The sequence below is a fragment of the Mycobacterium seoulense genome, assembly GCF_010731595.1.
In the GTDB taxonomy this organism is placed as follows: Bacteria; Actinomycetota; Actinomycetes; order Mycobacteriales; family Mycobacteriaceae; genus Mycobacterium; species Mycobacterium seoulense.
On record NZ_AP022582.1, the window covers coordinates 1,490,419 to 1,548,089 of the forward strand.

Sequence of the window (57,671 nt, forward strand, 5' to 3'; positions counted from 1 at the left end):
AGAAGTCGGTGCGCAACCTCGTCGCGCTGCAATAAGCCCTACCGCGCCGCCGGGTGGCCGATCGGCCACCCCCGCCGTTCCTCCTGGCGAATCCGCCTGCGGTCCATGGCAAGCCAGGCCAGGCCGGCCCCGAATCCGAGCAGGGCGACGATCGCGGCGGCCACGCCCGCACCGGCGTCTCCGAGCGCAAATGTCGCCACGCATACCGCGAATGCCAGGGCGGCAGCCCCGACGACGACGAGCCCGGGCGTGCGCTCGACGTCTGACGCCGGCCCGGCGTCATGCCGATGGATCGTCCGATCATGGTCGACAGGGTTGTGCCTCATCGGCGTCTCCTCTGCTGTCACATCCGCTCGGCGGCTTCCGTTGTGCTACCCGGATTGCCGTCGTGACAAACGACGTGAAGCTTCGACGCCGAGGGGCCCGGCGCAGTCGGTCGAGGGCCGCGCCCTACAGCGTCTGGTGTCGCCCGAAGTACTTGTGGTCCTCGCTGTAACCGCCGTAACCGCTGCCGATGTCGCGGTAGTCGGCAACGAACTCGATCCCCTTGATCCACTTGACGAGTTTGAAGCCGTGCTGCAATTCGTTGCGCAGCCGCAGCGGCTTGCCGTGCATGTAGGGGAGGGGCTGGTCGTTCATGTTGTAGGCGAGCATCGTCATGTGATGGTCCATTTGCCCGATGTGGTGGGCGTTGTAATAGATGCCGCCCGTCGCGCCGAGGCCCATCGAGTAGAACACCACCCACTTGGCCTCGGGGAGCGGCTTGACGATATCCATGATCGTCTTCATCTGCACGCCACCCCATTTGGCGACGCCCGACCAGGCCTGGATGCAGAAGTGCTGGCTGATCTGCTCGTGGTAGGGCAGCGCCTTCAGGTCGTCGAGCGAGAACTCCATCGGGTGTTCGACGAGACCGTAGACCTTGAGCCGCCAGTCCCGGAAGTCGTTCTGCTCGAGTTCCTTGTACTCGACGGTCTCCGGCAGCCGGCCGTTGCGCCAATGGTGCGGTGAGATGTCCTTCTCGGTGAACGCACCGGGCTTGGGGTCGAGCTGTTCCAGCATGCGCTGGAACGGGCCGACCAGCGCGTAGCCGACCCGCTGAATCACGCGCGGATGGCGAATGGTGAACGGAGTGGCCCAAACCCACGCGATCGCCGTCAGCACCATGGCCGCGGCGAAGATCCCGAAGCCTACCCAGCTGTTGTCGTCGCGGGAGGCGAACATGTGGTTGAGGTTTCGCAGCGCGCTGGTCGTCAGCACCATGGTGACGTGGACGAGGATGAAGAACAGGAAATAGACCAGCACCACGAAGTGCAGCGACCGCGCATGCTGGATGCTCAGCCGCTTGCTGAGCCAGTGAACGCGCTGCGACAACGCGGGCGACATGCCCAGCCCGGTGATCAACGCCGCGGGGGCGGCGACGAAAACCGTGGTGAAGTAAGACAACAACTGCAGGCCGTTGTAAGCGACCCAGCCGTTGTCGGTCGGCCAGTCCAGCGACAGATACTGAACCGCCACCGACGCCGCGTTGGGAAACACGTCCCAGCTGGTCGGCACGATGTGCCGCCACTGCCCCGTGGCGAACAGCAGCACATAGAAGACCGCGCCGTTCACCAGCCACAGGACGTCAACGCCGAGGTGCCACCACCGGGCCAGCCCGATGGAGTGCCGGAATCCGGGCAGCCCGAATTGTGGTGGCAGCGCGACGGTGTCGGCGTTGGCGGTCCACAGCTCGTCGTCCGGTACCGGCGGCCCGACCCGCAGCCACTCGTCCTTGCCGGGCGTGGCGTTGCGGCTGAAGTAGAGCCGGGGATGGTCGCACAGGATCTGGATCCCCGTCCTGATGATGAACATCATCATGAAGAGGTTGAAGAAGTGCGTCCAACCGATCCAGGCCGGTAGCCCGGGGGTGACACCGGAACTGTCCGTCCCGGGATGACGCTGGATGAACGCCTGCACGGCCGGCATGTTGTGCAGACCTTTGCCGACGGCCACCCCGACGATCAGCAGGGCAAAGCCGATGGGGATCAACCAGAGCAGGTTGAACCACCGGTCTCGTCCGATACGCAGCTTCGGGGCGGTGGCCCGCCGACTGAGATCGAAGCCGCCACCGTAGGTCTCGACGTCGATGACGTCTTCGGCGGTGTGAATCTCGCTGCGGTAATCCGGAGGGGTTCCCAGCGGCGCGCCCACCGCCAGTGTCGATACCTCGCCGCTCGGCGTCGCCTGTGCGGCCGTGGACTCCGCGGGATTGACGTTCATGGTCCGATGTTCGGTGTTCGTCACGCGGCCGAAAATACACGGATCGACTTGTATAAATTGGACACGATCAGGAAGAAATGCGCCGTCCGCGGCCCCGCCGCGACCCATGGGCGCCGGCCTCGGCGCGGGATGGGCGAATTCCGCCCCGGCCGGCGCGGCGGTAGCCGCAACTGCTCAACGAACCGCGCATTCTCGCCGCAGATTCGGTTCATGCGCAGTGGCTGTGAGTTTGCGCAAAGTCTTCTGCAAGCGGGCTAGGCCGGGTCGTGTGGGCGCACCCGGCGGACCGAACGGGTCTCAATCGCGTTGATGGTCAGCGCCCGGCGGCCGATCCGCCAGCGGTCGGTCAGCTCGTACTCGTCGTCGTAGCGCAGATGCCAGACCACGTCGACGAGTTCGTCGCCGCGCTGGTCCCAGTGGTGCGCGATGCACGCGATGCGGCCGCGAGCCGCGTCCGGCCCGGCGCCCCGCTTGTAGACCTCACCGACGATGGCGTGCTCGGTGCGGGCTACGGCCGCGACGGTGGCGACCGCGGCGGCGATGGCCGCTCGGCCGTGATGGGCGTGGATCGGCTCGAGCGCCTTGGGCGGTTCGGGCACCGCGAGCACGGCGGTTTCGGTGAATAGCGCAGCCACATCATTGAATTGGCGCTCATCGGTGTAGGCCGCGTAGCGGTGCACCAAATCGCTGAGGGCGGATCGGTGGTCGGTTGGCGGGGCCATCGGGGTCACGCAATCAGCGACAAGCGTTGCGCACACGCCGACAGCATGTCCTGGGCCTGCCCGATGTCGGTGGTCGCCGGCATGGCCAACACAAGCCGGTCGGCACCCTGCTCGATCAGGCCGCCGGCACGCTCGGCATCGATCTTGTCGACCGCATGGCCCAGTGACACTTCGAGATTCGCCGGGTCGCGACCCGACGATGCGGCCTCGTCGCGCATGAGCGCGATCAGCGACGCCAGGCGGGTCCCCGTCACGCCGAGCGGTTGCAAGCCGTCGCCGAGACGTCCCGCCCGGCGCGCCGCCGCTGGGCTGTGCCCGCCGATATGAATCGGGAGACGCTCGCCCGCAATGGGTTTGGGGTAGCACATGACGTTGTCGAAGTTGAAGAACTCGCCGTGATAGCAGGCCCCCTGCGGCTGGTCCGCCCACAGCGCCCGCAAGACCGCCAACTGCTCGTCGGCGCGTCTGCCGCGGTTATCGAAATCCGCGCCGCACGCTTCGAGCTCCTCCTTGAGCCACCCCACGCCCACGCACAGCCGCAGGCGCCCACCCGACAACGCGTCCACCGTGGCGGCGCGCTTGGCGAGGACCACCGGATGGTGGTTGGGCAGCACCAACACCCCGGTGGCCAGTCCGAGGGTGGTGGTGTGGCCGGCCAGGAAGGCCAGCAGATCGAGCGGGTCGGGGATGGGGCAGTCGGCCGCCAGCCCGACGCGTCCGGAGCTGTCATACGGATAGACGCTGTCGTAGCGGGTGGCCAGGACGGTGTGCTCGACGACAACGATGGACTCGAAACCGCAGCGTTCCAGGTGGCGGGCGAAGGCCGCCATCCACTCGGGATCCGCGGTGACACCGTCGGCGACCGGGGCCACCACTGAGACCTTCATGGCCTCAGAAGCTAACAGGCTCGCTTTCGACGGCCGCGGGCGCGATCGCACGGCGCACCGCCTCGGCCAGTGTCGCCGCCCGAGCATCGGTGAACACGTCCTCGAGCAGCATCGGGCGTCCGTCCGGGCCGGTCAGCGGTACCCGCCAGTTGGGGTATTCGTCGGTGGTTCCCGGCTGATTCTGGGTCCGCCGGTCACCCACCGCGTCGGTCAGGGCAACCCCCACCAGCCGCGAAGGCGTCCGCCCCAGATACCGGTACAGGGCGAGCACGACGCTTTCCGCGTCGTCCTCGGCGTCGCCGAGCAACCCGACCCGCCTGAGTTCGGCCATCCAGGCCGCCAGTTCGGCCCGGTCGGAGGCGAGCTCGTCCTCGGCCGGGCGAGTCAGCAAACCGAGGGATTCGCGCAGCCGCACGTGGTCGCCCGCCAGGTATCCGGCGGTCGGCGGCAGGTCGTGGGTGGTCACCGAGGACAGGCAGTACTCGCGCCAGCGCTCGGCCGGCAGTGGGCCGCCGGAGCCGTCGCGGTCCAACTCGAACCAGAGGATCGAGGTGCCGAGCAGGCCGCGCAACAGTAGGTAGTCGCGGACCCATGGCTCGACGGTGCCGAGGTCCTCGCCCACGACGAGCGCCCCGGCGCGGTGCGCCTCCAGGGCGACGATGCCGATCATCGCTTCGTGGTCGTAACGCACGTAGGTGCCGTGGGTGGGCGGCGCTCCGTCCGGGATCCACCACAGCCGGAACAGCCCGATGATGTGGTCGATGCGCACGCCGCCGGCATGCCGCAGCACCGCGCGGATCAACGCCCGAAAGGGGCGATACTCCTGCGCGTCCAACCGATCCGGCCGCCACGGCGGCTGGGACCAGTCCTGGCCGAGCTGATTGAACTCGTCGGGCGGCGCGCCGGCGGTGACGCCCAGGGCCAACACATCCTGCAGGGCCCACGCGTCGGCGCCGTTGGGATGGACGCCGACGGCCAGGTCGTGCATCACGCCCAGCGCCATTCCGGCCCGGACCGACCGCGACTGCGCCGCGGCGAGCTGCTCGTCGAGTTGCCACTGCAGCCAGCGATGGAAATCGACCGCCTGCGAATGCTGCTCGACGAAGGCGGCGACGCCGGGGGCGTGGGGATGCTGCAGCGCTTCCGGCCACGTGTGCCAGTCGTCGCCGTACTTCTCGGCCAGGGCGCACCAGGTGGCGAAGTCGTCGAGGGCGCCGCCTTCACGGGCCCGGAAGGCCTCGTAGGACAACTGGCGGCCCGCCGTCCGCGGCACGCGGTGCAGTAGCTCGAGCGCGGCGCGCTTCGCCGCCCACGAGCTGTCGCGATCGATGGCGTCGAGTCGGGCGGCCTTGTGTTGCACGTCGGAACGCAGCCGCCGCACCCGGCTGCGCTTGGGCAGCTCGGCGAACTCGGGAATCGCCTCGACATGCAGATAGATCGGGTTGATGAAGCGCCGCGAGGTCGGCAGATAGGGCGACGGCTCCATCGGGCACGTCGGCGCGGCGGCGTGCAGGGGATTGACCAACACGTAGTCGGCGCCGTGCTGCGACGCCGACCACACCGCCAGGTCGGTGAGATCCGTCAGATCGCCGACCCCCCACGACTGCCTGGACCGCACGCTGTACAGCTGCGCGGCCAGCCCCCAGGCCCGGCGGGCGCCGAGCCGCTCGGGCAGCCCGAGCCAATCCGGCGTCACGATCAGCGCGGTGCTGGTCTCACCGTCGGCCGACCGCAGATGCACCCGGTGATACCCCAGCGGCAGGTCGGGCGGCAGCACGAAGCTGGCTTCGCCGACCCAGCGACCGTCCAAGTCGAACGGCGGCGTGAAGTTGTCGACCTGCTGGATGCCACCGCGTAGCGTGCTGTCCTCGAGCTGCAACCAGACCTCGGCGGGATCACCGTGGGTCACGTGCGCCCAGAACCGCGTCTGCTCACCGGTGCGGCCGACGATGGTCGCGGGCAACCGGCGCGCCCAGTGCGACCGCAGCTTCGCGGCCAGCGCCACGTTGCGCTCCTGCTCGGTGCCGCCCGCCACGCCGAGCGCGGCCAGCACCGCCACCAAGGTGGACGCCGGGACCTGCACCCGCCGCCCGGTCCAGTCCTCGTACTCGGTCGCGATGCCATATCGCCCGGCAAGTTCGACCAGCGACGGCGCGAGCTCACTCATACCGCTCATCTTGCTGCCAGAATTCGCCGCCCGACTAATCGGGGAGAGGCGGCGACTCGGCGCGCCCTTCAGTTCGCCGAGGGCGCACGCTCAACAGGACGTGCCGGCCGTTCGCCATTACGATGCCCTGAGGAGAGATCAGGAGTCCGGGCGGGGAGCGGCGGGGGAATCCGAAAGTGCCAGTTCAACGGCGCCTGGCGCGGTGCGGACGTCGGCGCGATCCCGCGAGCCGCCGACGACCGGACACCTGCGCATAAACAGATGTGGCAGCGAACGCCATCGGCGCCGCGTGGCGAGGCCCGTATCGGTGCCTTACGGTTGTCGATGTAATTCGCGCTGGATCAGTATTGAAGAGACAATATCCAGGCCTTCTAGCAGACCGGACGGTGAAATAACGTGGCGGAAGAGAGTCGCGGGCAACGCGGGTCGGGGTATGGCCTCGGGTTGTCGACCCGGACCCAGGTAACCGGCTACCAGTTCCTCGCTCGCCGCACGGCAATGGCGCTCACCCGGTGGCGCGTGCGCATGGAGGTCGAGCCGGGCCGGCGGCAGACGCTGGCCGTGGTGGCCTCGGTGTCGGCGGCGATGGTGATCTGCCTCGGTGCCCTGCTGTGGTCGTTCATCAGCCCCTCCGGCCAGATCAACGAATCGCCGATCATCGCCGACCGGGACTCCGGCGCGCTGTATGTCCGCGTCGGCGACAGGTTGTACCCGGCGCTGAACCTGGCCTCGGCACGCCTGATCACCGGCCGGCCGGACAATCCGCACCTGGTCCGGTCCAGCCAGATCGCCACCCTGCCGCGCGGCCCGATGGTGGGCATCCCGGGTGCACCGTCGAACTTCCACACCACCAGTCCGTCGACGTCGTCGTGGCTGGTGTGTGACACCGTCGCCACCTCGACCGGTGTCGGCGCGCCGTCCGGGGTGACCGTGACCGTCATCGACGGGAATCCCGACCTGAGCAACCACCGCCGCGTGCTGAGCGGGTCGGACGCCGTGGTCCTGAGCTACGGCGGGGACGCGTGGGTGATCCGCGAGGGACGCCGGTCTCGGATCGACGCCACGAACCGCTCGGTGCTGTTGCCGCTGGGCCTGACGCCGGAGCAGGTCGGCCAGGCGAAGCCGATGAGCCGCGCCCTGTTCGACGCCTTGCCGGTTGGCCCGGAACTGACCGTGCCGCAGGTGCAGAACGCCGGAACCGGCGCGTCGTTCCCCGGCGCCCCCGGCCCGATCGGCACGGTGATCGTCACGCCGCAAATCAGTGGGCCGCAACAGTATTCGCTGGTGCTCGCCGACGGCGTGCAGACGCTGCCGCCGCTGGTGGCCCAGATCCTGCAGAACGCCGGACCGGGCAACACCAAACCGGTCACGGTGGAGCCGTCCGCCCTGGCGAAGATGCCGGTGGTCAACAAGCTGGACCTGTCCTCCTACCCGGACGCCCCGCTCAACGTGGCGGACATCCGCGAGAACCCGGCGACGTGCTGGTGGTGGCAGAAGACGGCCGGCGAGAACCGGGCCCGCATCCAGGTCGTGTCGGGCGCGACCATCCCGGTCGCGGCCAAGGACGAGAGCAAGGTCGTGTCTCTGGTCAAGGCCGACACCACCGGCCGCGAAGCCGACCAGGTCTTCTTCGGGCCCGACTATGGCAACTTCGTCGCCGTCACCGGCAACGACCCCGGCGCCAAGACGACGGAATCGCTGTGGTGGCTGACGGATGCCGGCGCCCGGTTCGGGGTCGACGACACCCGCGAGGTGCGTGAGGCGCTGGGGTTGAAGTCGAAACCGAGCCTGGCGCCATGGGTGGCGCTGCGGCTGCTCCCGCAAGGTCCCACGTTGTCGCGGGCGGACGCGCTCGTGGAGCACGACACCTTACCGATGGATATGTCCCCGGCAGAATTGGCGGTACCAAAGTGAAACGCGGGTTTGCCCGGCCGACACCGGAGAAGCCTCCGGTCATCAAGCCGGAGAACATCGTCCTTCCCACGCCCCTCAGCATTCCGCCGCCGGAAGGCAAGCCCTGGTGGCTGATCGTCGTCGGCGTGGTGGTGGTCGGCCTGCTGATCGGCATGGTCGCCATGACCTTCGCCAGCGGCTCACACGTCTTCGGGGGCGCCGGCTCGATCTTCCCGATCTTCATGATCGGCGGCGTCGCGATGATGATGTTCGGCGGGCGGTTCGGCGGGCAGCAGCAGATGAGCCGGCCCAAGCTGGACTCGATGCGCGCCCAGTTCATGCTGATGCTGGACATGCTGCGCGAGACCGCCCACGAGTCGGCCGACAGCATGGACGCCAACTACCGGTGGTTCCACCCGGCGCCCACGACGCTGGCCGCCGCGGTGGGAACCCCGCGCATGTGGGAACGCAAGCCCGACGGCAAGGACCTCAACTTCGGTGTGGTGCGAGTCGGCGTCGGCATGACGCGTCCCGAGGTGACCTGGGGTGAGCCCCAGAACATGCCGACCGACATCGAGCTGGAGCCGGTGACCGGTAAGGCGCTGCAGGAGTTCGGTCGCTACCAGAGCGTCGTCTACAACCTGCCCAAGATGATTTCGCTGCTCGTCGAACCGTGGTACGCGCTCGACGGCCAGCGGGAACAGGTCCTGGGCCTGATGCGCGCGATCATCTGCCAGCTGGCGTTCTCGCACGGGCCCGACCACGTGCAGATGGTCGTCGTCACCTCGGACCTCGATGAGTGGGACTGGGTGAAGTGGCTTCCGCACTTCGGTGACCCGCGGCGCCAGGACGCCGCCGGCAACGCGCGGATGGTCTACAGCTCGGTGCGCGAGTTCGCCGCGGAGCAGGCCGAATTGTTCTCCGGCCGTGGGTCGTTCACGCCCCGGCACGCGAGTTCGTCGGCGCAGACCCCGACGCCGCACACGGTGATCGTCGCCGACGTCGTCGACCCCCAGTGGGAATTCGTGATCAGCGCCGAAGGCATCGACGGAGTGACCTTCTTCGACCTGACCGGCTCCTCGATGTGGACGTCGGTCCCCGAGCGCACGCTGCGGTTCGACGACAAGGGCGTGATCGAGGCGCTGCCCCGCGACCGCGACACCTGGATGGTGATCGACGAGAAGCCGTGGTTCTTCGCGCTGACCGACCACGTCAGCGTCGCGGAGGCCGAAGAGTTCGCGCAGGCGCTGGCGCGCTGGCGGCTCGCCGAGGCCTACGAAGAGATCGGTCAGCGGGTGGCCCACATCGGCGCCCGAGACATCTTGACCTACTACGGAATCGACGACCCGGGCCGCATCGACTTCCAGGCGCTCTGGGGCGCCCGCACCGACACGATGGGCCGGTCGCGGTTGCGGGCGCCGTTCGGCAATCGTTCCGACAACGGCGAGTTGCTGTTCTTGGACATGAAGTCACTGGACGAGGGCGGTGACGGCCCGCACGGCGTCATGTCCGGAACGACGGGTTCGGGTAAATCCACCCTGGTGCGGACCGTGATCGAGTCGCTGATGCTCAGCCACCCGCCCGAGGAACTGCAATTCGTGTTGGCCGACCTCAAGGGTGGATCGGCGGTCAAGCCGTTCGCCGGGGTCCCGCACGTGTCGCGGATCATCACCGACCTGGAAGAGGACCAGGCGCTGATGGAGCGCTTCCTGGACGCCCTGTGGGGCGAGATCGCCCGGCGCAAGGCGATTTGCGACAGCGCCGGTGTCGACGACGCCAAGGAGTACAACTCGGTCCGGCTCAGGATGCAGGCCCGCGGCCAGGACATGCCGCCGCTGCCGATGCTCGTGGTGGTCATCGACGAGTTCTACGAATGGTTCCGCATCATGCCGACGGCGGTCGACGTGCTCGACTCGATCGGCCGGCAGGGCCGCGCCTACTGGATCCACCTGATGATGGCGTCGCAGACCATCGAGAGCCGCGCCGAAAAGCTCATGGAGAACATGGGTTACCGGCTGGTGCTGAAGGCGCGCACCGCCGGTGCGGCGCAGGCCGCGGGTGTGCCGAACGCGGTGAACCTGCCGGCGCAGGCGGGTCTGGGCTACTTCCGCCGCAGCCTGGAGGACATCGTCCGGTTCCAGGCGGAGTTCCTGTGGCGGGACTACTTCCCCCGCGGGCTGACCGATGACGGCGACGAAGCCCCGGCGCTGGTGCACAGCATCGACTACGTTCGGCCGCAGCTGTTCACCAACTCCTTCACCCCGCTCGAGGTCAGCGTGGGCGGACCCGAACTCACCCCGGCGGCCATCACGAACGGCGAGACGCTGGACGCCGACGGCGTGGTGGGCGAAGACGAGGACATCGAGGGCATCAGGGTTCCGAAGGTCGGCACGGTGATCATCGATCAGCTGCGCAAGATCGACTTCGAGCCGTACCGGTTGTGGCAGCCGCCGCTGAACCAGCCCGTCCCGATCGACGAGTTGGTCAACCGGTTCCTCGGCCACCCGTGGCAGGAGGACTATGGGTCCGCCCGGGATCTGGCCTTCCCGATCGGGATCATCGACCGCCCCTTCAAGCACGACCAGCCGCCGTGGACCGTGGACACCTCGGGGCCGGGCGCCAACGTCCTGATCCTGGGCGCCGGCGGTTCGGGCAAGACGACGGCCCTGCAGACCCTCATCTGCTCGGCCGCGCTGACCCACACTCCCGAGCAGGTCCAGTTCTACTGCCTCGCCTACAGCAGCACCGCGCTGACCACCGTCGCCCGGCTCCCGCACGTGGGTGAGGTGGCCGGTCCGACCGACCCGTACGGCGTGCGCCGGACGGTGGCCGAACTGCTCGCGTTGGTCCGCGAGCGCAAGCGGACCTTCCTGGAGTACGGAATCGCCTCGATGGAGGTCTTCCGGCGCCGCAAGTTCGGCGGTGAGCCCGGCCCCGTCCCCAACGACGGATTCGGCGACGTCTACCTGGTGGTCGACAACTACCGGGCGCTGGCCGAAGAGAACGAGGTGCTGATCGAGCAGGTCAACGTGATCATCAACCAGGGCCCCTCGTTCGGGGTCCACGTGGTGGTCACCGCCGACCGCGAATCGGAGCTACGGCCACCGGTGCGCAGCGGCTTCGGCTCCCGGGTGGAGTTGCGGCTGGCCGCGGTGGAAGACGCCAAGCTGGTGCGCTCCCGGTTCGCCAAGGACGTTCCGGTCAAGCCGGGCCGCGGCATGGTCGCCGTCAACTACGTCCGACTGGACTCCGACCCGCAGGCCGGTCTGCACACGCTGGTGGCCCGCCCCGCGCTCGCCACCACTCCCGACTACGTGTTCGAGTCCGACAGCGTCATCGACGCGGTCAGTCGCCTCACGACCGGGCAGGCCCCGCCGGTGCGGCGCCTGCCCGCACGGTTCGACGTGGCGCAGCTGCGGGAGCTGGCGGCGCAAGACACCCGCCAAGGGGTCGGCGTGGGCGGAATCGCTTGGGCCATCTCCGAATTGGACCTGTCGCCGGTCTACCTCAATTTCGCCGAGAACGCGCACCTGATGGTCACGGGCCGACGGGAATGTGGGCGGACCACCACGCTGGCCACCATCATGTCCGAGATCGGCCGGCTGTACGCGCCGGGAGCGAGCAGCGCACCGCCGCCGCCGGCGGGCCAGCCGTCGGCGCAGGTGTGGCTGGTGGACCCACGACGTCAGCTGCTGACCGCACTGGGTTCGGACTATGTCGAGAAGTTCGCCTACAACCTCGACGGCGTCCAGGCGATGATGGGCGAGCTCGCGGCGGTCCTGGCCGGACGCGAACCCCCGCCCGGTCTGTCCGCGGAAGAGTTGTTGTCGCGGTCGTGGTGGAGCGGCCCCGAAATCTTCCTGATCGTCGACGACATCCAGCAGCTGCCGGCAGGATTCGATTCGCCGCTGCACAAGGCCGCCCCGTGGGTGACCAGGGCAGCCGACGTCGGGTTGCACGTGATCGTCACGCGCACGTTCGGTGGTTGGTCGTCCGCGGGCAGCGACCCGATGTTGCGGGCGCTTGCCCAGGCGAACGCGCCGCTGCTGGTGATGGACGCCGACCCGGACGAGGGCTTCATCCGCGGCAAGATGAAGGGTGGCCCGCTGCCCCGCGGTCGAGGCCTGCTGATGGCCGAGGACACCGGCGTGTTCGTCCAGGTCGCGGCGACGGACTTGCGCAAATAGGATTGCCGGTTACCGCTGCGCCGGGGTTGGCTGGATCAGCCCCAGCGCAGCGGTAATTCCTTGAGCGCGAAGCTCTTTGACGGGAACTTGATTTCGGGAACGTAGTCCGACGGCACCTGGAAGTCGGGGATCTGGGTCAGCCATTCGCCGACGATCACCGTCAGCTCGATCCGGCCGAGGTGGGAACCCAGGCAGCGGTGCGGCCCGCCACCGAAACCCCAGTGGCGGTGCACCTTTCCGTCCATAACGAGCTCGTTGACGGACGTGGCATCGCTATCGTCGCGGTTGACCGCCGCCATGCACAGCCGCACCGACGTGCCGGGTGGCAACGTCATGCCGCCGACTTCGACGTATTGGGTGGTGATCCGGGGCGCCACCGGCGCCGACGGTTCCAGTCGCACGATCTCCTCGATGAAGACCCGGATCTGCTTCGGATCGTCGCGAAGCAACTCGCGCAGCTGTGGGCGCCGGGCCAATTCGAGCAGGCAGAATCCGATCGCCGCCGTGACCGTGTCCAGACCCGCCAGTATCAGCAGGTGGCTCATACCCAGCAGTTCCAGGTCGCTGAAGTCGCCCTCACTGGCCATGACCCGCGACAACATGTCAGGCCCCGGATTCTGCCGGCGTTGCTGGATCACGTCGACCAGGTAGGCCAGCAGGTGCTGGCCCTGCTCGAGGTCGCCCGGGGTGAGATAGGGCTTGTCCGCGACGACGGCGTCCTTCCAGGCGATCAGGCGGTCGCGGTCCTCCAGCGGCAGACCATAGAGATCCATGAAGACCTGAAACGGGTACAGGCGCGCGAAATCTGCCATCACCTCGCACTTGCCCTGGCCGGCAAGCCCGGCGATCATCTCGGCGGCGTGCCGTTCGAGCACCGGTCGCGACGCACTCAGTCCGTGCGGGCTGAAGAACGGCTGCAGGATCTTCCGGTAGCGCGTGTGCTGTGGGGGATCGAAAGCCAGTGGCAGCACCGGCAATGGGTGGCCGGGAGGCTGAAGTATCGTCGACGAGAAGACCTTGGGGTTGCGCAGCGCCGCCAGCACGTCCTCGCGGCGCGTGATGTAGTAGTGGCCGTTCATGAACACCACCGGCCCCGCGTCGCGCAGCACCTTCCACCCCACACCTCGGTCCGCGGCCATCGGTAGCGTTTCGTAATCGAGCCGCGGCAGGTGGAACGTGCCTTGCTGGCCCTGGCCAGGAGTGGTCATGCGCCCAGTCTCCGCTTGTCTTTGGTTCTGCCGGCACATCAATATCGCATGTGCGGCAAAGGGACACGAATCCGCGTGCGGGGCGACCGCACGGTTTACTGTGTCCGGCGACGGGCCGCACCGTGTCGCGGGCTTCACCGAGCGACTAATCTACGACTCGATTGTTCAGTGAGTCGTCCAGGGAGGACGCCGGTGAGGGTTCGTCTCGACAAGTCGAAGTGCGTGGGCCACGCGCAGTGCTACGCAGTCGACCCGGATCTGTTCCCGATAGACGACTCGGGTTACTCGACCCTCGAAGAACACGAGGTGAGGCCCGAAGACGAGCAGCTGACGCGCGACGGCGTCGCCTCCTGCCCCGAGATGGCCCTGGTGCTCGAAGAGGACTGACGGCGTGCGCGACAGGCAAACCGCCGATGAACAACCGGTTGCCGGACATGAACGCCAGTCGACGGGGAGTGAACATTGGCTGGCCTGGAATGAACAGTTGGCTTCGCGTATCGGCGCACCCGCGGTAACAAACTAATCTCATTCGCGAGCGACAGTTCGGATAGATGCGAGCTGTCGCTCGGTTGCTGACAACGGGGATCAATCGAGGCTTAAGGGTGCACGTTGTTCCTGACCGGACGTCCGAAACGCGTGGCTGCAGGCCACATTTGGGCGCCGCGTCCGGGATATGCAGGATGCGCCGGCGAGCCCGTCGGCCGGGGTGGTGGACCGCGAGGTCTGGGTCGATGATTCCAGAGGTCAGGGGCCCGGGGGGTGGCGTTTGCTTACGAAGCCGTGACTACGGCCACCACTGATTCCGATGCGACGGTCGAGATTGCAGAGATCGCGACCAACTGAGGAGAACAGGTGTTTGACTTCGGGGCGTTACCGCCGGAGATTAACTCCGGTCGGATGTATGCGGGTCCGGGCTCGGGGCCGATGATGGTCGCGGCGGCCGCCTGGGATGTGCTCGCGGCCGAATTGGGCACGGCGGCAAGCGGTTACAACTCCATCATCGACGAGCTGACGAACGGGCCCTGGGTGGGCCCGGCTTCGACGTCGATGGTGGCGGCTGTCACGCCCTATGTGACCTGGCTGAGTGCCGTCGCCGGTCAGGCCGAGGAGAGCGCCGGTCATGCGCGTGCGGCCGCGGCCGCCTTCGAGGCCGCGTTTGCGATGACGGTCCCGCCGCCGGTGATCGCGGCCAACAGGGTGTTGCTGGCAACGCTGATCGCGACCAACTTCTTCGGTCAGAACACGCCGGCCATCGCGGCCACCGAGGCCCAGTACATGGAGATGTGGGCGCAGGACGCCGGGGCGATGTACGCCTACGCGGCCTCGTCGATGACCGCGTCGCAGATGACGCCGTTCGCGGCGCCGCCGCAGACCACCACGCCGGACGGCGAATCCGAACAGTTCGCCGCCGTCACGCAGGCCACCACGCAGCAGGCCGGCAACACCGCGCAGACCGCCGCCAACACGTCGTCGCAGCTCGCAACGCCGCAGCTGTTGTCGGCCACCACATCGCAAACGACGCAGCAACTCACGACCGCGGCCACGGCACCGACCACGACCGGTACCTCGCTGCAGGACGTCCTGCCCAGCCCGACGAACTGGTGGTCGCTCAACCCGGGTAACTACACCGCGATCATCAAGCAGACGCTGCAGGCGTACTTCGGGGTGGGTATCGGTAACTTCGGCTGGTCGATAGGCCAGCAGTTGACCTTCGGTCCGGGTGGTGGCACGGCGGGTGCCGGTGGTGCCTGGTTCCCGACCCCGCAGTTCGCCCAATTGGGCCTGGGCAACCTCGGCAACCTGGGCCACACCGCCGGTGCGGTGACCGCGGGCACCGGACAGGCCGCCCAGGTCGGCGGGTTGTCGGTGCCCCAGCAATGGGCCACGCTGGCCTCCACGGTGAGCCCGGCCGACGCCGCCGAGGCGGAGGCCGCCCCGATCCAGACCGTTTCGGCGAGCAACCCACCGGGCAACGCCCTGCTGCGCGGCATGCCGACCGGCGCGGTGGGCCGGCGGGCCGGCGCCGCCGCCGGCTATACGCACAAATACGGCTTCCGCTACAGCGTCCTGACCCGCCCGCCATCGGCCGGATAGGGAACGTCCAAGTGAACGGAAGTTGTCCAGTAATGAACAGTCGGCACTAGGGAGGCAAGGCACCGCGTGACCCATCTAATCTCACGAGTAAGCCAAGCCCCCGGTGGGCCCGAAGGCGAACCGATCCTCGAGCGCCAGCGAGCCGGGAAAGTAGGGAGGGACTTCAGATGTCTTTTGTGACGACGCAGCCGGAGGCACTGGCCGCGGCGGCGGGCAACCTGCAGAGCATCGGCTCGGCGCTCAACGCGCAGAACGCAGCCGCGGCGGCCCCCACCACGGCGGTCGTCCCGGCCGCGGCCGACGAAGTGTCAGCGCTGACAGCGGCGCAGTTCGCCGCGCATGCCCAGATGTACCAAGCCGTCAGCGCGCAGGCGGCGACGGTTCACGAAATGTTCGTAAACACCCTCAGCATGAGCTCGGGGTCGTATGCCGTGACTGAGGCGGCCAACGCGGCCGCGACGGGTTAAAGGAGTCAATGATGTTGGATTTCGGGGCGTTACCGCCGGAGGTCAATTCGGCGCGGATGTATGCCGGTCCGGGGTCGGGGTCGTTGATGACCGCGGCGTCGGCGTGGAATGCGCTGGCCGCGGAGCTGAACTCGGCGGCGCTGAGCTATGACAAGCTGATCACCACGCTCAACAGCGAGGAGTGGATGGGGCCGGCGTCGGCCGCGATGGCCGCCGCGGCCCAGCCGTATGTGACGTGGATGACGGCGACTGCCGCTCAGGCCGAAGAGGCGGCCACCCAGGCTCAGGCGGCGGCGGCCGCCTACGAGACGGCGCTGGCGGCGACGGTGCCGCCGCCGCTGGTGGCGGCCAACCGCGCCGAGACCGCCCAGCTGATGGCCACCAACGTCCTGGGGCAGAACACGCCGATGATCGCGCAGCTGGAGACCCAGTACGGCGAGATGTGGGCGCAGGACGCCAGCGCGATGTACAGCTATGCGGGTCAGTCGGCGACGGCGACGAAGGTGACGCAGTTCAGCGCCGCCCCCAAGATCTCCAACGACACCGCCCCGGCCACCCAGAGCGCCGCAGTCACGAGCGCGACGACAAACTCGACCGCGACCAACACGTCGAAAGTCTTGCAGTCGTTGGCTCAGCCGGCCGCGAGCAACACCAGCAACGTGACCACGGCCGCATCGCAGGCGACCCAGGATCCGTTCAGCTACATCTGGTACCTGCTGACGGGCCAGTCCACCATCCCGACGAACCTGGGTGCCGCCCTGAACGGCTACAGCCCGTGGGCCAGCTTCTTCTATAACACCGAGGGTCTGCCGTACTTCAGTGTCGGTATGGGCAACTTCGGTGTGCAGATGGCCAAGACCCTGGGAGTGATCGGCGGTGCGGCCCCGGCGGCGGCCAAGGCCCTGCCCGGCCTGGGCGGGCTGGGTGGCCTGCTCGGCGGTGGTGCCGGAGCGGTGCACCCGGCGGCGGCCATCGGCGGGGCCGCCTCCATCGGCGGCAAGCTGTCGGTGCCGGTGGCCTGGACCGGCGGCCCGGCGATCCCGGCGATGACCCACTCGGCGATTCCGGTCAGCGCCATCAGCGCAGCGCCCGAGGCCGGGGGACCGGGCAACCTGCTCGGTGGCATGCCCCTGGCCGGCGTCGGCAGCGGCACCCACGCCGGTGCCGGACCCCGATACGGGTTCCGCCCCACCGTCATGGCCCGACCCCCCTTCGCCGGATAACCGTACGCAGCACGCGAAAGACGCTTTAGCGCGCGAAAAGTGCCGCGCTAAAGCGTCTTTCGGCGTGGGCTACCGGACGGGACTCGCCGGCGCGGATCTGCCGTCGCGAGCTGAGCGCCGTCTTGCCGCGGCGACTTTTCTGCGCCCGGATTTTTTTCCGGCCCCACCCGGCCGTTCCGCACGTGCGGGCCCGGGCAGCCGAGCAGGAGCATCCGCCCAGTCGCGGTGTTCCCGCAGCTAGCGGCGTCGATCGTCGACGCGACGGACACCCGGTCCCGATGTGCGCGCCGGTGCGCGAACGCCGGCCGGCGAGCTGATAACCCGCCCGGGCGGTCTCGTCGAGGCGGCACCCGGACGTCGCGTCAACTTAGCCTTCGCAACAAGCAAGCGAACGCTTGAGGTCGTTCGACCAAGACCAGTTGCGAGGAATTGCACATGCCGTTCGAACCGGGCGTCTCGTAGCAGATGGATTTCGGGGCGTTACCGCCGGAGATCAACTCCGGCCGCATGTATGCGGGCCCGGGTTCCGGGCCGATGATGGCTGCGGCGGCCGCGTGGGACGAGATCGCCGCGGAGGTGGCGACGGCGGCCAGTGGCTGCAACTCGGTGGTCTCGGAACTGACCGGTGGGCCGTGGGTCGGGCCTGCGGCGTGGTCAATGGTGTCGGCGGTGACGCCTTATGTGAGTTGGTTGGGTGCGGTTGCGGCCTTGGCCGAGCAGACGGCTAGCCAGGGGCGGGCTGCGGCGGCGGCCTTCGAGGCGGCGTTCGCGATGACGGTGCCGCCGCCGGTGATTGCGGCCAATCGGATGCTGTTGGCGACGCTGGTCGCAACGAATTTCTTCGGACAGAACACACCGGCGATCGCGGCCACCGAGGCCGCCTACATGGAGATGTGGGCCCTGGACGCGGCGGCAATGTATGGCTATACCGCCGCCTCGGCGGCCGCGACCGAGTTGGCTCCGTTTACCTCGCCACCGAACACCACCAGCCCCGAGGGGGTGGCCCATCAGGTGTTAGCGGTAACACAGGCCGCGCAAGCCCCGGCCGTCGACTCCGCCCGGACCGCGGTCTCGAGCACCTCGCCGTTCGCCACGGTCGCCGCCCCTCAAGCCGCGACGACGATCAACGCGTCGGACCCGGGGCCGCTGGCCTGGCTATGGAACGCGATCCGGGACTTCCTGCAGTACGGGCCGCCCACCCCGACCAACAATTACCTGGGGCTCGCACCCTCCATGTACACGGCAGTCCTCAAGCAGACGACCGGTCTGGCGTATTTTTCGAACGGCCTGGCAAACTTCGGGATGTCGATCGCGCAGCAGTTGACGACCGGTCCCGGTGGTGCCACGGCCGGTGCTGGTGGTGCCTGGTTCCCGACGCCGCAGTTCGCCCATTTGGGTCTTGGCAACCTCGGCAGTATCGGCGGCGGCGCTGTGTCTGCTGGTACCGGGCAGGCCGCCCAGGTCGGAGCGTTGTCGGTGCCCCAGCACTGGGCCACGCTGACCTCCGCGGTGAGCCCCGCCAACGCCGTCGAGACGGAGTTCGCCGACGTGCATCCTGGGGCCGCCGCGAATCCGCCGGGCAACGCGCTGCTGCGTGGAATTCCGGCCGGTGCGGTCGGCCGGCGTACCGGTGCCGCCGGTTACTCACACAAATACGGATTTCGCCACAGCGTGCTCACGCGCCCGCCGTCGGCGGGATAGCAATCGGAAATGCGCACACCACAACCGTTTTCGGCGCGGCCGGATTTTATCCCCGGCGGGCTGCGCCGAGGACCGGCCGCGGCAAAATCTGGCGTTCTCGCGCGCGGTTCGGCGCTCTTCATTGGTGCCCGCCGCAACGGTGTTATTCCAGCTCAAGCCCCGCTGGCGGCCGGCCTATCCGCGCTTCCCCCGCTATTGGTGGCGCCGCTGTGGCCGCCGGCCGAGAGGTCCACGCGCCCGGCGTCGCCGCGATCACCGAATTCGGCAACTGGCAGCCGACCACATTCGCATTACCGTCAGTGACTACTCAAGCAAACATCCATTACGGATTTAAGGGGTAATCGGTGTTCGATTTCGGGGCGTTTCCGCCGGAATTCAATTCGGCGCGCATCTATTCCGGTCCGGGATCGGGGTCGTTGATGACCGCCGCGTCGGCGTGGAACTCGGTGGCTGCCGAGTCGAATGCGGCGGCGTCGAGCTATGACGCGCTGATCACCGCGCTCAGCAGTGAGGAGTGGCTGGGGCCGGCGTCGGGCGCGATGGCCGCGGCGGTGCAGCCGTATCTGGACTGGTTGACCGCGACCGCCGCCCAGGCCGAGCTGGCCGCCACCCAGGCTCAGGCGGCGGCGGCAGCCTACGAGACGGCGCTGGCGTCGTCGGTGCCGCCGCCGGTGATCGCGGCCAACCGGGCACAGACGTCGCAGCTGACCGTGACCAACGTGCTGGGGCAGAACACCCCGATGATCGCGCAGCTGGAAGCCCAGTACGGAGAGTATTGGGCGCAGGACGCCGGCGCGATGTACAGCTATGCGGCTCAGTCGGCGACGGCCACCAAGAGCCTGTCGACGTTTCAGTCCGCACCGAAGATCACCAACGACGCCGGCACGGCCACCCAGGCCGGGACGGTCGCCCGGACCACGGCCAGCACCGCCGCGGGCAACACGGCCAACACCGCGCAAAACGCGGCGACGACCACCGCGACCGCGGCCCCTCAGCTCGCGGCCGCGACAACGCAGACGGATCCGTTCAGCGAGATCTGGTTCCTGCTGACCGGGCAGTCCGTCTTGCCGACGAACCTGGGGGCGCTCGTGAACGGCTACACCCCGTTCGCCGGCCTCTTCTATAACACCGAGGGTCTGCCGTACTTCAGTGTCGGTATGGGCAACTTCGGTGTGCAGATGGCCAAGACCCTGGGAGTGATCGGCGGTGCGGCCCCGGCGGCGGCCAAGGCCCTGCCCGGCCTGGGCGGGCTGGGTGGCCTGCTCGGCGGTGGTGCCGGAGCGGTGCACCCGGCGGCGGCCATCGGCGGGGCCGCCTCCATCGGCGGCAAGCTGTCGGTGCCGGTGGCCTGGACCGGCGGCCCGGCGATCCCGGCGATGACCCACTCGGCGATTCCGGTCAGCGCCATCAGCGCAGCGCCCGAGGCCGGGGGACCGGGCAACCTGCTCGGTGGCATGCCCCTGGCCGGCGTCGGCAGCGGCACCCACGCCGGTGCCGGACCCCGATACGGGTTCCGCCCCACCGTCATGGCCCGACCCCCCTTCGCCGGATAACCCCGTTGATGGCTCGACATGACCTACGGGTTAACAGAGGGGGTCGGACGCGGGCGGGGACGCCGCGGTCCCGGGCCCGTCGCGATGAGGCTTGGGGCCATCGCGGGCGGCCCATCCACCGGTTGCTAGCGGATCGTCGGGAGATAACGGCAAACGGATTTTTAAGGGGCTTGCCCTGCGGCAGCGCCCCGGCAGGCGTCGACCAGGTTCTTTACCCACCGACTGCGTCACAGTTTGCTGTGACGAAGCTGAAAGGGAGGCGGTCCGGGCCAAACGCTGTTACTGTGGCGTTACTAAAAATGAATTCGTCGTACCGTCACGTGAACAGTTGCAAACAGGCGGCTTCCGAAAGAGCTTCACAGGCCGCTGTCATCTACTCTCTGCAGAGTCGGGGATTGAACTTAGGAGGGAATCAAGCATGTCTTTCGTGACCACACAGCCGGAGGCTTTGGCTGCGGCGGCCGGAAACCTGCAGGCCATTGGCTCAACGCTGAGCGCTCAGAACGCGGCTGCCGCCGCCCCCACGACCGGGGTGGTTCCGGCTGCGGCCGACGAGGTGTCGGCGCTGACGGCGGCGCAGTTCGCGGCGCACGCGCAGATGTACCAGGCGGTCAGCGCTCAGGCCGCCGCCATTCACGAGGCGTTCGTGAACACTCTGTCGATGAGCTCGGGCTCCTACGCTGCGACCGAGGCAGCCAACGCAGCTGCTGCGGGCTGATCGGACCGGCGGTTGGATGGTTTGGGGACGGACGTCATCGACGTGGTCTTCCGCCGCCCGACCGCCCAGCTACCGATGATCTCGGGGGCTGACGGCCGGACAACTCAAACGCCGGGGTTCGGGTTTGACGTCCGTCTCACCGTGTTACAGCGACCGGTGGCCGCCGGCTGACGGGAAGGGGGGATCATCCTTTTGTATTCGGCTCGGCGGTTCGCCAGCGCGTGACCGGTCCGGCCATCGTCGTAACCACAGCAAGTATCTGAGTACTCACTTATTAAGGAGACAGCCAGCATGGCAACACGTTTTATGACGGACCCGCACGAGATGCGGGCGATGGCGGGCCGCTTCGAGGTGCACGCCCAGACGGTTGAGGACGAGGCCCGCAAGATGTGGGCGTCGTCGATGAACATCGCCGGCTCTGGCTGGAGTGGTCAGGCGCAGGCGACCTCGTACGACACCATGGGTCAGGTCAACCAGGCCTTCCGCAACATCGTCAACATGCTCCACGGGGTGCGCGACGGGCTGATCCGCGACGCCAACAACTACGAGCAGCAAGAGCAGGCCTCGCAGCAAATCCTCGGCAGCTAGCGCTAAAAACCGCGGCTGCGTACCATTCCAGACATTAGGAGAACACCGTTATGACAATCAATTACCAGTTCGGCGATGTCGACGCCCACGGTGCCTTGATCCGCGCCCAGGCCGCGTCTTTGGAGGCTGAGCACCAGGCCATCGTTCGTGATGTGCTTGCTGCGGGTGACTTCTGGGGCGGCGCCGGTTCGGTGGCCTGCCAGGAGTTCATCACCCAGTTGGGTCGCAACTTCCAGGTGATCTACGAGCAGGCCAACGCCCACGGGCAGAAGGTGCAGAGCGCCGGCAGCAACATGGCCAGCACCGACAGCGCCGTTGGGTCCAGCTGGGCCTAACCCCAACTTCAGGCGCGGCAGCACACCACACACCGGTGTGCTGCCGCGTCCTGCGGTTACCGTGCACTTTGAACCCTTGAGGTAGTGATGGACCAACAGACCGCCCGCACCGACATCACCGTTAACGTCGACGGTTTCTGGATGCTCCAGGCCCTTCTGGACATCCGGCACGTCGCGCCGGAGTTGCGCTGCCGGCCATTTGTTTCTACCGACTCGAGCGACTGGCTCAACGAGCATCCCGGCATGGCGGTGATGCGCGAGCAGGGCATCGTCGAAAACGATCAGGTGAATGAACATGTGGCCGCTCGGATGAGGGTGCTCGCCGCGCCGGACCTCGAGGTCATCGCCCTGCTGTCGCGGGGCAAGCTGCTCTACGGCGTGGTCGACGACGAAAACCAGCCACCCGGTTCGCGCGACATTCCCGACAACGAGTTCCGCGTGGTGCTCGCGCGTCGTGGTCAGCACTGGGTGTCGGCGGTACGCGTCGGCAGCGACATCACCGTCGACGACGTCGCCATCGCCGACAGCGCCTCGATCGCCTCCCTGGTCTTGGACGCGCTGGAGTCGATACACCACGCCGAGCCCGCGGCGATCAACGCGGTGAACGTGCCGCTGGAAGAGATGCTGGAAGCGACGAAGTCGTGGCAGGAGTCGGGCTTCAACGTGTTTTCCGGCGGTGACCTGCGGCGGATGGGCGTCAGCGCCGCCACCGTGGCCGCGCTGGGACAGGCCCTCTCGGATCCGGCTGCCGAGGTCGCGGTGTACGCGCGCCAATACCGGGACGATGCGAAGGGCCCCAGCGCCTCGGTGCTGTCGCTCAAAGACGGTTCCGGTGGCCGCATCGCCCTCTACCAGCAGGCGCGGACGGCCGGGTCGGGCGAAGCCTGGCTGGCCATCTGCCCGGCAACCCCCCAGTTGGTGCAGGTGGGCGTCAAGACCGTGCTGGACACGCTGCCCTACGGCGAGTGGAAAACCCACAGCAGGGTCTGACATTCGACGAAACATAAAGTTCACCAATGTCTTTGCACTCAACATGCGGTTGAGAAGCCAACACGGCATACTTCTCTAAGAGGTTCAGCAAATCTCTAACCACTGTCACCACAGGTTTAATCGCAAGGCGGGGTAGATGGAATTCGGAATAGTCGAGCTGCACTTTCCCGGGGGCCGCAGCCCCTCGGAAAGCGGGCCGGCGCACACCCTCGCCCGGCTGGCGGCGCGGGGTTACACGTTCACGACGGTAAGGGGTTCAGGGCGATGACTGCGGTTGTTGAAGCGCTACAGCCTGACGTTGAGGGAATTTCGCAGCCTCGGGCGGTCGTGGTCGGCGTCATGGCCGGCGCGGGCGTACAGATCGGCGTCCTGCTGGACGCCAACGCCCCCGTCTCGGTGATGACCGAGCCGCTGCTGAAGGTGGTGAACAGCCGCCTCAGGGAACTCGGCGAGACCCCGCTGGAGGCCACGGGCCGCGGCAGGTGGGCTCTCTGCCTCGTCGACGGCAGCCCCTTGCGGGCTACCCAGTCCCTGACCGAACAGGACGTCTACGACGGCGACCGGCTGTGGATCCGATTCATCCAGGACACCGAGCATCGCTCGCAGGTCATCGAGCACATCTCCACCGCCGTCGCGGCGGACCTTAGCAAGCGGTTCGCCGCGATCGACCCCGTCGTCGCGGTGCAGGTCGGCGCGTCGATGGTCGCCGCGGGCGTCACCGCCGCCTCGGGCTTGCTGCTCTGGTACCGGTGGCACCACAACTCCTGGATGCCGACGGCATACTCCGCGGTGATCGCCGCGGCGGTGCTGGGCGTTTCGCTGATGCTGCTGATGCGGGCACGCACCGATCAGGACCGCCGCATCGCCGACATCATGCTGCTGAGCGGCCTGACCCCGCTCACGGTCGCCGCCGCGGCGGCTCCCCCCGGGGGAGTCGGTTCCCCGCACGCGGTGTTGGGCTTCGGCGTGCTCACCATCGCCGCGATGCTCGCCGTGCGTTTCACCGGACGCCGGTTGGGGCTTTACACCGCGCTCATCACCGTCAGCGTGGTCACGGCGCTTGCGGCCCTGGCCCGCATGGTCGCGATGACCAGCGCCGTGACGCTGCTGACCAGCGTCGTCCTGGTGTGCGTGCTCGTGTACCACACCGCTCCGGCGCTCTCGCGCCGGTTGGCCGGCATCCGTCTGCCGGTGTTCCCCTCGGCGACCAGCCGGTGGGTGTTCGAGGCCCGGCCCGACCTGCCCACCACCGTGGTTCGCTCCGACGGTGGACCCCCGGTGCTCGAGGGGCCCGCGTCCGTCCGCGACGTCTTGGTGCAGGCCGAGCGCGCCCGTTCCTTCTTGACGGGCCTGCTGATCGGGCTCGGTGTGCTGATGGTCGTCTCGTTGACGGCGTTGTCGGACCCCCACACCGGCCAGCGCTGGCTGCCGCTCCTGCTGGCCGGCTTCAGCGCCGGGTTCCTGATGCTGCGCGGACGCTCCTACGTCGACCGCTGGCAGGCGATCACCCTGGCCGTCACCGCCGTCCTCATCGTCGGAGCCGTGGTGGCGCGGTACGCGCTGGTGTTGCAGTCGCCCCTGGCGGTGTCCGTCAGCGCGGCGATCCTGGTTCTGCTGCCGGCGGCCGGCCTGACGTCCGCGGCCGTGGTGCCCAACACGATCTACAGCCCGCTGTTCCGCAAGTTCGTGGAATGGATCGAATACCTCTGCCTGATGCCGATCTTCCCGCTGGCATTGTGGTTGATGAATGTCTATGCAGCCATCCGCTACCGGTAGTAGCAAGGTGTGGCGAGGGCGCGCATCCGCTGCGGCCCTCGCCGCAGTCTTGCTCGCCTCAGGAGCACTGGCCGGCTTGCCGCCCGCCTCTGCGATCTCGCCGCCGACGATCGACCCGGGCGCGGTGCCGCCCGATGGTCCGCCCGGTCCGCCGGCGCCGATGAAACAGAACTCGTACTGCACCGAGGTCGGGGTGCTGCCGGGCACGGACTTCCGGTTGCAGCCCAAGTACATGGACATGCTGAACCTGCAGGAGGCATGGCAGTTCGGCCGTGGCGCCGGCGTGAAGGTGGCCGTGATCGACACCGGCGTGAGCCCGCACCCGAGGTTTCCCCACCTGATCCCCGGCGGTGACTACGTCATGGGCGGCGACGGGCTGTCGGACTGCGACGCGCACGGCACCATGGTCGCGTCGATGATCGGTGCCGCCCCGGCCAACGGCGCCGGGGTGCCACCGGCCGCGCCGCGCCGACCGGTGACCATTCCCACCACCGAACCGCCACCGAAAGCGCCGCCACCCCAGACGGTGACGCTGTCGCCGTTGCCGCAGACCGTGACGATGGTTCCCCCGTCTCCGCAGGATCAACAACCGGCTCCGGGACCGTTCGGGCTGCCACCGCCAGCGCCGCCGCCGGCGCCCGCGGGCCCACCACCGGGACCACCGCAAGGCGGGCAGGCCCCGGCGGGCAGCCACGGCGGCGGCACGGTGACGATACCGAGCTACGCCGGCGGCGGCCACGTGGTCCGGGTCGACCACCCGCGCCCGCTCGACCCACCGCCACCTCCACCCCCGCCGCCACCGGCGCCGACTGCGGGTCCCGACGCGTTCAGCGGCATCGCACCGGACGTCGACATCATCGCGATTCGCCAGTCCAGCCAGGCCTTCGGTCTCAAGGACGCCTACACCGGCGACGAGGACCCGCAGACCAGGGCGAAGATCGACGACGTTCAGACGATGGCGCGGGCGATCGTCCACGCCGCCAACATGGGCGCACAGGTGATCAACATCTCGGATGTGACCTGCATGAGCGCGCGCAACATCATTGACCAGCGCGCGCTGGGCGCCGCGGTGCGCTACGCGGCGGTCGACAAGAACGCGGTCATCGTGGCCGCGGCCGGCGACACCAGCAAGAAGGACTGCAAGCAGAACCCGCCCCATGATCCGTTGCAGCCCAACGACCCTCGCAACTGGAATGCCGTCACCACCGTCGTGACGCCGTCCTGGTTCAGCGACTACGTGCTGACGGTCGGTGCGGTCGACGAAGACGGTCGGCCGTTGACCCAGGGCAACCAGGGTCAAGCATCGACGAGCGTGGCCGGCCCGTGGGTGGGCATCGCCGCACCGGGCACCGACGTGGTCGGGCTATCCCCCCGGGACGACGGCGTCGTCAACGCGATCGACGGACCGGACAACACGCTGCTGGTTCCGTCGGGCACCAGCTTCTCGGCGGCGATCGTGTCCGGCGTCGCCGCGCTCGTTCGCGCCAAGTTCCCCCAACTGTCGGCATACCAGGTCATCAACCGGTTGACCCGCACCGCACGCGCACCCGCGCGCGGCGTGGACAACCAGATCGGCCACGGCATCGTCGACCCGGTGGCGGCGCTGACGTGGGACGTGCCCGACGGGCCGCTCAAGCCGCCACAGCAGCTTTCGGCGCCGCTCAACATTCCGAAGCCGGCCCCGCCCCGGGATATGGTGCCGGTGTGGGTGGCCGCCGGGGGCTTGCTCGGGGCGCTGTTGATCGGTGGGGGCGTGTTTGGTACGGCGATGCTGATGAAGCGATCGCGGAAGCAGCAATGAGGGCGGAGCAGCAACGGTCATGAAAGCTCAGCGCAGATTCGGGTTGTCGTTGTCGTGGCCACGGGTCACGGCGGTGTTCCTGGTCGACATCGCGATCATGGTGGTGGCCAGCCACTGCCCGGAGTCGTGGCAGGGCACCTATCGCATCGCGTTCTGGGTGGGTGTCGGTCTCGCGGCGTTGATCGCGCTCTTCTCGCTGGTCACCTACCACGGCATCACCGTGACGTCAGGTCTGGGGACCTGGCTGTGGGACTGGTCCGCCGATCCGGGCACGGCCCTGGGCGCGGGCTGCACGCCGGCGCTGGACTACCAGCGCCGATTCGGGCGCGACAAGGTCGGCGTGCGCGAGTACGAGGGCCAGCTGGTGACCGTGATCGCCGTCAACGGCGGCGAGGACGACCCCGCGTCGCGTCACCGCCACCGCGCGGCGCCGCCCACCCTGCTGGTGCAGGCGGTGGCTGACGGGTTGCGGCAGTTCGACATTCACCTCGACGACGTCGACATCGTGTCGGTCAAGGTGCGCCGTGGCGGCAACGCCGCCGAGTTGTCCAAGCTCGACGACTGGGGCCCCGAGGAGTGGGAGGTCGCCAACGGTGAGCCCACCTCGTACGTCCGCCGAACCTGGCTGGTGTTGCGGATGAACCCGCAGCGCAACATCGCCGCGGTCGCGGTCCGCGATTCGCTGGCCTCGACGTTGGTGGCGGCCACCGAGCGGCTTGCCCAGGATCTCGACGGACTGACCTGTGCCGCAAAGCCGTTGACCGCCGAGGAGCTGGCCGGGGTCGACCGCGCGGTGCTGGCAGACCTGGAGCCGACGTGGAGCCGGCCCGGCTGGCGTCACCTCAAGCATTTCAACGGCTTCACGACCAGCTTCTGGGTGACGCCCTCCGACATCACCACCGACACGCTCGACGAGCTGTGGCAGGCCGACACGGCGGCCACCGTGCTGACAGTGAGGCTGACCGCGCGAGCGGGCCGGCCGCAGGTCTCGGCCTGGGTGCGCTACCACACCGAGAAGCGGCTGCCCCGAGACGTGTCGGCCGGCCTCAACCGCCTCACGGGGCGTCAGCTGGCCGCGGTCCGCGCCAGCCTGCCCGCCCCGGCACCACGCGCCCCGCTCGTCGTGCCGAGCCGCGGACTGCGTGACGACGACGACTTGGTGCTGTCGGTCGATCAGCTGCGAGGGAGCCCGGCCGGCGCGCCTGTAGCGCAATGACGCGGCCACAATCAACCGCTGAGGGCGCCCGCAATGCGATGGTCGCCGGCCTGTTGGCATCCGGGATATCGGTCAACGGGCTGCAACCGAGTCACAACCCGCAGGTGGCGTCGCAGATGTTCACCACGGCCAGCAACCTGGACCCTGGGATGTGCGACGCCTGGCTCGCACGGTTGCTGGCGGGGGAGCGCAGCATCGAGGTACTCGCCGGCGCCTGGGCGTCGATCCGGACGTTCGGGTGGGAGACCCGCCGGCTCGGGGTCACCGATCTGCACTTCCGCCCCCAGGTCTCCGACGGGCTGTTCCTGCAGCTGGCAGTCACCAGCGTCGAGTCGCTCGCGTGTGCGTACGCCGCCGTTCTCGCGGAGGCCAAGCGCTACGAGGAGGCCTCGGAGCTGCTCGACGGGGTCGAACCCCGCCAGCCCTTCGAGCAGGAGCTGGTGGACTACGTGCGGGGCGTGCTGTATTTCCGCACCGGCCGGTGGCCGGACGTGCTCAATCAGTTCCCGGAGGGCAAGGTCTGGCGTCAGCCCGAACTGAAGGCCGCCGGTGCGGCGATGGCAACGACCGCGCTGGCTTCGCTCGGCGTCTTCGAGGAGGCGATCCGGCGAGGCAAGGACGCGATCGAAGGAGACCGAGTCCCGGGCGCGGCCAACATCGCCCTGTACACCCAGGGGATGTGCTTGCGGCATCTCGGCCGCGAGGAAGAGGCCGTCGAACTGTTGCGCCGGGTGTATTCGCGCGATCCGAAGTTCAGCCCGGCCCGTGAAGCGCTGGACAACCCGAACTTTCGACTGGTCTTGACCGACCCGGAAACCATCGAGGCGCGCACGGATCCGTGGGACGCGGACAGCGCGCCGACCCGGGCCGAGACCGAGGCCGCTCGCCATGCCGAGGAGGCCGCACGATACCTCGCCGAGGGTGACGCCGAACTCAACGCGATGCTGGGCATGGAGCGGGCCAAGCGGGAAATCAAGCTCATCAAGGCGACGACGAAGGTGAACCTGGCGCGCGCCAAGATGGGCCTTCCGGTGCCGGTGACGTCTCGCCACACCCTGCTCTTGGGACCGCCCGGCACCGGAAAGACGTCGGTGGCACGGGCCTTCAGCAAGCAACTGTGCGGCTTGACGGTGCTGCGCAAGCCGGTGGTGGTGGAAACCAGCCGCACCAAGCTGCTGGGCCGCTACATGGCCGACGCGGAGAAGAACACCGAGGAGATGCTCGAGGAAGCTCTGGGCGGGGCCGTCTTCTTCGACGAGATGCACACGTTGCACGAGAAGGGTTACCAGCAAGGTGATCCCTACGGCAACGCGATCATCAATACGTTGCTGCTGTACATGGAGAACCATCGCGACGAACTCGTGGTCTTCGGTGCGGGCTACGCCAAGGCGATGGAGAAGATGCTCGACGTGAATCAGGGCCTGCGGCGGCGGTTTTCGACCGTCATCGAGTTCTTCAGCTACACGCCGGACGAGCTGGTCGCCCTGACCCGGTTGATGGGCCAGGAGAACGAGGACGTCATCACCGAGGAAGCCGCCCAGTCCCTGTTGCCTTCGTACACCAGGTTTTATCTCGACGAGAGCTACTCCGAGGACGGGGACCTGATCCGGGGGATCGATACGCTGGGCAATGCCGGTTTCGTGCGCAATGTGGTGGAGAAGGCCCGCGATCACCGCAGTTTCCGGCTGGACGACGAGGACCTGGATGCGGTGCTCGCCAGCGACGTCACCGAGTTCACCGAACGCCAGCTGTTGCGGTTCAAGGAGCTGACCCACGAGGATCTCGCCGAGGGCCTGAGCGCGGCGGTCGCCGAGAACAAGACGACGTAAACCGGCGCCCCTCGCGCCGCGGAGGGCGTGCGTTCCTGCGGCCATGGACGCCGCGCCCGCCGCGGATCCGGCTCCGATGTCACCAGGGGCCGCCGGACGCCTGAGGCGGCCCGCCGGCGGTGCCGGCAACCTTGTGGCTGGGCACCGCGCGCCAGCGGGTCCGCAGGTTTTTACATGTCGTTTTTGAGAAAAGTCGACCCTTCGGCAACCTTCTGACGGTTGCAACAGGGCCACCGACCCTGCCCAAAAACCGCAATGAGCAGCGAAAACCTGGCTCCCAGGAAACTGTCAGCAGCTAATCAGCGGCGCGGCAGAGTAGCCCGTTTAACCTTCGTCTTGATGAACGGTAGGGGAATGGCGTGACAATCAACTATCAATTCGGCGACCGTGGACGCCCATGGCGCCACCATCCGCGCCCAAGCGGCCTCGTTGGAGGCCGAGCAGGCACCGCCCATGGGCAGAAGGTGCAAAGCGCCGGCAGCAACATGTCCAGCACCGACAGCGCCGTTGGGTCCAGCTGGGCGTAATCACGGGTGAAATTGAGGGCGGTGTTTATTTCGGATTGACACGCTCGCTATGAGCTTGCCGGTCTGAACCGATCGACGTTTGCGGCGCTGCCGCATGCGGGTTTCGTGCTGTTTTTGCGGTATGGAAATAGGAGGTCTTCGGGGGCTGCGATTTCGTGTCACCTAGGAAATAATTGATTTAGCGAACCGGCGAAATGGCGCCGATTCGTACAACAACTGCGTTCCAAGACGCGGTTGTTAATTGCCTCACATACCGTTGCTAATGTGCGCCACGAAGCAACGTTAACCATTGAGTCCACGCAATATACGCGATAGCTGGGAGGACAAACTTCTCACACAACCCAACGACATAGTGACATTCGTTTTTTACACGTCGTTACCTGCGGGGAACTGCGACCGAATACAGTGCGGTCACGATTCCCTTATATTCGTGGAGCGGCCGGAGAGGTCGGTTGCGCATCAATCTTCCCCGGGCGCCTTCAGTTAAGGAGAAATGGTCTGTTGTCAGACACATGTGAAATGAGCTCATGGGTTCAAGGACGAATTTGATGCGTTTCATTAGAACCGTGGTCCGGATGCGGCCAGGGCAGCAAAGCCACGCCTACCATGGCGGCCACTTAGGGGACCGGAGGTAGTAGATGCTGGATTTCGGGGCGCTTCCGCCGGAGATCAACTCGGGGCGGATGTATGTCGGTGCGGGATCGGGTCCGCTGTTGGCTGCCGCGGCGGCGTGGGACGAGTTGGCCACGGAATTACAGGCCGCCGGAGCGTCGTACAGCTCGGCGGTCGAAGCGCTGGCTACGGGACCGTGGACTGGGCCGTCGTCGATAGCAATGGCCGCCGCCGCGGCCCCATACGTGGCGTGGATCAACGCCACCGGCGCTCAGGCCGAAGCGACCGGCGCCCAGGCCAAGCTGGCCGCGGGCGCCTATGAGGCGGCTTTTGCGGCCACGGTGCCACCCCCGGTGATTGCGGCCAACCGCGCGCTGCTGGCCACCTTGATCGCGACGAACATCCTCGGCCAGAACACCCCGGCGATCGCCGCCACCGAAGCCCAATACATGGAGATGTGGGCCCAGGACGCGGCGGCGATGTACGGCTACGCGGCCTCGTCGGCGACCGCATCGCAGCTGACCCCGTTCGCCGAGCCGCCGCAGACCACCAACCAGTCGGCCGGACCGACGCAGGCGGCCGCGGTCACCCAGTCCAGTGCCCAGTCGAGCTCGAACACCGCCGCGCAGCTGTCGCAGCTGAGCACGTCGATGCAGGCCGTCAGCAACGTCAGCAACGCGGCACCGAATGCCGGGACGACGGGCACGGGACTCACCACCGGAATCGGGCAAAACCTGGACTACTGGAACAACATCTGGTCGGTGCTGACGGGCCCGTATTCCCCCCAGTCATGGGCCAGCGTTCCGGGCGGCCCGTTCCTGTCGTTCGGTCAGGCGTACGCCTGGGGCCAGAACGGCCAGGGCGCCGCTGCCTATTTGGCCGGCCCGAAGGCGATCTCCGGCGCTCTCGCTCCGCTGACCAGTGGGCCGAGCGCGGTCAGGCCGATGCTCAGCTCCGCCGTGGGGCCGGTGTCCGGGTCTCTGGGCAAGGCGGCCCTGGTTGGCGGCATGTCGGTACCACAGGGGTGGACGGAAGCCGCTCCGGCGATCCGGACGATCGCCCAGGTGTTGCCGACCAACATGGCGGCCGCCCCCGCGGCGCTGGCCGGCGAAGAAGGCGTCTTCAGCCAGATGGCCCTGTCCAGCTTGGCGGGACGCGCGGTTGCGGCTGCCGGGACCCACTCCGTCGGCGGCACCTCCACGGCGGCCGCCTCATTGGGCGGCGCGGTCGCCGAGGCCGACCCCGCCGCAGCCACCATCATCGTGATCCCTTACATCGAGGAGTGACAGCGATGATCACCACGTACCGGGGTCCGGCGCCGTCGACCCAAGCGCCTGAGTAAGGGGATAGCAATGTTTTACGGAGCCTTTCCGCCAGAGTTCAACTCGGGCCGGATGTACAGCGGGCCGGGAGCGGAGTCGCTGGTCGCGGCGGCGACTGCCTGGGAGAACCTGGCCACCGAGCTGCAGTCCACCGCCACTGCCTATTCGTCGGTGATCGCGAGCCTGACCGGTGGGCCATGGGTGGGTCCCTCGTCGATCGCAATGGCGTCCGCGGCGGCCCCTTACGTGGCCTGGATGCAGCAAACGGCGACCCAGGCCCAGGAAGCCGCGACCCAAGCCGCGTCGGCGGCGGCGGCCTACGAGGCGGCGTTCGCGGCCCACGTACCGCCCCCGGTGATCGCGGAAAACCGTGCGCTATTAGCCCAGCTGATGGCGAGCAACCTCTTCGGGCAGAACACGGCGGCGATCGCAGCGACCGAGACCCAGTATGGCGAAATGTGGGCCCAGGACGCCGTGGCGATGGACACCTACGCCAGCTCGTCGCAGGCGGCCACCCGGTTCACGCCGTTCACCGACCCGCCGCAGACCACCAGCGGGACGGGCACGACGATGCAGGCGGCCGCGATGAGCCAAGCGGCGGGCACGTCGACCGGCAATGTGGCGTCGACCATCAACGCGGCGGCCACCTCGCTGACCGCGGGCCCGGGGAATCCGATACTGGCATGGCTCTCCCAGCTGGCCACCCAATACAACACCGCCGTCAACACCTTCTTGAAAGGCTTCGGCACAACGCCCGGCGGCACCCCCTTGATCACCGCGATGTACAACGCGGTGAAGGTGCCGCTTGGCCTGACCACGCAGTTCAACGACGTCGGGCTGCTGATCAACTTCCCCCTGTCGCAGTGGCTCAAGTTCGCCCCGCCCGCCGCCTATGGCGCGCTGCCGAAGGATGCGCTGGGCGCCGGGCTCGGGGCGTTGGGCTTCGGCCGCGGCACGCTGTACAGCGCGATCAGCCCGATAGCGAGCATGGGCAACGCCGGCACCTTGGTGGGCAAGCTATCGGTCCCCCCGAGTTGGGCCACCTCGACGCCCGCCATCAGGACGGTTGCCGCCGCATTGTCGGCCGCCGGACCCGAGGCGGTGCCCGCGGCCGCGCTCGGTGAGGGCAGCCTGTTCAGTTCGATGGGCATGGCCGGAATGCTGGGCAGCGCCCTCGGCTCCGGGGGGCCCACCGTCGTGGGTGCCGGCGTGCGCAACCGGATGAAACCGATCAAGGACCTCAAGGGCCAACAATCTCCCGAACAACTCAAGCGTCTGGTCGCGCAGATATCGGAGAAGCCCGAAACCGTGCAGCACCACAACGTCGACCAGGAAGGTCTCGACGCCCTGCTCGAGCAGCTGGCGAAGAAACCCGGCATCCACGCTGTGCACCTGAAAAAGGGAGACAAGTCCAAAGTCTTACCCGCCGATGCCCAGTTAGGTTGACAGCAAACGTGTTCGTCGTCGACCAGGAAAACGCGCGGCGGCTGATGTGGATAAGACATCTTCCCGTCGCCCTGAGAGAAGGTAAGTAGAAATGAAACGGCTGCTAGCGCTACTGGCTGTCCCCGCCATGATCGGCCTGGCCGCACCGGCGTACGCCGACCCTCCGCCCGTGCCCGACGGTGACGACGGGGCCTTCCTGGCCGCCCTGCATCAGGCCGGCTTCACCTTCGCCAGTCCGGGTGCGGCGGTCGGGGCTGGCCGGGCGGTGTGTTCGTGCCTGAACAACGGCGAATCTGGCCTGGAGCTGGTTCACGACGTGAAGACACACAACCCGGGAATGGACATGGAGATGGCCTCCAACTTCGCGATGATTTCCGCGAAATACTATTGCCCGCATCAACTCAGCAAAGCCTGATCGCGGTTGGACGGCTCTCGTATTACATTGGCCGGTAGGGCATTACGGTAAGTGAAGCCAGCGCTGCGGTCGCTAGCGCAACATGAGACAATCACCGGTTATGAGGCTGCCAATGGCGTTGATCGGCGTTTCGGCCGTGATTGCGCTTGCCGCCCCCGCAGGCGCTGACCCGGACGCCGCCGGCGTCGACGAGGCGAGCTTTCTGGCGTCGCTGCGCAGCGCGGGTATCACCTACAAGACGCCGGAGGCGGCGGTCCAGTTCGCCCAGGCGGTGTGTAGCGCCATGGGCAATGGCGAGTACGGCCCCCAGATGGTCAACGATTTGAAAGGCCAAAACCCCGGGCTCACCACGGACCACGCAACGTCGTTTCTGGCGATCGCCGCGAAATTTTATTGTCCCCAGCAACTCAACAGGAGCTAGCTGGGCGCCGCCATTGCATCCGCCGGTTGCCCGCAGGTTGCGCGCGGGTGGCCGCATCGAATCCGGTTCCGAGGCGGTGCACCCGTTGTTTACTTGTGCGTGGTTAGCTCCGGGCTGCTGTGCCTGGCCCGGGGGGAAGGAGTGCCGATGGACACGTTGAGTGTCGCCGATTTCGCGCTCCGACTGGCCGTCGGGGTGGGTTGTGGAGCCCTCATCGGTCTGGAGCGGCAATGGCGGGCCCGGCGGGCCGGCCTGCGCACCAACGCGCTGGTCGCCGGCGGCGCGACGCTCTTCGTGCTGTACGCCGCCGCCACCACGGACACCAGCCCCACCAGGGTCGCGTCGTACGTGGTGTCCGGGATCGGCTTCCTCGGCGGTGGCGTGATCCTGCGCGAAGGGGTGAACGTCCGGGGCCTCAACACCGCCGCCACCCTGTGGTGCTCGGCGGCGATCGGTGTCCTGGCCGCATCCGGACATCTGGCCTTCGCGTTGATCGGCACCGGGACCGTCATCGCCATTCACGTGCTCGGGCGCCCGCTGGGCCGGTTGATCGACCGCGACAACACCGGCGACGACGACGAAAGCCTGCGGCCCTACCTGGTCCAGGTGATCTCGCGGCCAAAACACGAGAAGTACGCGCGCGCCCAGATCATCCAGCACGCGAGCGGTAACGACATCACGCTCCGCGGCATCCATACCGGGCAGGCCGGCGACGACGAGATCATGTTGACCGCCCACCTCCTCATGGACGGCGACGCTCCCGCCCGGTTGGAGCGGTTGGTGGCGGAGCTGTCCCTGCAGCCCGGAGTCCGGGCGGTGCAGTGGTACGCCGGCGACGAGGCACAGCAGGACGGGCTTCGCTAGGGACCAGAGCGACCCAACCGTCCGGTTGGTCGTCGTATTCTTATGCCTGTGAGTACGCTTTCAGGCTTTGTGTCGGCGCTGCCCCCGCAGCTGAGGGACCCGGTGCTGCTCGCCGTTCCGTTCTTCCTGTTGCTGTTGGCCCTGGAATGGACCGCGGCCCGCAAGCTGGAAAGCATCGTCGGGCAGCGTCCGGTGTCCGGTGCGTACCTCACCCGCGACTCGCTGGCCAGCATCTCGATGGGGCTGGTTTCGGTGGGCACTACCGCCGCATGGAAGACGCTGGCCCTGTTCGGCTACGCCGCGATCTATGCCTACGTGGCGCCCTGGCACCTCTCGGCGAACCGGTGGTACACGTGGGTCATCGCGATCATCGGTGTCGACCTGCTCTACTACGCCTATCACCGGATCGCGCACCGGGTCCGGTTGATCTGGGCGACGCACCAGGCCCATCACTCCAGCGAATACTTCAACTTCGCCACCGCACTGCGCCAGAAGTGGAACAACAGCGGCGAGATCCTGATGTGGGTCCCCTTGCCGCTGTTGGGGATTCCACCCTGGATGGTGTTCTTCAGTTTCTCGATCAGCCTGATCTACCAGTTCTGGGTGCACACCGAGCGGATCGGCAAGCTGCCCCGGCCCTTCGAATTCGTCCTCAACACCCCGTCGCATCATCGGGTGCACCACGGAATGGACCAGATCTACCTCGACAAGAACTACGGCGGGATCCTCATCATCTGGGACCGGCTTTTCGGCAGCTTCCAGGCCGAGTTGTTCCGCCCGCACTACGGCCTGACCAAGAAGGTCGACACCTTCAACATCTGGAAGCTGCAGACCCGCGAATACGTCGCGATCGCCCACGACTGGCGTTCGGCGACCCGCCTGCGCGATCGGCTGGGCTACGTTTTCGGTCCGCCCGGCTGGGCGCCGCGCACCGCGAGCCAGATCGAGGCGGCCGTCCCGGTGGCGACGTCGCCGTAACACCGGCCGCGGACGGCGCGAAGACTTCTGCGTAACGGAAAGTCACGCCGTAATCTCAAATCGGTCGAGATTTGGCCCCGACGGATCGGAGTTCATGGTGCGTCGCCTGGCAATGCGCGCATTCACCGCGTCGATCACCGTCGCCGCACTTGCGCAATCGCTGCCGCCTGTGCCGGCTGAAGCCGACCCCGTCATGGTCTATCCGGGCATGGAGATCCATCAGGGCAACCGCGTCTGCACGCTGGGCTACGTCGACCCCGGGATGAAGATCGCGTTCACGGCGGGGCACTGCCGGGGCGGCGAGGGGGTCGTCACCGACCGGGGTGGCGCGGTCATCGGCCGCCTGGCGGCCTTCCGGGACAACACCCCCAGCGGCACGACGGTGGCCACCGACCAGTTGATCACCGACTACGAGGCGATCGTGCTGGACAACGGCGTCATGGCGAACAACGTCCTGCCGGGCGGGCGTCAACTGATCTCGAATCCGGCGGCGGCGCTGGCCCCCGGACAGGCGATCTGCCATTTCGGCGTGAGCACCGGCGAAACGTGCGGGACCGTGGAAAGCGTGAACAACGGCTGGTTCACCATGTCGCACGGCGTGCAGAGCCACAACGGTGACTCCGGCGGCCCGGTCTACCTGCCTTCCAGCGGCGGTCCTGGGCTGCTCGTGGGCATCTTCAACAGCGTCTGGGGGGATTTTCCGGCCGCGGTGTCGTGGCGGGCCACGTCCGAAGAAGTCCGGGAGGACCTCGGGGTGGCGCGGGGCGCGCGCTAGGCGATTTCAGCGGGGCGCGTCCGCCTCCGCGAGGGCGAACACCGGGATGGTAGGCGCGACAGCGCGGAACTGTTCGTCGGTGCTGTCCGGGGTCAGGCCCCCGACATAGTCCTTGACCTGCCAGTACCAGCGGTCCAGATAGCGTCGCAGCAATTCCGGCTTGGCCGCGTCGGCCACCTCGCTGGCCCGGGCGCGCCGCCTGCGCCAGCGCGGGCCCGTCTCGACGACGCCCGCGGCCCGGACGTTGCGTGCCCACTGGGTGTTGCCGCGCGGTGAGACCACGTAGTGCACGCCCTCCACGGTGAGCAGGTTGATCACCACCGCCCGCGGTTTTCCGCTCTTGCGCCCGCGGACCCGCAGCGCGCGCGTCCCGGCGATGCTGACCCCCATCTCGGCCAGCCAGCGGATCACCGCGTTCGCGGCCCGCGCGGCCCGGTTCGGCTCTTCGTATCGGGTCGACATGTCGCGTCCTTTCTCGCAAGCAACCGAGAGCACTGCTCTCTTAGATTCGCAGGCTGCCACAGTCCTGGCCAGAAAGCAAGAGCGGTGATCTCGGTTATGCCAGACTGACCGCGTGGGCAAACGCCAGGAGACGCGGGAGCAGATCGAGGCGCGCATCATCGAGCTCGGCCGCCAGCAGCTGGTCGATCGCGGGGCGGCCGGGTTGTCCGTGCGTGCGATCGCCCGGGATCTCGGGATGGTGTCGTCCGCCGTGTACCGGTACGTGTCCAGCCGGGATGAGCTGGTGACCTTGCTGCTGGTCGACGCCTACTCCGACCTGGCCGACGCCGTGGACCGCGCCCGCGAAGAGGTCGGGGAGCTGTGGAGTGACGACGTCGTCGCCATTTCCCGGGCGACGCGGCGCTGGGCCGTCGCTCACCCCGCCCGCTGGGCCCTGCTCTACGGCAGCCCCGTGCCCGGGTATCACGCGCCGCCCGAGCGCACCGTGGGCGTTGGGACCCGGGTGGTGGCGGCCTTCTTCGACGCCGTGGCGTCCGGGATCGCCACCGGAGACATCAGGCTGACGGATGACGTTGCGCCCCAACCGATGTCGTCGGACTTTGACCGGATTCGCCAGGAGTTCGGGTTTCCCGGCGACGACCAGGTGGTCACGAAGTGCTTCCTGCTCTGGGCGGGCGTACTGGGCGCGATCAGTCTCGAGGTGTTCGGGCAATACGGCGCCGACACCCTCACCGACCCGGAGGCGGTGTTCGACGCGCAGCTTCGGCTGCTGGTGGACGTGCTGGGCCGGCACTGACGGCCGCGGGCGCAAATTAGAACATGTTCACCCAGCCGTGGCGTGACCGCGGCGGCTCGGCATGGCAAAGTTTTCCCGGCCCTTTCTGGAGGCCGAGCCACTGGACTATCCTGCGAGACGATGACCCTTCCCGTTCAATCGCCGACGCAGATCGCGTGGGTGACCCCCGACCTGGATGGCACCGAAACCGCTCTCACCGGCTTGTTAGGTGTGCGTAAATGGATCCGGATACCCGACGTGCACTTTGCTCCGGATTCCTGCAGCTACCTCGGCAAGCCCGCCGATTTCGTCGCCAGCATCTCACTGAGCTACCTCGGCGACATGCAGTTGGAGCTGATCCAACCGGTCCGCGGCGAGAACATCTATAGTGACTTTCTGCGTGAATCCGGGCCCGGTCTGCACCACATCTGCATGGAGGCGGAAAGCCCCGAACAATTGGAGGCGGCGTTGGCGGGGGCCGTGAAGTCCGGGGCGGCGGTGGTGCAGCGAGGCGTGATGCCCGGCGGAATCGAATTCGCCTACGTGTCGGCGCCGCAGGCGGCAGTGCCGTTTGTGGAGATCGCCTACATCGCGCCCGAGATGAGGGCGTTCTACGACTACATCAAACAGGAGCAGCGGTGAGCCGTCCCAGCGACGACGCACTGGGAGCACCCCCAGCCACTCAGCGGCGAGGGGGATGCGGTGATGTGGGGGCACGCCCCGCTTGCGGGGGAGAGGAGTGGCGCAAATGAGCACGGAGATACCGGCAACGGTCAGCGTGGACGACGTCACATCGTGGTCCGATGACGTCGACGTGGTGGTGATCGGCTTCGGCATCGCCGGTGGCTGCGCCGCCGTCAGCGCGGCGGCCGCCGGTGCGCGGGTGCTGGTGCTGGAGCGTGCCGCGGCGGCGGGTGGCACGACGTCGCTGGCCGGGGGCCACTTCTACCTGGGTGGGGGAACGGCGGTTCAGCAGGCCACCGGTCACCCCGATTCGCCCGAGGAGATGTACAAATACCTGGTCGCCGTGTCCCGGCAGCCCGATCATGACAAGATCCGGGCCTACTGTGAGGGCAGCGTCGAGCATTTCGATTGGCTGGAAGACCTGGGTTTCCAATTCGAGCGCAGCTACTTCCCGGGCAAGGCGGTCATCCAGCCCAACACCGAGGGCCTGATGTTCACCGGCAACGAGAAGGTGTGGCCCTTCCTGGAGCAGGCGGTGCCGGCCCCGCGTGGCCACAAGGTGCCGGTGCCCGGTGATACCGGCGGCGCCAGCATGGTGATCGATCTGCTGCTCAAGCGCGCCGCGAGCCTGGGCGTGCAGATTGGGTACGAGACGGGCGCCACCGAGCTCATCGTGGACGGTTCGGGCGCGGTCACCGGCGTCATGTGGAAGCGGTTCTCCGAAACCGGTGCGGTCAAGGCAAAGTCGGTGATCATCGCTGCGGGGGGGTTCGTGATGAACCCGGAGATGGTTGCCGAATACACCCCGAAGCTCGCCGAGAAACCGTTCGTGCTCGGCAACACCTACGACGACGGCCTGGGCATCCGGATGGGCGTATCGGCGGGCGGCGCCACCGAGCACATGGATCAGATTTTCATCACGGCCCCGCCGTACCCGCCGTCGATCCTGTTGACGGGGATCATCGTGAACAAGCTCGGACAGCGCTTCGTTGCCGAGGATTCATACCATTCGCGGACTGCCGGGTTCATCATGGACCAGCCGGACAGCGCGGCGTTCCTCATCGTCGACGAGGCGCACCTGGAACACCCCAAGATGCCGCTGGTCCCGCTGATCGACGGATGGGAGACCGTCCCGGAAATGGAAGCGGCGCTTGGCATTCCGGAAGGCAACCTGGTGGCGACGCTGGATCGGTACAACGCCAACGCCGCCCGCGGCGAGGATCCCGACTTCCACAAGCAGCCCGAATTCCTTGCGGCACAAGACCAGGGGCCATGGGGCGCGTTCGACATGTCGCTGGGTAAGGCGATGTACGCCGGTTTCACCATCGGTGGGCTCGCCACGTCCGTGGACGGCGAGGTGCTGCGTAAGGACGGCACCGTCGTGCCCGGCTTGTACGCGGCCGGGGCCTGCGCGTCCAACATCGCCCAGGACGGCAAGGGTTACGCCAGCGGCACACAGTTGGGGGAGGGCTCGTTCTTCGGGCGCCGCGCCGGAGCGCACGCCGCCCGCAGGGCGGCGGGAGCGTAGGCGCGCTCAGAACCAGCCGGAGCGCACGCCGCCCGCAGGCGCTAGACCCGCGCGGGTTCCTTCTCTTCCTGCACCGGGCCCAGCCGCCAGGGCCCGCCGCCGAGCAATTGCAGCTCTTGTTCGTGGTGCTGCTCGACGGTGGGCCGGTGACTGACGCTGACGACCACGCAGTCCGGCAGTTCGGCGCGCACCAGTTGGTAGAGCGCGTATTCCAGCCCCTCGTCCAGCGCCGAGGTGGCCTCGTCGAGGAACACCGCCTTGGGTTTGGTGAGCAGGATGCGCGCGAAGGCAACACGCTGCTGCTCGCCCGGGGAGAGCACCTTGGCCCAGTCCCGTTCTTCGTCGAGGCGATCGATCAGGGGCGCCAGGGCGACCTTGGTGAGCACCTCGCGCAGCTCTGCGTCGGCGACCTCGTCCGGCGAGTTCGGATAGCACACGACGGTGCGCAGACTGCCCAACGGCACGTATGGCAACTGGGACAGGAACATCGTCGCGTTGTCGCCGTCCGGACGGCACAGGGTGCCGGAAGCATACGGCCACAATTCGGCCAGGCTGCGCAGCAGCGTGGTCTTGCCGGCACCGGAGCGCCCGGTGATCACCAGCGAATCCCCTTCGGCGAGTTGAACATCGAGCGGGTCGATGAGCCGATCGCCGACCGGCGTGCGCACCTCGATGTCGCGAAGCTCGACGGTCGCCTCCTCACTCGGCTTGACCAGAATGGTCGGCAGCGCGCGACCCTTGTCGTTGGCGTCGACCAGCCCGTGCAACCGGATGATCGACGCCCGGAAGGCCGCGAACGCGTCGTAGTTATTGCGGAAGAACGACAGTGAATCCTGAATGTTGCCAAAGGCCGTCGCGCTCTGGCCGACGTCGCCGAAGTCGATCCGGCCGGCGAACAGGCGCGGCGCCTGGATGACCCACGGCAGCGGGACGATCGCCTGCGACACCGACCAGTTCCAGCCGTTGAAGATGATGGTGCGGCGGACGAACTTGCGATAGTTGTCGATGATCGGGGTGAAGCGCCGCCACAGTTGGGCCCGCTCCACTCGCTCACCGCGGTAGAAGCCCACGGCCTCAGCGGCATCCCGCAATCGGACCAGGGCGTAGCGGAACGCGGCGTTGAGCTTCTCGTTGTTGAAGCTGAGCCAGATCAGCGGATGGCCGAGCCAGATCGCCACCAGCGTGGCGACGAGTACATACACCAGGACGGTCCAGAACATCGCGCGCGGGAACTCGACCCCCAACACGGTGAGGCTTCCGGACAGGTTCCACAGGATCGCGGCGAACGAAATCACGGACGCCACCGCGTTGACGGCGCCGAAGAGCAAGGTGCTGCCGGTCCCATTCGACGGGATGTTCGGGGTGCCACCCGCATTCGCGGTGAAGATGTCGATGTCCTGCTGGATGCGCTGGTCGGGGTTGTCGATGGTGTGGTCGATGAACAGGTCCCGGTAATAGGCCCGGCCGGTCAGCCAGTCGTCGGTGAGATTGGCCGTCAGCCACATGCGCCAGGCGATGATGAACCGCTGCGTCAGGTAGATGTCGATCATGAACCGGATGACGTACAAGACGGCCAGCACGCTGAAGATCGCGATCGACATCCAAAAGCCGTGAATGCCGGATTGTTTGACCGCGTCGTCGTCGGCCGCGAGGCCCTGCACGGCTTTTTGCACCGCGGTGTACAGGTCGTTGCCCTGGTAGCTGAGCAACACCATCAGTCGCACCGACAGGAGTACTGACAGCAACAGCACGCCCAGCATCAGCCACACCCGGACGCTGCGCGCACCGACGAAATACCCGCGGGTGATCCGCCAGAACTGCCTGCCCCACGGCGTGAGATACCTGAAGGCGACCAGGACGATGAAGAGCACCACCGCGCTGATGAGCCACGCGATGGCTACCCACCGCAAGGAATCTACGGTGGCCGTCGACCAGTTGATCGAGGGCTTGAACGGCTTTGGGCCCATGGTCGCTGTCTCCTCACGGTCGAGCTGGTGGACTCGGCTGGAACTTCAAATCCTCCGGCGAAGGTACCGGACGGATCTGGATAGGCTGCGGTTATGAGCACCGACGCCATCCCCACACAAACATTGCACGCCGGCCGGCTCATCGCGCGGCGCCTGCGGGCCAGCGGTGTCGACACCGTCTTCACGTTGTCCGGCGGCCACCTGTTCTCCGTTTACGACGGCTGCCGCGAGGAGGGCGTCCGGCTGATCGACACCCGCCACGAGCAGACCGCGACGTTCGCCGCGGAAGGGTGGTCGAAGGTGACGCGGGTGCCCGGCGTCGCCGCGCTCACCGCGGGGCCGGGCGTCACCAACGGGATGAGCGCGATGGCGGCCGCACAGCAGAACCAGTCGCCCCTGGTCGTGCTCGGCGGTCGCGCGCCCGCGGGGCGGTGGGGCATGGGATCGCTGCAGGAGATCGACCATGTGCCGTTCGTGGCGCCGCTGGCCCGCTTCGCCGCCACGGCACCCTCGGCCGAGGACTCCGGCCGGCTCGTCGACGAGGCGCTGCGGGCGGCGGTCGGTCCGCCCTCGGGCGTCGGTTTCGTCGACTTCCCCATGGATCACGTGTTTTCGACGTCCGAGGATGACGCTCGCCCCGGGGCGCTCGCCGACCTGCCGCCCGGACCCCCGCCCGACGGCGACGCGCTCGGCCGGGCCGCGGCCCTGCTGTCCGCGGCGAAGCGGCCGGTGATCATGGCGGGCACCAACGTCTGGTGGGGACACGGGGAGGCGGCCCTGCTGCGTCTCGCCGAGGAACTGCGGATCCCGGTGCTGATGAACGGGATGGCCCGCGGCGCGGTGCCAGCCGATCACCCGTTGGCGTTCTCCCGGGTGCGCGGAAAAGCGTTGGGGGAGGCCGATGTTGCGCTGATCGTCGGCGTGCCCATGGACTTCCGGCTCGGCTTCGGCGCGGTGTTCGGGCCGCAAACCCGGCTCATCGTGGCGGACCGGGTGCAACCCGAGCGCAAGCATCCGCGCCCGGTCGAGGCCGAGCTCTACGGCGACCTGTTGTCGACACTGGCGGCGCTGGCCGCCGGCGGCGCGGCCGATCACCAGGACTGGATCGACGAACTGCGGACGGCCGAGACGGCGGCGCGCGGCAAGGAAAAGGCCGAACTCGCCGACGACCGCGTCCCCCTGCACCCCATGCGGGTGTACGCGGAGCTCGCGCCGATGCTGGACCGCGACGCCATCGTCGTCATCGACGCCGGTGATTTCGGCTCCTACGCCGGGCGGGTGATCGACAGCTACCAGCCGGGCTGCTGGCTGGACAGCGGCCCCTTCGGCTGCCTGGGCTCGGGCCCCGGCTACGCCCTGGCCGCCAAGCTGGCCCGTCCCGACCGTCAGGTCGTCCTGCTGCAGGGCGACGGCGCGTTCGGGTTCAGCGGCATGGAATGGGACACCCTGGTCCGGCACAACGTGCCCGTCGTCTCGGTGATCGGCAACAACGGCATATGGGGGCTGGAGAAGCACCCCATGGAGGCGTTGTACGGCTACTCGGTGGTCGCCGAGCTACGTCCGGGAACGCGCTACGACGAGGTGGTGCGCGCCCTCGGCGGCCACGGTGAGCTGGTCTCCGCGCCGGCCGAGTTGCGGCCCGCGCTGGAACGCGCCTTCACCAGCGGCCTGCCGTCCGTCGTCAATGTCCTCACCGACCCCAACGTCGCCTATCCCCGCCGGTCCAACTTGGCCTGAGGGCCCAGCGGGCGGCGTGTCGCGCCCCGCGGGGCCGTCCCACGGTTCGCGTACCGTTGACCTGTGCCAAAGACCACCCGTGCGCAACCCGGCCGCCTGAGCAGCCGATTTTGGCGGCTGCTCGGCGCCAGCACCGAGAAGAACCGCAGCCGATCCCTCGCCCAGGTCACCGAGTCGTCCGAATACGACGAGGAAGCCGCCGGCCTCAGCGACGAGCAGTTACGCAAGGCCGCCGGGCTGCTCGATCTCGACGACCTCGCCGAGTCCGATGACATCCCGCAGTTCCTCGCCATCGCGAGGGAGGCGGCCGAACGCGTGACCACGCTGCGCCCATTCGACGTGCAGCTGCTCGGGGCGCTGCGCATGCTCGCCGGCGACGTGATCGAAATGGCCACCGGTGAGGGCAAGACGCTCTCCGGGGCGATCGCGGCGGCCGGATACGCCCTGGCCGGTCGGCACGTCCACGTGGTGACCATCAACGATTACCTGGCCCGCCGCGATGCGGAATGGATGGGCCCGCTCATCGAGGCGATGGGGCTGACCGTCGGCTGGATCACCGCCGAGTCCACGAGCGAGGAGCGCCGCGCCGCGTACGGCTGCGACGTCACCTACGCCTCGGTCAACGAGATCGGTTTCGACGTGCTGCGCGACCAACTCGTGGTCGACGTCGCCGACCTGGTGTCACCGAATCCCGACGTCGCCCTCATCGACGAGGCCGACTCGGTGCTGGTCGACGAGGCGTTGGTGCCGCTGGTGCTGGCCGGCACCACGCACCGGGAAACGCCGCGGCTCGAGATCATCAAGCTGGTCGGGGAACTGTCCCCGGAGACCGACTACGACACCGACTCCGACAGCCGCAACGTCCATCTGACCGACGTCGGCGCGCGCAAGGTGGAGAAGGCGCTCGGCGGCATCGACCTCTACTCCGAGGAACACGTCGGCACCACCCTGACCGAAGTCAACGTCGCGCTGCACGCGCACGTGCTCCTGCAACGCGACGTGCACTACATCGTCCGGGACGACGCCGTGCACCTGATCAACGCCTCCCGTGGGCGCATCGCCCAGCTGCAGCGCTGGCCCGACGGCCTGCAGGCAGCCGTCGAGGCGAAGGAGGGAATCGAGACCACCGAAACCGGCGAAGTCCTCGACACCATCACGGTCCAGGCGCTGATCAACCGCTACGAAACGGTGTGCGGCATGACCGGCACCGCGCTGGCCGCCGGTGAGCAGCTGCGCCAGTTCTACAAGCTCGGGGTGTCCCCAATTCCCCCGAACAAGCCCAACATTCGCGAAGACGAGTCCGACCGCGTCTACATCACCGCCGCCGCCAAGAACGACGGCATCGTCGCGCACATCGCCGAAGTCCACGAGACCGGGCAGCCGGTGCTGGTCGGCACCCGCGACGTGGCCGAATCAGAGGAGCTGCACGAGCGGCTGCTGCGCCGCGGCGTGCCCGCGGTGGTCCTCAACGCGAAGAACGACGCCGAGGAGGCGGAGGTGATCGCCGAGGCCGGCAAATACGGGGTGGTCACGGTGTCCACCCAGATGGCGGGGCGGGGCACTGACATCCGGCTCGGCGGCTCCGACGAAGCCGACCACGACCGGGTCGCCGAACTCGGCGGGCTGCACGTGGTCGGCACCGGACGGCATCACACCGAGCGGCTCGACAACCAACTGCGTGGCCGCGCCGGGCGTCAGGGCGACCCCGGCTCGTCGGTGTTCTTCTCGAGTTGGGAAGACGACGTCGTCGCCGCCAACCTCGACCACAACAAGCTGCCGATGGAAACCGACGAGGACGGCCGGATCGTCAGCCCGAAGGCGGCCGGTCTGCTCGACCACGCCCAGCGGGTCGCCGAGGGCCGGATGCTCGACGTGCACGCCAACACGTGGCGGTACAACCAGTTGATCGCCCAACAGCGCGCCATCATCGTCGATCGGCGAAACACGTTGCTGCGCACCGCAACCGCGCGCGAGGAGCTCGCCGAACTGGCGCCCAAGCGGTACAAGGAGCTGTCCAAAGACATCCCCGAAGATCGCCTGGAGACCATCTGCCGGCAGATCATGCTGTATCACCTCGACCGCGGCTGGGCCGATCATCTGGCGTACCTGGCCGACATCCGGGAAAGCATCCACCTGCGGGCGCTGGGCCGGCAGAACCCGCTGGACGAGTTCCACCGGCTGGCGGTCGACGCGTTCGCGTCGCTGGCCGCGGACGCGATCGAGGCTGCGCAGCAGACGTTCGAGACCGCCAACGTCCTGGAAGAGGAACAGGGCCTGGATCTGTCCAAGCTGGCCCGGCCGACGTCGACCTGGACCTACATGGTCAACGACAACCCGCTTTCGGACGACACGCTTTCCACGCTGAGCCTGCCCGGGGTCTTCCGCTAGGTCGATGGCGCGCGGTCCGCGCTGCGGACCGCATCGTCGTCGGGCTAAGCCAATTGCCCGACTCCTCCACGGTCCGCGCTGCGGACCGCATCGTCGTCGGGCTAAGGTCACGGCTTATGGAGCCGGCGCTTCCGCCCAACCGGGTGCTGACGGTGCCCAACGCGCTGAGCGCCCTCCGCTTGGTGCTGATCGCAGTGTTCGCCTACGCCCTGCTGGGCGCGCACGCCAACGGCTGGGCGGTCGGGATTTTGATGTTCAGCGGCGCGTCCGACTGGGCCGACGGCAAGATCGCCCGGCTGCTCAACCAGTCTTCGCGGCTGGGTGTGCTGCTCGACCCGGCGGTCGACCGCCTCTACATGGTCTGCGTCCCGGTCGTGATGGCGTTGAGCGGGATCGTGCCGTGGTGGTTCGTCGCCGTCCTGCTGGCGCGCGACGGCGTGCTGGCCGCGACGTTGCCGCTGCTGTGGAGCCGGGGGCTGTCCGCGCTGCCGGTGACCTACATCGGGAAGGCCGCCACCTTCGCGTTGATGTCCGGCTTTCCGCTCGTGCTGCTGGGGACGTGGGACGCCCTGTGGAGCCGGGTCGTCGGGGCGTGCGGCTGGGCGTTCCTGATCTGGGGCATGTACGCCTACCTGTGGTCGTTCGCACTGTACGTGGTGCAGCTGACGTTGGTGGTGCGCCGGATGCCCCGGCTCGACCACGGTGCGCGCCGGCCCCCGACCCCGAAGGCGGTCGAGCGTGGCTGACGGGGATCGCCTGCTCGGCGGCTACGACCCGAACGCCGGCCGCAGCGCCCACGTGGCCTCGCGGCCGAAGCTGATCCCGGTGCCCTCCCTGCTGCGCGCGCTGCTGTCCGAACACCTGGATCCGGGTTACGCCGCGGCGGCCGCCAAACGCGCCGACGCCGCCCCGGATGCCGGTCGGCGCCGACGCGCCGCCGACTGGCTTTGGCAGGCGTTGGCGGCGCTGCTGATCGCCACGGTCTTCGCGGCCGCGGTCGCCCAGGCACGCTCGGTGGCCCCCGGTGTGCGCTCGGCACAGCAGCTTCTGCTGGGCAACGTGCGCTCGGCGGAGAACGCCGCGACGACACTCGCCCAGCGGCGCAGCGCGCTGTCCGCGCGAGTGGACGACGTGCAGCGCCGCGCGCTGGCCGACGACGCCGAAGGGCAGCGGCTATTGGCGCGCCTCGACGCCCTCGGCCTGGCGGCGGCCAGCACGGCGGTGATCGGCCCGGGCCTGAAGGTGACCGTGACCGATCCGGGCGCCAGCCCGAACCTTTCCGACGTGTCCAAGCAACGAGTCAGCGGCAGCAGGCAGATCATCCTGGACCGGGATCTGCAGCTCGTCGTGAATTCGTTGTGGGCGAGCGGCGCCGAGGCGATTTCGGTCGGCGGCGTCCGCATCGGGCCCGACGCGACCATCCGGCAGGCCGGCGGGGCGATCCTGGTCGACAACAACCCGACCCGCAGCCCGTACACGATCCTTGCGGTGGGGCCGCCACGGGCGATGCGGGACGCCTTCGACCAGAGCGCGGGCCGACAGCGCCTCAAGCTGCTCGAGGCCTCCTACGGCGTCGTCGTCACCGTGGACGCCGCCGACGGGCTGACGCTCCCCGCCGGATCGATCAGGGATATCAAGTTCGCCAAACAGATTGGGCCACAGTGAGAAAAGTCCTCCTCGGCAGACGGCGCCCCGTGTGCGAGTCCCGGACGGGGAATCGAGCATGATCGGCATCGCCGCGCTGGCGATCGGCATCGTGCTCGGCCTGGTTTTTCACCCCGCGGTGCCCGAGGTCGTGCAGCCGTACCTGCCCATCGCGGTCGTCGCGGCGCTCGACGCGGTGTTCGGCGGCCTGCGCGCCTATCTGGAGCGGATCTTCGACCCCAAAGTGTTCGTGATCTCGTTCGTGTTCAACGTTTTCGTGGCCGCTCTGATCGTCTATGTGGGCGACCAACTGGGGGTGGGCACGCAGTTGTCCACGGCGATCATCGTGGTGTTGGGCATCCGCATCTTCGGCAATGCCGCCGCGCTGCGGCGCCGGTTGTTCGGGGCGTGACCGGGATGGGGCCAGCATGAGCCAGGACCCGCCGGACGGCGCCGCCGAAAGCCGGGAAGCGGCAAGCCGCGCGCAGCACGGCCGCCATGAACTGCCGACGAACAGCCCCCGCCCGGAGATCGGGCCGGTACGCCGGACGGGACTTTCCGGGCTGGTCCGTGGCGGCCGGTCCCGCATGGCGTTCGGGACGTTGGCGGTCCTGCTGTGTCTGCTGCTGGGCGTCGCCATCGTCACGCAGGTCCGCCAGAACGAGTCGGGCGACTCGCTGGAAACCGCGCGCCCCGCGGACTTGTTGGTGCTGCTGGATTCGTTACGGCAGCGGGAGGCCACCCTCAACGCCGAAGTGAACGAATTGCAGAAAACGCTGAATTCGCTTCAGGCGTCCGGTAACAACGACCAGGCCGCCATTGCGGCCGCGCAGGCCCGGCTGGCGGCGCTGTCCATCTTGGCCGGCGCCGTGGGGGCCACCGGGCCGGGCGTCACCGTCACGATCGACGACCCGGGGCCCGGGGTCGCACCGGAGGCGATGCTCGACGTGGTCAACGAACTGCGGGCCGCCGGCGCGGAGGCGATCGAGATCAACGATGCGCACCAGTCGGTGCGCGTAGGCGTGGACACCTGGGTGGTGGGCATGCCCGGCTCGCTGACCATCGACGCCAAGACGCTGTCACCCCCGTATTCCATTCTGGCGATAGGCGATCCACCCACCCTGGCCGCGGCGATGAACATTCCGGGCGGCGCGGAGGACAGCATCAAGCGCGTGGGGGCGAGGATGTCCGTCCGGCAGGCCGACCGGGTGGACGTGACCACCTTGCGACAACCAAAACCGCACCAATACGCTCAGCCCGTCAAGTGAGCAATCACCCAACAGAACAGGACTACTCGTGAGCGATATCCCACCGGACCTGCACTACACCGCCGAACACGAGTGGGTTCGCCGCAGCGGTGAGGACACTGCGCGGGTCGGAATCACCGACTTCGCCCAGTCGGCACTGGGTGACGTCGTCTTTGTTCAGCTGCCCGAGGTGGGCACCGAACTGACCGCGGGTGAATCGTTCGGAGAGGTCGAGTCGACGAAATCGGTCTCGGACCTGTACGCGCCGGTGTCGGGCACGGTGTCCGCGGTCAACGCCGACCTGGAGGGCAGTCCGCAGCTGGTCAACTCCGACCCGTACGGGGCCGGGTGGTTGCTGGACGTCCAGGTGTCGGACGTCGCCGCGTTGGAGTCGGCCATTTCGTCGTTGCTCGACGCCGAGGCCTACCGCGGAACACTGACCGAATGACGATTGCTAATGTGCCTGCCAGCCCCGCGCGGCGACGCGAGCGGCGCGGCAGGCCGGCGGGGGGAAGGCGGGCACTCGGTCTTGCGATCGTCGGGTGGGGGGCACATTGCAGACCTATGCGCGGTACCGTCGACACATCGACACTTGAAGGCACCGGTCTCGGTAATCGGCAGTACCGGGCGGAGAAACCCAGCGAGCAGCCGGCCGAGCGGCCCGGTCAGACAACGCCACAGCGGCCAGTGAGGAGCAGCGCGTGACGGACATGGACAACGACCAGACCTCTGACGAAGTCACGGTGGAGACGACCTCGGTCTTCCGTGCCGACTTCCTCAATGAGCTCGACGCCCCCGCGCAGGCGGGCACCGAGAGTGCGGTATCCGGGGTGGAAGGCCTCCCGGCGGGCTCGGCGCTGTTGGTCGTCAAGCGGGGACCGAACGCCGGGTCGCGCTTCTTGCTCGACCAGCCCATCACGTCGGCCGGTCGGCATCCCGACAGCGACATCTTCCTCGACGACGTCACCGTCAGCCGCCGCCACGCCGAATTCAGGTTGGAAAACAACGAATTCAGCGTGGTCGATGTCGGTAGCCTTAACGGGACCTACGTCAACCGGGAGCCCGTCGACTCGGCGGTGCTCGCCAACGGCGACGAGGTGCAGATCGGCAAGTTCCGCTTGGTGTTTTTGACCGGGCCCAAGCAGGGTGAGGATGGAGGATCCGGAGGCTAGTGAGCGCACCCGATAGCCCGGCACTGGCCGGGATGTCGATCGGGACGGTCCTGGAACTGTTGCGGCCGGACTTTCCCGACGTCACGATCTCCAAGATTCGCTTCTTGGAGGCCGAGGGACTGGTCACGCCACAGCGCGCCGCGTCCGGCTATCGGAGATTCACCGCATACGACTGCGCCCGGTTGCGCTTCATCCTGACCGCGCAGCGCGATCATTACCTGCCGCTCAAGGTCATCCGGGCGCAATTGGACGCCCAACCCGACGGGGAGCTACCGCCCTTCGGCTCGCCCTACGCCGCGCCGCGCCTGGTGTCGGTGGCGGGGGTGGGGGAGGCCGAACCGGGCCCCGGCGCCGGATCCGATACGGCCGCGGTGGCCCCGTCGAGCATCCGGTTGAGCCGCGAAGATCTGCTGGAGCGCTCCGGGGTGGACGGCGACCTGTTGACGGCGCTGTTGAAGGCGGGGGTGATCACCACCGGCCCGGGCGGCTTCTTCGACGAGCACGCCGTCGTCATCCTGCAATGCGCGCGGGCGCTGTCGGACTATGGCGTGGAGCCGCGGCATCTGCGCGCTTTCCGCTCGGCGGCGGACCGGCAATCGGACCTGATCGCCCAAATCGCCGGGCCGGTAGTCAAAGCCGACAAGGCCGGCGCCCGCGATCGCGCCGACGACTTGGCCCGTGAGGTGGCGGCCCTTGCCATCACCTTGCACACGTCGTTGATCAAATCCGCCGTTCGCGACGTTCTGCATCGCTGAGGACTAGACTTCGTCGATAGCTTGGTTTTCGGCGGCAGAGCGAGAATTCGGCGTCGTCGTTGCGCCAAGAACCGACACGGCAGCACATGCGGAGGGCAGACACAAATGGGCGAAGTTCGTGTTGTCGGCATTCGCGTGGAGCAGCCGCAGAACCAGCCGGTCCTGTTACTGCGCGAGACCGACGGTGACCGATACCTGCCGATCTGGATCGGTCAATCGGAGGCTGCCGCCATCGCGCTCGAGCAGCAGGGGGTCGAGCCGCCCCGCCCGCTCACACACGACCTGATCAGGGATGTCATTGCCGCGCTTGGCCATTCGCTGAAAGAGGTGCGGATCGTCGACCTGCAAGAGGGCACCTTCTACGCCGACCTGGTCTTCGACCGCAATATCACTGTGTCGGCGCGACCCTCGGATTCGGTCGCCATAGCGCTGCGGGTGGGCGTTCCCATCTACGTCGAGGAGGCCGTGCTGGCCCAGGCCGGCCTGCTGATCCCCGACGAGACCGACGAAGAGGGGGGCACCACCGTCCGCGAGGACGAGGTGGAGAAGTTCAAGGAATTTCTCGACAGCGTGTCTCCCGACGATTTCAAGGCCACCTAGTCGGTTTTGCGGGCGGTTGCGGGCCCGTCGGGCGGCGTCCTACTGGCTTCGCGGGGCGCCCGGGACGCGTACTAACCTGGGCGTCGACATCACGGATCCGTCTCAACTGGCGGTGGGATGTCGACACGCCTGGCGGATAGCGCGCCCAGTTAGCCCGGCGGCGGCCATACTTTGATCACGACTTAAGGGCGCGGTAGCTATCGAACAGCGTAAGCTCTCAAGCACTCGGGCCCGAGCAAACGTGGCTGCGACGCAGCCAGTGACGCAGCTGGAAACGAAAGCGCGATCGGCGAGAGGAAGCACCGTGGGCGAGCAGCCACGCCAAGAACAGCTGGACCTAGCTGACCACGCGACCACCGCGCCGGAAGCGCCCGTGCAGCCCGGGCTGTTCCCCGACGACTCCGTGCCCGACGAACTCGTCGGGTACCGCGGCCCGAGCGCCTGCCAGATCGCCGGTATCACCTACCGTCAGCTGGATTACTGGGCGCGCACGTCGCTGGTGGTGCCGTCGATCCGCAGCGCGGCGGGCTCGGGCAGCCAGCGGCTCTACTCGTTCAAGGACATCCTGGTCCTCAAGATCGTCAAGCGGCTGCTCGACACCGGGATCTCGCTGCACAACATCAGGGTCGCGGTCGATCATCTGCGCCAGCGCGGCGTGCAGGACCTGGCCAACATCACGTTGTTCTCCGACGGCACCACGGTTTATGAATGCACGTCGGCCGAAGAGGTCGTCGACCTGCTCCAGGGCGGGCAGGGCGTCTTCGGCATCGCGGTGTCCGGCGCCATGCGCGAGCTGACCGGGGTCATCGCCGACTTCCCCGGCGAGCGGGCCGACGGGGGCGAGTCGATCGCCGCCCCGGAAGACGAGCTGGCCTCCCGGCGCAAGCACCGCGACCGCAAGATCGGTTAAGCGGACCGGCGCGGCCCGGCCGGGTAAACTGGGTCACGCATCGCACTCGTGCGGGAGAGTTCCGTGGCGGCCAGCCACGGACGCCGAAGGAGCAACACCTCTCCGCTAACCTCTCAGGCACCCGGACCGCGCGAGTTAACGATGCCTCTGGAAAGCGGTGCCGACCCCTAGCGGTCGGCGCCCGCCGATGGGGAAAGGCGCTCAGACACCAACGGGCGCCGAATCTCTCAGGCGCCCGGCGAACGGGTGAAGACAGAGGGAGAGGGCGGTAGTCCCTTCCTTCTGCACCTTTGTCGACGCCACCAGGAGTTTCGCCAGTGCCCGATCAAGCAACTTTCGCAGCCCGCCACATCGGACCGGACGACCAGGCCGTCGCGGCGATGCTGGCCGTCATCGGAGTCGATTCGCTGGACGAACTGGCCGCCAAGGCCGTCCCCGCGGGCATCCTCGACAGGCTCACCGGCAGCGGCGTGGCACCGGGTCTGGACGAGCTGCCGCCGGCCGCCACCGAGGCGGAGGCGCTGACCGAGCTGCGGGCGCTGGCCGAGGCCAACACGGTGGCGGTCTCGATGATCGGGCAGGGCTACTACGACACGCTCACCCCGCCCGTGCTGGTGCGCAACGTGCTGGAGAACCCCGCCTGGTACACGGCCTACACGCCGTACCAGCCCGAGATCAGCCAGGGCCGGCTGGAGGCACTGCTGAATTTCCAGACGATGGTCGCCGACCTGACCGGACTGGAAGTCGCCAACGCTTCGATGCTCGACGAGGGCACCGCGGCCGCCGAGGCCATGACGCTGATGCACCGCGCGACGCGCGGCGCGTCGAACCGCCTCGCCGTCGACGCGGACCTCTTCGCCCAGACGGCTGCCGTGCTGGCCACGCGGGCGCGGCCGCTGGGCATCGAGATCGTCACCGCCGACCTGCGGGACGGCCTTCCCGACGGTGAGTTCTTCGGCGTCGTCGCCCAGCTGCCGGGCGCCAGCGGCCGGATCACCGACTGGGCGCCCCTGGTGAAGCAGGCCCACGACCGGGGCGCGCTGGTCGCCGTCGGCGCCGACCTGCTGGCGTGCACCCTGCTCACTCCGCCCGGCGACATCGGCGCCGACGTCGCGTTCGGGACCACCCAACGATTCGGTGTGCCAATGGGATTCGGCGGCCCGCACGCCGGATACCTCTCGGTGCACTCCAATCATGCCCGGCAGCTGCCGGGCCGGCTGGTCGGCGTCTCGATGGACGCCGACGGTTCCCCGGCCTACCGGCTGGCGCTGCAGACCCGCGAGCAGCACATCCGCCGGGACAAGGCGACCAGCAACATCTGCACCGCGCAGGTGCTGTTGGCGGTGATGGCCGCCATGTACGCCAGCTATCACGGCGCCGACGGACTGACCGGGATCGCCCGCCGCGTGCACGCCCACGCCGAGACCCTCGCCGCCGCGCTGGGCGACGCGCTGGTGCACGAGGAGTTCTTCGACACCGTGCTGGCTCGCGTGCCCGGACGCGCCGACGAGGTGGTGGCAGCCGCCAAGGCGAAGGGCGTCAACGTGTGGCGCGTCGACGCCGACCACGTCTCGGTGGCATGCGACGAAGCCACCACCGACGCCCACGTCGCGGCCGTCCTGGAGGCCTTCGGCGTGGCTCGAGCGTCGTCGGCCGGCAAGCCGGCCGGTGCGGACATCGCGACCCGCACCTCGGAGTTCCTGACCCATCCCGCGTTCACGCAGTACCGCACCGAAACGGCGATGATGCGCTACCTGCGCACCCTGGCGGACAAGGATATCGCCTTGGACCGCAGCATGATTCCGCTCGGCTCGTGCACGATGAAACTCAACGCGGCCGCCGAAATGGAACCGATCACCTGGCCGGAGTTCGCCCGCCAGCATCCGTTCGCCCCGGCGTCGGACACCCCGGGCCTGCGCCGGCTCATCAGTGACCTGGAGACCTGGCTGGTGCACATCACCGGCTACGACGCCGTCTCGCTGCAGCCCAACGCCGGCTCGCAGGGCGAATACGCCGGCCTGCTGGCCATCCACGACTACCACGCCGGCCGGGGCGAGCCGCACCGCGACATCTGCCTGATCCCGTCCAGCGCGCACGGCACCAACGCCGCGTCGGCGGCGCTGGCCGGCATGCGGGTGGTCGTGGTCGCCTGCCACGACAACGGTGACGTCGACCTGGATGACCTGCGCGCCAAGGTCACCGAGCACGGCGACCGGTTGTCGACGCTGATGATCACCTACCCGTCCACCCACGGCGTCTACGAGCACGACATCGCCGAGATCTGCGCGGCCGTGCACGATGCCGGCGGCCAGGTGTACGTCGACGGCGCCAACCTCAACGCGCTGGTGGGCCTGGCCCGGCCGGGGAAGTTCGGCGGCGACGTCAGCCACCTGAACCTGCACAAGACGTTCTGCATCCCGCACGGCGGCGGGGGACCGGGAGTGGGGCCCGTGGCGGTGCGCGAGCATCTGGCCCCGTTCCTGCCGGGACACCCGCACGCCCCCGAGCTGCCCCAGGGACACCCGGTGTCGTCGGCGCCCTACGGCTCCGCCTCGATCCTGCCGATCAGCTGGGCCTACATCAGGATGATGGGCGCCGACGGGCTGCGGGCGGCGTCGCTCACCGCGATCGCGTCGGCCAACTACATCGCCCGCCGGCTCGACGAGTACTTCCCGGTGCTCTACACCGGAGAGAACGGCATGGTCGCCCACGAATGCATCCTGGATCTGCGGCCGATCACCAAGTCCACCGGAGTGACCGTCGACGATGTCGCAAAGCGCTTGGCCGACTACGGCTTTCACGCTCCCACGATGAGCTTTCCGGTGGCCGGCACGCTGATGGTGGAGCCCACCGAGAGCGAGACCCTGACCGAGGTCGACGCCTTCTGCGAGGCCATGATCGCCATTCGCGGTGAGATCGACCGGGTCGGGTCGGGGGAGTGGCCCGTGGACGACAATCCCCTGCGCGGCGCGCCGCACACCGCCGAGTGCCTGCTGGTCGCCGACTGGCAGCACCCGTACACGCGCGAAGAGGCCGCGTATCCGCTGGGCAAGAACTTCCGGCCGAAGGTGTGGCCGCCGGTGCGGCGCATCGACGGCGCCTACGGCGACCGCAACCTGGTCTGCTCGTGCCCGCCGGTGGACGCCTTCGCCTGAATCCGCGTGGCCCGCGACGCGGGTCAGCCGAAACGCTCGATGATGGCCGCCGCGATTTGATCCGGGGCGTCCTCCTGGATGAAGTGCTTGGCCGTGGGCAATTCGACCAGGACATGGTCGGGAAACGCGGCGCGCATGCGCGGAAGGGTGGGGCCGGGGCGGAACGCGAAATCCTTCATCCCCCAGACGAACAGGGCGGGTTTGGCACCCAGCTTGGCCGGTACCTCCCGGGCGAGTCGCGCCAGTAGCGGGGCGGCGGCCAGGATCTGCTTGGGCATCTCCGCGACGCCTCTGCGGGCGTCGGGGCTGGGCTGCACCGCGCGGTAATGCTGCATCACCGCGTCGCTTGGGCGGTGTTCGGTGCCCGCCGGGATCAGGCGTTCGACGAAGAAGTTGCGGTGCAGGATCGCGTATTGCAGCGGCGGACTGGACATCACCCGGCTGAACATCTTCGTCGTGAATTCGTCGGTGGGCCAGAACCAGGTGTTGCCGAGGATGACGCCGCGCACCCGGTCGGCACGCTCCACCGCGACCGCCATGCTGACGGGGCCACCCCAGTCCTGGCCCATCGTCACGAAGTCGTCCAGGCCGAGGTGGTCGACCAACTCGCCGACCACCCGGGCGTGCTCGTCGACCTTGTACCCGAACCCCGCGGGTCGATCGGAAAGCCCGAACCCCAGATAATCCGGTGCGACGCAGCGGAACCTGTCACGCAGCGCGATGACGATGTTGCGATACAGGAAGCTCCACGTCGGGTTGCCGTGGCACAGCAGCAGCGGCGGCCCTGTGAAACCGGCGGGGCCTTCGTCGATGTAGTGCACGCGCCCCTGGGAACTGTCGAACCAGCGCGACTCGAACGGATAGAGCTTGGGGTCGGGGGTGAAATCGATGGTCATGGCGCTCCTTCGCTAGCGCTCGCGATGCTAGGCGCCGACGGTGACAACACCGATCTCGTGCTTTTTCAGTACCTGCCGAACGCCAGGGCGACGTTGTGGCCACCGAACCCGAACGAATTGTTGATGGCGTACTGGTAGTTGCCGGGCCGCGGCTTCCCCGCCACCACGTCCAAATCGATCTGGGGGTCCAGGTTTTCCAGATTCAACGTCGGCGGAACGACCTGGTCGCGCAGCGCCAGCACGGTCAGTATCGACTCCACCGCGCCGACCGCGCCGACCGAGTGCCCGAGCGCGGATTTGGGTGCGTACACCGCCGGCTTGTTGCTGCCCAGCGCGTTGTTGATGGCCTTGCCCTCGGCCAGGTCACCGATCTGCGTTCCGGTGGCGTGGGCGTTGACGTGGTCGATGTCGTCAGGGGTGAGCCCGGCGAGCTGGATGGCGCGCGTCATCGCGTGCCCGGCGCGATTCCCGCTCGGGTCCGGCGCCACCATGTGGTAGCCGTCGGAGGTCACGCCGGCCCCCATCAGCCGGGCCAGGATGCGCGCCCCGCGCGCCTTGGCGTGTTCCTCGGTCTCGAGCACCATCAGGGCGCCGGCCTCGCCGAACACGAAACCGTCGCGGTCCTTGTCGAACGGGCGACAGGCGCCGGCCGGATTCGCGTTGTTCGTCGACATCACGATCCGCATGTTCGCGAAGGCGGCGATGGGCACCGCCTCGATCCTGGTCTCGACGCCCCCGCAGATCGCGACGTCGGCCTCACCGAAAACGATCGCC

Annotated in this window: 49 protein-coding genes, 1 pseudogene and 2 riboswitches (2 of these 52 only partly in view); of the genes and pseudogenes, 40 read left to right on the plus strand and 10 right to left on the minus strand. The window is 68.0% G+C overall.

Annotation, left to right across the window (positions count from 1 at the left end; all coding sequences use genetic code 11):
* Nucleotides 1-35, plus strand: the end of a protein-coding gene (locus G6N37_RS06740; RefSeq protein WP_163677719.1) for a type II toxin-antitoxin system Rv0910 family toxin. 394 nt of this gene lie to the left of the window's left edge; only the last 35 of its 429 coding nucleotides appear in the window; the start codon falls outside the window, past its left edge; its stop codon occupies nucleotides 33-35.
* 3 nt (nucleotides 36-38) lie between these two features.
* Here G6N37_RS06740 and G6N37_RS06745 read toward each other — a convergent pair whose 3' ends face one another.
* The 5 genes from G6N37_RS06745 to malQ form a co-directional block, all read right to left on the minus strand.
* Nucleotides 39-326, minus strand: coding sequence for a LapA family protein (locus G6N37_RS06745; protein ID WP_163677722.1), 288 nt, complete (start codon nucleotides 324-326; stop codon nucleotides 39-41).
* A 124-nt stretch (nucleotides 327-450) separates the two neighbouring features.
* A complete protein-coding gene (locus G6N37_RS06750) occupies nucleotides 451-2,193 on the minus strand; it encodes a molybdopterin-dependent oxidoreductase (RefSeq protein WP_163684713.1) in 1,743 nt (580 codons plus the stop codon).
* Between the two features lie 323 nt (nucleotides 2,194-2,516).
* A complete protein-coding gene (locus G6N37_RS06755) occupies nucleotides 2,517-2,984 on the minus strand; it encodes a nuclear transport factor 2 family protein (protein ID WP_163677725.1) in 468 nt (155 codons plus the stop codon).
* A 5-nt stretch (nucleotides 2,985-2,989) separates the two neighbouring features.
* Nucleotides 2,990-3,871: an LLM class F420-dependent oxidoreductase gene (locus G6N37_RS06760; protein ID WP_163677728.1), complete on the minus strand. Its 882-nt coding sequence runs from the start codon at nucleotides 3,869-3,871 to the stop codon at nucleotides 2,990-2,992.
* A gap of 4 nt (nucleotides 3,872-3,875) precedes the next feature.
* Complete coding sequence (gene malQ / locus G6N37_RS06765) at nucleotides 3,876-6,038, minus strand: 4-alpha-glucanotransferase (protein WP_163677731.1); 2,163 nt, start codon at nucleotides 6,036-6,038, stop codon at nucleotides 3,876-3,878.
* Nucleotides 6,039-6,434: 396 nt separating this feature from the next.
* Between malQ and eccB the strand changes: the two genes are divergently transcribed.
* Nucleotides 6,435-7,952, plus strand: coding sequence for a type VII secretion protein EccB (gene eccB, locus G6N37_RS06770; RefSeq protein ID WP_163677734.1), 1,518 nt, complete (start codon nucleotides 6,435-6,437; stop codon nucleotides 7,950-7,952).
* A complete protein-coding gene (gene eccCa, locus G6N37_RS06775) occupies nucleotides 7,949-12,118 on the plus strand; it encodes a type VII secretion protein EccCa (RefSeq protein ID WP_163677737.1) in 4,170 nt (1,389 codons plus the stop codon). The genes eccB and eccCa overlap by 4 nt, the downstream gene beginning before the upstream one ends.
* Before the next feature lie 35 nt (nucleotides 12,119-12,153).
* On the opposite strand, the gene G6N37_RS06780 is transcribed toward eccCa, so the two are convergent.
* Nucleotides 12,154-13,326, minus strand: a complete 1,173-nt coding sequence (locus G6N37_RS06780; RefSeq protein WP_163677739.1) for a cytochrome P450 — start codon at nucleotides 13,324-13,326, stop codon at nucleotides 12,154-12,156.
* Nucleotides 13,327-13,518: 192 nt separating this feature from the next.
* On the opposite strand from G6N37_RS06780, the gene G6N37_RS06785 reads away from it, so the two are divergent.
* The 22 genes and pseudogenes from G6N37_RS06785 to G6N37_RS06885 all read left to right on the plus strand — a co-directional run bounded on the left by G6N37_RS06785 (nucleotide 13,519) and on the right by G6N37_RS06885 (nucleotide 36,977).
* On the plus strand, nucleotides 13,519-13,713 hold the full coding sequence (locus G6N37_RS06785; protein ID WP_067917298.1) for a ferredoxin: 195 nt from the start codon (nucleotides 13,519-13,521) through the stop codon (nucleotides 13,711-13,713).
* A 465-nt stretch (nucleotides 13,714-14,178) separates the two neighbouring features.
* A complete protein-coding gene (locus G6N37_RS06790; protein WP_163677742.1) occupies nucleotides 14,179-15,420 on the plus strand; it encodes a PPE family protein in 1,242 nt (413 codons plus the stop codon).
* 167 nt (nucleotides 15,421-15,587) lie between these two features.
* Nucleotides 15,588-15,887 carry a PE family protein gene (locus tag G6N37_RS06795; RefSeq protein ID WP_163677746.1) on the plus strand — a complete coding sequence of 100 codons (300 nt, stop codon included), beginning with the start codon at nucleotides 15,588-15,590 and terminating at the stop codon, nucleotides 15,885-15,887.
* 8 nt (nucleotides 15,888-15,895) lie between these two features.
* Nucleotides 15,896-17,110 carry a PPE family protein gene (locus G6N37_RS06800; RefSeq protein ID WP_163677749.1) on the plus strand — a complete coding sequence of 405 codons (1,215 nt, stop codon included), beginning with the start codon at nucleotides 15,896-15,898 and terminating at the stop codon, nucleotides 17,108-17,110.
* Between the two features lie 465 nt (nucleotides 17,111-17,575).
* Complete coding sequence (locus G6N37_RS06805; RefSeq protein WP_163677751.1) at nucleotides 17,576-18,811, plus strand: PPE family protein; 1,236 nt, start codon at nucleotides 17,576-17,578, stop codon at nucleotides 18,809-18,811.
* Nucleotides 18,812-19,155: 344 nt separating this feature from the next.
* Nucleotides 19,156-20,364, plus strand: a complete 1,209-nt coding sequence (locus G6N37_RS06810) for a PPE family protein (protein ID WP_163677754.1) — start codon at nucleotides 19,156-19,158, stop codon at nucleotides 20,362-20,364.
* 418 nt (nucleotides 20,365-20,782) lie between these two features.
* Nucleotides 20,783-21,082, plus strand: a complete 300-nt coding sequence (locus G6N37_RS06815; protein WP_007172607.1) for a PE family protein — start codon at nucleotides 20,783-20,785, stop codon at nucleotides 21,080-21,082.
* Between the two features lie 291 nt (nucleotides 21,083-21,373).
* A complete protein-coding gene (locus G6N37_RS06820) occupies nucleotides 21,374-21,670 on the plus strand; it encodes a WXG100 family type VII secretion target (protein WP_007771418.1) in 297 nt (98 codons plus the stop codon).
* Between the two features lie 50 nt (nucleotides 21,671-21,720).
* Entirely contained in the window at nucleotides 21,721-22,005 is a 285-nt protein-coding gene (locus tag G6N37_RS06825) for a WXG100 family type VII secretion target (protein ID WP_046182844.1), read from the plus strand.
* Nucleotides 22,006-22,092: 87 nt separating this feature from the next.
* Nucleotides 22,093-22,995, plus strand: coding sequence for an ESX secretion-associated protein EspG (locus G6N37_RS06830; RefSeq protein WP_163677757.1), 903 nt, complete (start codon nucleotides 22,093-22,095; stop codon nucleotides 22,993-22,995).
* A 264-nt stretch (nucleotides 22,996-23,259) separates the two neighbouring features.
* Nucleotides 23,260-24,771, plus strand: a complete 1,512-nt coding sequence (gene eccD, locus G6N37_RS06835) for a type VII secretion integral membrane protein EccD (protein WP_163677760.1) — start codon at nucleotides 23,260-23,262, stop codon at nucleotides 24,769-24,771.
* Nucleotides 24,749-26,572 (plus strand): type VII secretion-associated serine protease mycosin, encoded by a 1,824-nt coding sequence (locus G6N37_RS06840; protein ID WP_163677762.1) that lies wholly within the window; start codon nucleotides 24,749-24,751, stop codon nucleotides 26,570-26,572. Before eccD ends, G6N37_RS06840 begins: the two co-directional genes overlap by 23 nt.
* Before the next feature lie 19 nt (nucleotides 26,573-26,591).
* The gene (eccE, locus tag G6N37_RS06845) at nucleotides 26,592-27,788 is read left to right on the plus strand and encodes a type VII secretion protein EccE (RefSeq protein ID WP_163677766.1); all 1,197 of its coding nucleotides are present in this window, start codon (nucleotides 26,592-26,594) and stop codon (nucleotides 27,786-27,788) included.
* Nucleotides 27,785-29,617 (plus strand): type VII secretion AAA-ATPase EccA, encoded by a 1,833-nt coding sequence (eccA, locus tag G6N37_RS06850; protein WP_163677770.1) that lies wholly within the window; start codon nucleotides 27,785-27,787, stop codon nucleotides 29,615-29,617. The genes eccE and eccA overlap by 4 nt, the downstream gene beginning before the upstream one ends.
* Before the next feature lie 359 nt (nucleotides 29,618-29,976).
* A pseudogene (locus G6N37_RS26140) lies at nucleotides 29,977-30,144 on the plus strand (hypothetical protein).
* A 638-nt stretch (nucleotides 30,145-30,782) separates the two neighbouring features.
* The gene (locus G6N37_RS06855) at nucleotides 30,783-32,042 is read left to right on the plus strand and encodes a PPE family protein (protein ID WP_163677772.1); all 1,260 of its coding nucleotides are present in this window, start codon (nucleotides 30,783-30,785) and stop codon (nucleotides 32,040-32,042) included.
* A gap of 66 nt (nucleotides 32,043-32,108) precedes the next feature.
* Nucleotides 32,109-33,524: a PPE family protein gene (locus G6N37_RS06860; protein ID WP_163677775.1), complete on the plus strand. Its 1,416-nt coding sequence runs from the start codon at nucleotides 32,109-32,111 to the stop codon at nucleotides 33,522-33,524.
* A 91-nt stretch (nucleotides 33,525-33,615) separates the two neighbouring features.
* Nucleotides 33,616-33,939, plus strand: coding sequence for a DUF732 domain-containing protein (locus G6N37_RS06865; protein ID WP_163677777.1), 324 nt, complete (start codon nucleotides 33,616-33,618; stop codon nucleotides 33,937-33,939).
* A gap of 100 nt (nucleotides 33,940-34,039) precedes the next feature.
* Nucleotides 34,040-34,360 carry a DUF732 domain-containing protein gene (locus G6N37_RS06870; RefSeq protein ID WP_163677779.1) on the plus strand — a complete coding sequence of 107 codons (321 nt, stop codon included), beginning with the start codon at nucleotides 34,040-34,042 and terminating at the stop codon, nucleotides 34,358-34,360.
* Nucleotides 34,361-34,507: 147 nt separating this feature from the next.
* Nucleotides 34,508-35,224 (plus strand): MgtC/SapB family protein, encoded by a 717-nt coding sequence (locus tag G6N37_RS06875; RefSeq protein ID WP_163677783.1) that lies wholly within the window; start codon nucleotides 34,508-34,510, stop codon nucleotides 35,222-35,224.
* A 48-nt stretch (nucleotides 35,225-35,272) separates the two neighbouring features.
* Entirely contained in the window at nucleotides 35,273-36,202 is a 930-nt protein-coding gene (locus tag G6N37_RS06880; RefSeq protein ID WP_179961882.1) for a sterol desaturase family protein, read from the plus strand.
* A 94-nt stretch (nucleotides 36,203-36,296) separates the two neighbouring features.
* Nucleotides 36,297-36,977 carry an Rv1815 family serine proteinase gene (locus G6N37_RS06885; protein ID WP_163677786.1) on the plus strand — a complete coding sequence of 227 codons (681 nt, stop codon included), beginning with the start codon at nucleotides 36,297-36,299 and terminating at the stop codon, nucleotides 36,975-36,977.
* A gap of 6 nt (nucleotides 36,978-36,983) precedes the next feature.
* On the opposite strand, the gene G6N37_RS06890 is transcribed toward G6N37_RS06885, so the two are convergent.
* Nucleotides 36,984-37,439, minus strand: a complete 456-nt coding sequence (locus G6N37_RS06890) for a nitroreductase/quinone reductase family protein (protein ID WP_163677803.1) — start codon at nucleotides 37,437-37,439, stop codon at nucleotides 36,984-36,986.
* A 112-nt stretch (nucleotides 37,440-37,551) separates the two neighbouring features.
* Between G6N37_RS06890 and G6N37_RS06895 the strand changes: the two genes are divergently transcribed.
* The 3 genes from G6N37_RS06895 to G6N37_RS06905 all read left to right on the plus strand — a co-directional run bounded on the left by G6N37_RS06895 (nucleotide 37,552) and on the right by G6N37_RS06905 (nucleotide 40,426).
* Nucleotides 37,552-38,235, plus strand: a complete 684-nt coding sequence (locus G6N37_RS06895; protein WP_163677806.1) for a TetR/AcrR family transcriptional regulator — start codon at nucleotides 37,552-37,554, stop codon at nucleotides 38,233-38,235.
* 120 nt (nucleotides 38,236-38,355) lie between these two features.
* Nucleotides 38,356-38,856: a VOC family protein gene (locus G6N37_RS06900; protein ID WP_163677809.1), complete on the plus strand. Its 501-nt coding sequence runs from the start codon at nucleotides 38,356-38,358 to the stop codon at nucleotides 38,854-38,856.
* Nucleotides 38,857-38,962: 106 nt separating this feature from the next.
* Nucleotides 38,963-40,426, plus strand: coding sequence for an FAD-binding protein (locus G6N37_RS06905; protein ID WP_163677812.1), 1,464 nt, complete (start codon nucleotides 38,963-38,965; stop codon nucleotides 40,424-40,426).
* Nucleotides 40,427-40,467: 41 nt separating this feature from the next.
* Here the strand turns inward: G6N37_RS06905 and G6N37_RS06910 are convergent, their stop codons facing one another.
* The gene (locus G6N37_RS06910) at nucleotides 40,468-42,393 is read right to left on the minus strand and encodes an ABC transporter ATP-binding protein/permease (protein WP_163677815.1); all 1,926 of its coding nucleotides are present in this window, start codon (nucleotides 42,391-42,393) and stop codon (nucleotides 40,468-40,470) included.
* A 93-nt stretch (nucleotides 42,394-42,486) separates the two neighbouring features.
* Between G6N37_RS06910 and G6N37_RS06915 the strand changes: the two genes are divergently transcribed.
* The 12 genes from G6N37_RS06915 (at nucleotide 42,487) to gcvP (ending at nucleotide 56,001) form a co-directional block, all read left to right on the plus strand.
* Entirely contained in the window at nucleotides 42,487-44,130 is a 1,644-nt protein-coding gene (locus tag G6N37_RS06915) for an acetolactate synthase (protein WP_163677818.1), read from the plus strand.
* A gap of 63 nt (nucleotides 44,131-44,193) precedes the next feature.
* Entirely contained in the window at nucleotides 44,194-46,518 is a 2,325-nt protein-coding gene (gene secA2, locus G6N37_RS06920; RefSeq protein WP_163677820.1) for an accessory Sec system translocase SecA2, read from the plus strand.
* A gap of 116 nt (nucleotides 46,519-46,634) precedes the next feature.
* Nucleotides 46,635-47,264 carry a CDP-alcohol phosphatidyltransferase family protein gene (locus tag G6N37_RS06925; RefSeq protein WP_163677822.1) on the plus strand — a complete coding sequence of 210 codons (630 nt, stop codon included), beginning with the start codon at nucleotides 46,635-46,637 and terminating at the stop codon, nucleotides 47,262-47,264.
* On the plus strand, nucleotides 47,257-48,183 hold the full coding sequence (locus G6N37_RS06930; RefSeq protein ID WP_163677824.1) for a DUF881 domain-containing protein: 927 nt from the start codon (nucleotides 47,257-47,259) through the stop codon (nucleotides 48,181-48,183). The genes G6N37_RS06925 and G6N37_RS06930 overlap by 8 nt, the downstream gene beginning before the upstream one ends.
* Nucleotides 48,184-48,241: 58 nt before the next feature.
* Nucleotides 48,242-48,574: a small basic family protein gene (locus G6N37_RS06935; RefSeq protein ID WP_007170008.1), complete on the plus strand. Its 333-nt coding sequence runs from the start codon at nucleotides 48,242-48,244 to the stop codon at nucleotides 48,572-48,574.
* A gap of 16 nt (nucleotides 48,575-48,590) precedes the next feature.
* Nucleotides 48,591-49,430: a DUF881 domain-containing protein gene (locus tag G6N37_RS06940; protein WP_163677826.1), complete on the plus strand. Its 840-nt coding sequence runs from the start codon at nucleotides 48,591-48,593 to the stop codon at nucleotides 49,428-49,430.
* A gap of 28 nt (nucleotides 49,431-49,458) precedes the next feature.
* A complete protein-coding gene (gene gcvH, locus G6N37_RS06945) occupies nucleotides 49,459-49,857 on the plus strand; it encodes a glycine cleavage system protein GcvH (RefSeq protein ID WP_163677828.1) in 399 nt (132 codons plus the stop codon).
* A 262-nt stretch (nucleotides 49,858-50,119) separates the two neighbouring features.
* A complete protein-coding gene (gene garA / locus G6N37_RS06950; RefSeq protein ID WP_276042445.1) occupies nucleotides 50,120-50,581 on the plus strand; it encodes a glycogen accumulation regulator GarA in 462 nt (153 codons plus the stop codon).
* The gene (gene ftsR, locus G6N37_RS06955; RefSeq protein ID WP_163677830.1) at nucleotides 50,581-51,336 is read left to right on the plus strand and encodes a transcriptional regulator FtsR; all 756 of its coding nucleotides are present in this window, start codon (nucleotides 50,581-50,583) and stop codon (nucleotides 51,334-51,336) included. The genes garA and ftsR overlap by 1 nt, the downstream gene beginning before the upstream one ends.
* 105 nt (nucleotides 51,337-51,441) lie before the next feature.
* Complete coding sequence (locus tag G6N37_RS06960; protein ID WP_083174345.1) at nucleotides 51,442-51,936, plus strand: bifunctional nuclease family protein; 495 nt, start codon at nucleotides 51,442-51,444, stop codon at nucleotides 51,934-51,936.
* 304 nt (nucleotides 51,937-52,240) lie between these two features.
* Nucleotides 52,241-52,846, plus strand: coding sequence for a MerR family transcriptional regulator (locus G6N37_RS06965; RefSeq protein ID WP_179961883.1), 606 nt, complete (start codon nucleotides 52,241-52,243; stop codon nucleotides 52,844-52,846).
* Nucleotides 52,847-52,887: 41 nt separating this feature from the next.
* Nucleotides 52,888-52,985: riboswitch (glycine riboswitch) on the plus strand.
* Nucleotides 52,986-52,987: 2 nt separating this feature from the next.
* Nucleotides 52,988-53,112: riboswitch (glycine riboswitch) on the plus strand.
* A gap of 51 nt (nucleotides 53,113-53,163) precedes the next feature.
* Nucleotides 53,164-56,001: an aminomethyl-transferring glycine dehydrogenase gene (gcvP, locus tag G6N37_RS06970; protein ID WP_163677834.1), complete on the plus strand. Its 2,838-nt coding sequence runs from the start codon at nucleotides 53,164-53,166 to the stop codon at nucleotides 55,999-56,001.
* A gap of 23 nt (nucleotides 56,002-56,024) precedes the next feature.
* Here the strand turns inward: gcvP and G6N37_RS06975 are convergent, their stop codons facing one another.
* A complete protein-coding gene (locus tag G6N37_RS06975; RefSeq protein WP_163677836.1) occupies nucleotides 56,025-56,897 on the minus strand; it encodes a haloalkane dehalogenase in 873 nt (290 codons plus the stop codon).
* Between the two features lie 65 nt (nucleotides 56,898-56,962).
* Nucleotides 56,963-57,671, minus strand: partial view of a 3-oxoacyl-ACP synthase KasB gene (gene kasB / locus G6N37_RS06980; protein ID WP_163677838.1) — the 3' portion only. It continues 545 nt past the right edge of the window; the window shows 709 of its 1,254 coding nt (coding positions 546-1,254); its start codon lies off the right edge, out of view; the stop codon is at nucleotides 56,963-56,965.

Bases quoted from the DNA above. Each gene is read 5' to 3' on its own strand.
- G6N37_RS06870 (WP_163677779.1), top strand. From the start codon at position 34,040: ATGAGGCTGCCAATGGCGTTGATCGGCGTTTCGGCCGTGATTGCGCTT.
- garA (WP_276042445.1), top strand. From the start codon at position 50,120: ATGGACAACGACCAGACCTCTGACGAAGTCACGGTGGAGACGACCTCG.
- eccD (WP_163677760.1), top strand. From the start codon at position 23,260: ATGACTGCGGTTGTTGAAGCGCTACAGCCTGACGTTGAGGGAATTTCG.
- G6N37_RS06755 (WP_163677725.1), bottom strand. From the start codon at position 2,984: ATGGCCCCGCCAACCGACCACCGATCCGCCCTCAGCGATTTGGTGCAC.
- G6N37_RS06960 (WP_083174345.1), top strand. From the start codon at position 51,442: ATGGGCGAAGTTCGTGTTGTCGGCATTCGCGTGGAGCAGCCGCAGAAC.
- G6N37_RS06805 (WP_163677751.1), top strand. From the start codon at position 17,576: ATGGATTTCGGGGCGTTACCGCCGGAGATCAACTCCGGCCGCATGTAT.
- G6N37_RS06915 (WP_163677818.1), top strand. From the start codon at position 42,487: ATGAGCACCGACGCCATCCCCACACAAACATTGCACGCCGGCCGGCTC.
- G6N37_RS06815 (WP_007172607.1), top strand. From the start codon at position 20,783: ATGTCTTTCGTGACCACACAGCCGGAGGCTTTGGCTGCGGCGGCCGGA.
- G6N37_RS06975 (WP_163677836.1), bottom strand. From the start codon at position 56,897: ATGACCATCGATTTCACCCCCGACCCCAAGCTCTATCCGTTCGAGTCG.
- G6N37_RS06905 (WP_163677812.1), top strand. From the start codon at position 38,963: ATGAGCACGGAGATACCGGCAACGGTCAGCGTGGACGACGTCACATCG.
- G6N37_RS06760 (WP_163677728.1), bottom strand. From the start codon at position 3,871: ATGAAGGTCTCAGTGGTGGCCCCGGTCGCCGACGGTGTCACCGCGGAT.
- G6N37_RS06940 (WP_163677826.1), top strand. From the start codon at position 48,591: ATGAGCCAGGACCCGCCGGACGGCGCCGCCGAAAGCCGGGAAGCGGCA.
- G6N37_RS06900 (WP_163677809.1), top strand. From the start codon at position 38,356: ATGACCCTTCCCGTTCAATCGCCGACGCAGATCGCGTGGGTGACCCCC.
- eccA (WP_163677770.1), top strand. From the start codon at position 27,785: ATGACGCGGCCACAATCAACCGCTGAGGGCGCCCGCAATGCGATGGTC.
- G6N37_RS06745 (WP_163677722.1), bottom strand. From the start codon at position 326: ATGAGGCACAACCCTGTCGACCATGATCGGACGATCCATCGGCATGAC.
- G6N37_RS06840 (WP_163677762.1), top strand. From the start codon at position 24,749: ATGCAGCCATCCGCTACCGGTAGTAGCAAGGTGTGGCGAGGGCGCGCA.
- G6N37_RS06825 (WP_046182844.1), top strand. From the start codon at position 21,721: ATGACAATCAATTACCAGTTCGGCGATGTCGACGCCCACGGTGCCTTG.
- G6N37_RS06885 (WP_163677786.1), top strand. From the start codon at position 36,297: ATGGTGCGTCGCCTGGCAATGCGCGCATTCACCGCGTCGATCACCGTC.
- G6N37_RS06800 (WP_163677749.1), top strand. From the start codon at position 15,896: ATGATGTTGGATTTCGGGGCGTTACCGCCGGAGGTCAATTCGGCGCGG.
- G6N37_RS06795 (WP_163677746.1), top strand. From the start codon at position 15,588: ATGTCTTTTGTGACGACGCAGCCGGAGGCACTGGCCGCGGCGGCGGGC.
- G6N37_RS06820 (WP_007771418.1), top strand. From the start codon at position 21,374: ATGGCAACACGTTTTATGACGGACCCGCACGAGATGCGGGCGATGGCG.
- G6N37_RS06910 (WP_163677815.1), bottom strand. From the start codon at position 42,393: ATGGGCCCAAAGCCGTTCAAGCCCTCGATCAACTGGTCGACGGCCACC.
- G6N37_RS06860 (WP_163677775.1), top strand. From the start codon at position 32,109: ATGTTTTACGGAGCCTTTCCGCCAGAGTTCAACTCGGGCCGGATGTAC.
- G6N37_RS06865 (WP_163677777.1), top strand. From the start codon at position 33,616: ATGAAACGGCTGCTAGCGCTACTGGCTGTCCCCGCCATGATCGGCCTG.
- malQ (WP_163677731.1), bottom strand. From the start codon at position 6,038: ATGAGTGAGCTCGCGCCGTCGCTGGTCGAACTTGCCGGGCGATATGGC.
- G6N37_RS06780 (WP_163677739.1), bottom strand. From the start codon at position 13,326: ATGACCACTCCTGGCCAGGGCCAGCAAGGCACGTTCCACCTGCCGCGG.
- G6N37_RS06925 (WP_163677822.1), top strand. From the start codon at position 46,635: ATGGAGCCGGCGCTTCCGCCCAACCGGGTGCTGACGGTGCCCAACGCG.
- G6N37_RS06855 (WP_163677772.1), top strand. From the start codon at position 30,783: ATGCTGGATTTCGGGGCGCTTCCGCCGGAGATCAACTCGGGGCGGATG.
- eccE (WP_163677766.1), top strand. From the start codon at position 26,592: ATGAAAGCTCAGCGCAGATTCGGGTTGTCGTTGTCGTGGCCACGGGTC.
- G6N37_RS06935 (WP_007170008.1), top strand. From the start codon at position 48,242: ATGATCGGCATCGCCGCGCTGGCGATCGGCATCGTGCTCGGCCTGGTT.
- G6N37_RS06875 (WP_163677783.1), top strand. From the start codon at position 34,508: ATGGACACGTTGAGTGTCGCCGATTTCGCGCTCCGACTGGCCGTCGGG.
- G6N37_RS06890 (WP_163677803.1), bottom strand. From the start codon at position 37,439: ATGTCGACCCGATACGAAGAGCCGAACCGGGCCGCGCGGGCCGCGAAC.
- G6N37_RS06830 (WP_163677757.1), top strand. From the start codon at position 22,093: ATGGACCAACAGACCGCCCGCACCGACATCACCGTTAACGTCGACGGT.